Here is a 57671-nt window from a genome sequence, read left to right on the forward strand (position 1 = left end):
AGGCACAAGGCCTGAGATCATCAGACTTTCAAGAGTGCTTCATGCCTTGGACGAAGCCTGTGACCACAAAATCGTTCACACGGGACAAAATTACGATTTTGAACTTAATGAGATTTTTTTTCAAGATTTAGGGATCAGAAAACCTGATTATTTTTTGGAAGCAGCAGGTGGTACGGGAGCAGAGACAATTGGAAAAATCATCATTCGTTTTGATGAATTATTGTCAAAAGACATTCCTGATGCAATCCTTGTTCTTGGTGATACCAATAGTTGTCTTTCTGTGATTCCGGCAAAGAGAAGAAAAATTCCAATCTTTCACATGGAAGCCGGAAATAGATGTTTTGATTTACGTGTGCCAGAGGAGATTAATAGAAGGATCGTTGATCATACTTCAGATATTAACCTGACGTATAGTTCGATTGCCAGAGAATACTTGTTACGGGAAGGTTTACCGCCAGATCAAGTAATCAAAACCGGCAGCCCGATGTTTGAAGTTTTGCATCATTATATGTCAGGAATTCAATCCTCGAAGATATTGGAGCAGCTTCAGTTAAAAAGCAAAGAATACTTTTTAGTATCTGCTCATAGGGAAGAAAATATTGATTCTGAACAAAACTTTCGTTCACTAACAGATACGCTGAACACCATAGCAGAAAAGTATAATCTACCTGTAATTGTATCTACTCATCCAAGAACCCAGAAAAAAATCGATCTACTGAAAATCAATTTCCACAAAAATATTAAACTGCTAAAGCCACTAGGTTTTATGGATTATAATAAATTGCAGATCGAGTCGAAAGCTGTCCTCTCCGATAGTGGAACCATCACGGAAGAGTCCTCAATTCTGAAATTTTCAGCTTTAAATATTCGAGAGGCTCACGAAAGACCGGAAGGAATGGAAGAGGCAACGGTAATGATGGTTGGTCTGAATCAAGATCGTATTTTACAAACGCTTGCGTTCTTAGACCAACAAGGGATTGAATTTTTGGAAAATTCTAGATTAGTTGAAGATTATTCTATGCCAAATGTTTCCGCAAAAGTGGTTCGAATTATTTTTAGTTATACAGATTATATAAATCGAATTGTTTGGAAGCGATATTAAATTATTCCGTTATTTGACCTAAATGAAAGTTTTAATTATTGTAGATGATTATTTGCCCAATAGTATGAAAATTACGGGTAAAATGATGCATGAACTTGCATTAGAGTTTTTAGTGCAAGGCCACTCGGTTACAGTTTTAACGCCAGCAATTTTACAGCGAAAAAAATTCGAAATCGAATTTTTAGATGGAGTAAGAATATTGCGTTTTAGCTCAGGCAGAATTAAAAATGTTAATAAAATCGTTCGCTTAATCAACGAATTTTTACTTTCCTTTAGAGCTTGGAGAAGTTTTCGTAAATGGTTTTCTGAAAACCCAAATGACTTAATTGTATATTACTCTCCGTCAATATTTTGGGCACCTATTGTCGAAAAGTTAGTCAAGTTATGGAGTAGTGATACTTATTTAATACTTCGAGATTTTTTTCCGCAATGGGCTATTGATAGTGGACTAATATCCGAAACTTCGCTAATAGCAAAGTTTTTTCAATACTATGAGAGGCGGACGTATAGAGTAGCCAATAGAATTGGTGTAATGTCACCAGCTAACTTACGGTGGTTTGTTTCCAGATTCCCAATGTTAAACAATGTTGAAGTCCTCTATAATTGGACCTCAGCAAAGCAATTTGAGCCAAAGCATTCATTGCGATCAGAGTATTTACTAATGGATAAAGTAATTTTCCTGTATGGAGGGAATATTGGCCACGCTCAATATATGAAAAACCTTTTGGACTTAGCATTTAGGTTTCGAATTCATAAAGAAGTTTTTTTTGTATTTATCGGGTCTGGTGATGAAGAAAATCTAGTGAAAGAAACTATAGAAGGTAATGGATTAAGTAATTGTTTACTATTGGAATCAGTCCCACAAGATATTTTTGAATCATATCTGACAGAAGCAGATGTGGGATTGTTTACATTACATCCAAATCATAAAACACATAATTTCCCTGGAAAGATATTGGGTTATGTGCAAATGGGTCTTCCAATACTTGGTGCAGTCAATAGAGGGAATGACCTTAAAGAGCTGATTAATGAAACAGGATCTGGCTTAATTTGTGATTCAGGAGATAGCGAATCTTTATTTAGTAATGCTACTAAATTATTAAATCCCGAGCTTCGAAAATATATGGGTAAATGCGCCAAACAATTGCTTTATGCGAATTTTTCAACATCAGCGGCAGCAGCGAAGATTATTAATTCGGGATCAAATAAATGATTAATCTATACACAAGAAAATACGCAAGAATTCCTTTTATAATTCTATTAATGGATATATTGTCAATCTTTGTATCACTAGAATTTATAATGTGGGTGAATAATATAGAGTTTCTGTCCTTGTTTGAACTTTATGCAAGAAATTCAATATTTTTAATTCTAATTATATTTCAAACAGTATTCAATACATACCAACCACTTTCGAGTGATTTAAGAATTGGCTATATCACAAGGTATATCATTGCATGTATAACTTTCTTCTTTTTTATGAGTGCGTTACTGTTTCTTACTCAATTTAGATATATCGGGGGTGTTTGGGGAAGAGGTATTATTTTTCAGAATTTGATTTTAGTGTTCGTATTGGGTCTTGTTTTTCGCTGGCTTATTAAGTTGTATAAAAAGAGAGTTATTGGTGCAGTGGAAGTAAGTGCATTATTAATTTTGGGCAAAGACAAATTACAAACATTTGTTCGAGAGAACTTCAGGTCTCTTAAGAATGTAAATGTCTATATTTACTTAGAAGGCAACGAGAAAATTAGAATTAGTGATCAAAATTTATCCAAAGTTATTTTTATAAGAGGAAAAAAAAATCTAGAAAGTTACTTTCAGAAAGAAAATCAAATTTTTGATTTTGTAATTTTTGATTCAAACGTATCGATTTCGGATGATACTCTTAGAGATTTAATGGATGCAAAATTACATGGACTTAAGGTATTTGATCTAACAGATTTTTTTGAATATTACTTCGAAAAAATTTCCGTATTAAATGTGCAAGACCGGTGGATTGTATTTTCAAATGGATTTTCGATTATATCGAATAAGATTGCGCTTAGACTAAAGGCAATTTTGGATTTTGTTGGTGCTCTCCTATTATTGATTTTGACTTCGCCGTTAATAATTCTTGCTGCCTTTCTTGTTAAAATCACCTCAACTGGACCAATTTTGTATAGCCAGGTTAGGGTAGGTTTATCCGGAAAAGAATTCAACATTTTTAAACTGCGCACTATGATTGCGGATGCAGAAAAAGAAGGTGCAAAGTGGTCTAGTTTTAACGATCCAAGGATTACAAAAATAGGAGCCATTTTTAGGAAGACAAGAATTGATGAGCTGCCACAATTATTTAATATCTTACGAGGCGATATGAGTTTTATTGGTCCTAGGCCAGAAAGACCGGAATTTATAAAAATTCTAGTTGAGGAAATTCCGTATTACAGCTTAAGGCATTTAATGAAGCCTGGGTTAAGTGGTTGGGCACAGGTAAACTACGATTATGGTTCTTCAGTTAATGATTCATTAGTAAAGCTTGAATATGATTTATACTATATTAAAAATTATTCATTCTATTTGGATTTACGTACCATTATTAAAACTATAAGGGTTGTAGTTTTTGGTAAAGGACGGTAAGCAATTTGGCAATCCCGTTTGAATTTTTAATTTTAATTAAAACTGTGAAAATATTTTTTACTGGATTAGGGCAAGGTGCGGGATGGGCTATCAATCGATTCAAATAATAATCTTCTATGTTGTAGTGCTTTTCTTGCTGAATCGGATTTCATATAAATACTCCATCTTTGCTGCAGTAATCGTAAGTTGGTGGTTTCTCTGGAATTTTATTAGCTCTACTTCGATTACTAACTTATTCGTAATCGGTCAAAAAACGCAAAACTTGTACTATATTTTCTTTTCTGGACTAGTTTTGGGAGCCATTATTTGGAAATTATTGAGGAGCAGGTCATCATTTGAATATTTGTTTATAATTCCGAAGTATAGATTGAAATATATAGTAAGGGCTGTTTTTTTATTTTACGTTTTGGTAATTGTTCCAATTACAATATATTTTCTTGCAAGAGGTTTATATCTTATGTCTACAGAGTTTACCGTAAGGGAATACAGATCTGAAGTATTCGGGCTGTGGACAGGATCTTCAAAACTTTTTCATAATTCAAAAATGATATCTATTTTCTATTTTTGGATAGTGAATCCGTTCCAAGTTGCGTCAGTCTTTTTGGGTGTTTCATTTCGGAATATCGGTAATGATAATCGCCTTTTTTACGTAGCCATACTCCTACTTTTCTTTGATGCCATTATATTGGCCGGAAGGTTTGCGTTGCATTCCCTAATTTCTGTATTTCTTATAACATTGCTTCTTGATTTGTTTAGCAGTCATTCTAGAGAGTTTTTCTATAGAAAAAATAAATATCTTTTTTTGTTTATAGGCTTTATTCTTTTCTTCTTAATGGTGTTTACAATGTTACGAGACAATAGTGGCTTGAGTGGATTTGTAGATTCACTTAAGCTCTATATCTTTATTTATCATACAGAGTCGTTTTCTATCTTAGATCACGAATTGCTGAATCCCAGTTCGATTATACATGATTTAACTTATGGAAAATCATTCTTTGGGGGGGTATTGAAGTATCCGATTCTACTAATGAATCAACTGGGGTTTAATATTATTTCTGAAGAATCTAGAATAGGAGGATATCTGCATAAGAACTTTGCAATCGGTATAAATGAAGATGGATCGTTAATTCAGTTAAACGCATTTGGGTCTATTTTTTTCAGCATGTATCGAGACGGTAGAGAATTTTTCATTTTTTTATGTGGTATCTTTTATGGTTATAATTTGTTGTTTTTTTCTCAAAGATTCTATTCTAGAAGCGTCTTGGGAGTTTCACTACTAGTTTCGATGTTATTTATTGGAATTTACGGTATTTTTCAACCTTATATTGATGGTGCTATCCTTCCGTCACTTTTGATTTCTAGTATAATATTAATTGTATTAAATTTCTATTATAAGAGAATTGTTTAGCTATTGTGGATATATGAAAAAAATCATTCATAATTCGCTTTGGTTGATCTTTGATAAAATATTGAAGTCTCTTGTGGGTTTGTTTGTTGGTGTCTGGATTGCCCGGTATTTTGGTCCAGAAAATTTCGGAAAGTTCAGTTATGCTAATTCGTTAATTGTTCTATTTGCGACAATTGTGCCTCTGGGAACAGAGGGGTTTCTTGTCAGGGGACTTGTAAAGGATAAAGATAAAACTGATAAACTTCTTTCCGACTCTTTTTTTCTCCATTTATTTTCCGGAAGCTTTCTTTTTATTTTTGCATGTTTGACCCTTTACTTTCTTAGATATAATGATGAACTAACATTTCATATCGGTTTGGTACTTGCTGTTCCAATTTTGTTTCGCTTTTTATCTGTTCCTAGATACTTTTATGAGGCCCAAACAGAAATCAAATATGTTGTTTATATTGAAAACATATCTTTTTTGGTTTTTTCTGTAATTCGCATTTATCTTTTGATAAACAAATTACATATTCTTTTTTTTGTTTTTAGTTTTTTATTTGAATCACTATTTTCATATTTATCTATTTTTTTATTTTATATCAGAGGACATCGCAGTTTCTCTCGGATTTCGGTAAATATAAAATCGATATTGGATTCACTCAAGGAATCCTTTCCAATATTGATTTCTTCCTTATCCATCATCATCTATATGAAAATTGATCAGCTCATGATAGGATCGATACTTGGAGATGCACCGATTGGAATTTATAGTGTTGCAGTTCGATTAAGTGAATTTTGGTATTTTATTCCGCTGGGTCTTACTTCCTCTTTTTTTCCAACCTTAATTGCAAAAAAAAATCAATCGCGATCCGAATATTTGGAGTTATTGAAATTCCTTCATATTATAGTAATCTTTGTATCACTTGTAATGGCAATTCTGATTCAATTTATTGGAAAGGATATTATTAGCTGGCTGTATGGTTCTCCATACATAGGAGCTTCTGATGTATTAAAGGTTTATATTTGGTCAGGTATTTTTGTTTTTATTGGTGTCGCAGGTGGAAACTACTATCTTATTGAAGAAAAACAATCCTATGTACTTATAAAAAGTTTAGCTGGTTTGATTGTTAACATTGCTTTGAATTTCATTTGGATTCCTTTGTATGGCGTTATTGGAGCTGCTTTTGCTACTTTAGTGTCCCAATTAGTTGCATCTATGTTTATCCCTCTATTTTTTCGGGAGGTTAGAGAATTGTTTTTTATTCAAGTTTATTCTTTATTCTTTTGGAATTGGCCATCAATCCTGTTTTCTTTTTTGAAACGTTGGAAAACTGGATCATTATAAATTTGAAAGTTTTATTTGATCACCAAATATTTGCACTCCAATCTTATGGAGGTATTTCTAGATATTTTTTTGAGTTAATGACTCATCTCCAGAATTTCAAAAACGTGACTGTAAAAAATTCCATTTTATATTCTAGAAATGTTTATTTGGATGATCGGTTTCCCCATAGCGAATACGTAAATTATGAGAACTGGCTGTTTCCCGGTTATTTTAAGGGCAAAAATCGTTTATTTAAAATATTGCAAAATTTTGGATTAGCTCCTGATCATGAAAGGAAAATGAAAGAGTTTGTTTTTCATGAGTTAAAAATTGGGAAATATGATATTTTTCATCCTACTTATTATGATCCATATTTCATAGATCACTTAAGTGAGATTGGGCGACCTTTTGTCTGTACCGTATACGATCTTATTCATGAAAAGTTTCCTGATTTTTTTCCTGATTCCGAGGAGTTAATTAAAAATAAAATCTTAAGCATAAATTCTGCAAAACGGATTATTGCTATCTCGCAAAGTACGAAAAAAGATTTAATTGATATATATAATATTTCTCCGGAAAAAATCGATGTTGTATATTTGGCAGTTGAAGGAAAGCGTAAAGTTAGTTCAGATAGAAATGATAGAGAGAAATATATTTTGTTTGTTGGAAATCGCTCCCATTATAAGAATTTTATTTTTTTTATTGAGAGTGTTTTTCCGCTACTGAATGAGTTTCCTGATCTTCTTTTATATGCGGCAGGCGGCGGTGATTTTACTTTAGAAGAAATATGTTTATTCCGAAAATTAGAGCTCGATGATAGGATCATTCATAGGAAATTTAATGATGATGTTTCATTAATGGAACTATACAGAAACGCTACAATCTTTGTTTTTCCGTCTTTATACGAGGGATTCGGAATACCTTTGCTTGAAGCGATGTCGGCTGGTTGTCCGGTGGTTTGTAGTAATACATCATCGTTTCTGGAAGTAGGAGGAGAGTCAGTTCAATATTTTGATCCAACAAACTCTGAATCGATAGAAAAATCAATTAGAGAAGTTCTCACAAGAATTGATCTTCAAATTCACTTAAGGGAATCTGGCTTAAAAAATGTTACTCGTTTTTCTTGGGAAAAGACAGCGAGTGATACGCGTCGCGTATATGAGAAAAGCATAAATTACTGATGAATGTAGCTATTTTGATTATTGCTTTCAATCGACCAGACCTTTTTGCTAAATTATTAGCTAAAGTTCTTTCTGTGAATCCAACTCGGATTTATATCTCCATCGATGGTCCACGGATCACGAAGGCTGGTGAGAAAAAAAAAGTGGAGGAAGTAATCTCAATTGCGAAACGGATCTCGCAGACGCATCAAGTATTTTTAAAAATTAATAGCGGAAATTTGGGTTGTGGAGAGGGCGTTTCTTCTGCTATTAGTTGGTTTTTCCAAAATGAAGAGAAAGGAATTATTTTAGAAGATGATTGTTTTCCACATGATTCATTTTTTAAATACTGTGAACTTTTACTAGATAAATACGAAAGAGATGATCGGATTGGGATGATTTCCGGCAATAATTTTTTCTTTTCACGATATTCGATTTCAGAATCCTATTTTTTTTCAAAGTATTTTCATATATGGGGATGGGCAAGCTGGCGTAGGGCATGGGAGGGATATCAACTCAGATCTTCAAATAAAGCAGAGATAGCGGAGATCATTAATAATACCTTTTATAATCAAAATGAACGTAATTTTTGGATTGAGCATATATATAGTGCTTTTTTAGGTTTAATGGACACGTGGGACTACCAGTGGGTTTATTTAAATTTTAAAAATAGGCGATATTCAATTATGCCAAAATATAATTTAATTTCAAATATTGGTTTTGGCGAGTTTGCAACCCATACAATAGATATGAATTCGAAAATGAACGGTATGGATACTGATGAGTTAAAATTCCCACTTTTACATCCTAAAGAAGTAAAAACTAACGTATTCACCGAATACTTTAGTCGCAAGATAATGTTCCGACTATCTTTTTGGGAAAGAATATTCTTTTTTTTATTCAGAACTTCTTATGATATAATTACAAAAATAGGGTTAAAAAGAGATGAAATCAATTGATCTTGTTATTCCGTCTTTTAATGAAGAGGGAAACATTAAGTCCCTGTTTGAGCGAATTGTTAATTTAAATATTAAAAATTACAAATTGCGTTTATTATTTGTTGATGATGGTAGTAAAGATGATACGCTGTTCGAAATCAAGAAATTAGTCAAAAAGAAGAATGGTTTAAAAGTTTCTTATATCTCTTTTTCGCGAAATTTTGGACATCAGGTTGCCTTAAAGGCGGGTATCGATCACTCAAAAGCTGATGCCGTAATCTCTATGGATGCGGATTTACAACATCCTCCAGAACTTATACCTAAATTAATCAAAAAATGGGAGGATGGTGCTGAAATTGTTTATACAATACGGAAGGACGATGAAAACGTTTCCTGGTTTAAGAGGAATACAGCATCCCTGTTTTATCATTTACTCAACTATTTGTCTGGGTTGCAGATTTCACATGGAGCAGCTGATTTTAGGCTTCTGGATAAAAAAGTGATTCAAGCATTAAAATTGTATAATGAAAAAAACCTATTTATCAGGGGACTTGTTACAGCAATTGGATTTAAAAAGGAATCTATCGAGTATACACCAGAATTAAGAGTATGGGGTGTAAGTAAATATAGCATAAAGAAGATGATTTTATTTGCGTTAGATGGAATCACTTCCTTTTCAGTAAAACCATTGCATTTTGCTACCTACTTTGGATTGTTGCTTTCATTTTTTTCTGGGGGCTATGGGATTTATGCGATTATAATTTTTTTTACTTCAGATAGTGTTGTCACTGGATGGGCTTCTGTACTTACAAGTGTATTATTTATCGGTGGTGTTCAACTAATTATACTAGGAATCCTCGGTGAATATTTAGGAAAATTATTTATTCAGTCGAAGGGAAGACCAAACTATCTTATATCTGAGAAGGATATTTAATCTAATACTAAAATGTACTCATCTATATTAAAGACAGACCAACTTTTTTTTCTCTTAATATTTGCTTTTCTAATACTTATTTGGAAAAGAATAAAATACGAAAAAACTGTTGTATTGATTTTTGCTTTTCTTTTTTCTTTTTATATCTTTGGCCCAAATTTTAAGGCTAAATTTTGGTTAATCGATGATCACGAAATATTCTTTTTTCTAGGTTCCGTAATAGATCAAAATGGTTGGAGCGATTTTCTTAGTACTTTGGTCGATCGGACCGAAGTAGGTTTGTTTGGAGTTAGTACGCGTTATAGACCTTCGTATTATTTTTTACGGTTAGTTGAAGTTTTTCTCTGGAAAGATAACGCAATTCTTTGGTATTTGTTTCGGTTTTTTATCCTTGTTTCATTTGTTTATTCTTTAAATTTACTATTTCGGTTTTTTTTATCTACACCCGTAGCTTTAGCATGGACAATTACTTGTTTTAGCTTTACTTATTGGTCAGATATCTATTCGCGTTTAGGGCCAGGTGAAACTTACGTAACTCTTGGTTTCGCAATATTCATTACTGTAACCTTCACTTGGGAAAGAAGGATTAGATATGGTATTTTTACAGCAGTTTTACAGGTGTTGGCATTAGTAATCATGATCGGCTCGAAAGAAAATATGGTTTTAGTGGCTTTTTTGCCTATATTTTTTTTATATGATAAGGATGATCTAAAATATAAATTTAAATACTATCACATATTGTATTTGATTCCTTTTTTAGTTTCAATGGTAATCGTTCTTGCTGTAATAAAGGCTACATCATTGAATCCTGTGGATATTAATGGAAATAGTGCCCAAATTTCCGACCGACTCAGTAGAATTGTTGGATTTATGAATAATTCTTTGTTTTTACAGCCGTTGATCCTTGGATTTCTTCTTTGTGTAGGATTAATAGTAAAAACTAAATCTCTAAGAATTGTTAAAAAATCCTTTCAAATTATCTCTATTCTAATTTTTTTAATTATAAATATTTTATTAAATATAGTTTTTTATGGTGGCGAGCTTCCACAAAACAACCGTTATGATTTCCCTACAGCAGTTATTAATGTTTTTTACTTTATAATAATACTTAGTATGGTATTAAGGTTAATATTTCCAAAGAAAATTGTAAAAAATGAGTTGTTCAGTGGTATTATTTTTCTAATATTTTCTGCATTTGGTTTTTCCTCATATTCGATTAATGAAATCCAGAATGCTTCTCGGAAAAATGCTAAAAGAACTCAATCTTTAGATATTACGATTCGTGCGATGAAGCTTGAAGCTGCAGAAAATGTTGGAATTATTTTTGTTCGAAATTTTACAGAATTTGAGCCTGCAGATTCAATTTTACGATATGCAAATTATAATCATCTGCAATTGCGAATAGGTCTTGATGTAGATGATGTTATGTATTATTCCAGCTTCCAGGATGGGTTGATGTCATATTTACGGAATTTAAGTATAAACGGGGATGACACGAGAAGTTTGAAACCACTTGGTAACTTAAAAAAAGAAAAGATTCTTAGTTGTAATTTCTATCATTTCGGAGAAATTTCTTTTGATCTGAAGAAAAAATATCCATTTTGCAAGCAAATTAAGGCACAGTTGATCTCATATTAGTTTATGAAATGCAAAATCTGTAACGCTGAAGCTTCGCGCAAACTCAAGGGATTAAGATACCTTGGCCGGTTTGATGGAGAAGTTTATCAATGCCCTAACTGTAAATATTTGCAAGTATTTCCTGCAGATTGGTTAGAGGATGCGTATACTGAAAGTATTGCAATAACAGACACAGGAATTGTTGCTCGAAATTTACTTTTTGTGAAAAGAATTACAGTTTTACTTACCATTATTGATTTCAAACTTCGAATCCCATCGCTTTTTCTTCTGCTGTTTAAAAGTTTCGTTCGTTACTTCTGTAAAAAGAAATTTAGAAAATATAATCTGAATATTTTAGATTTTGGAGGAGGATATGGTCTTTTAGTACGTATGTTAAGAGATGTTGGATTTAATGCGGAATGGAGAGACCTGTTTACTAAAAATCTTTTCGCACGCGGATTTGAAAGTAAAAGTAAAAACTATGACTGCATTCTAAGTTTCGAAGTCTTAGAACATTTGGAAAATCCTTTGTTTGAACTAGATAATATTTTTCTAGGCTTTCGGCCCAATTTATTTGTCTTTTCAACTTTGCTTTACGGTGAAGAAGTTCCCGACAAGAATTGGTGGTATTTTTCGCCAGAGACCGGTCAGCACATAGGTTTTTATAATGAAAGGACACTTCGCTTTATTGCAGATAAATATGGATATTTTTATATATCTATAGATTCGGGATTCCACGTTTTTTCAAAAAAGAAACTACATTCGGATACAATCCGTTTTTTCGTTTTACGATCTGATTATTTTTTCCCAACTTTCGCCAAGGTTTATAGAAGCTTAACATTAACTGACAATAAAAAAATGATAAATAGTATTATTTGATTCTTTTCAAATTATAACATCAATGATTCCGAAGAAAAACTTATATATAATTTCAATTGTGACTCCTTCGTTTAACCAGGGGGAGTTTATTGAGAGAACATTGCGATCTGTCATTTCTCAAACAGGTGACTTCTATATCGATTATATCATAATGGATGGAAAATCTAACGATAAAACTGTAGATATTTTAGAGTTTTATCAAGAAAAATATAATTCCGGAGATTTTGTCTGTGAAATTGGTGGTCGCACATTCAAAAAGTTTCAGATAGATTCGAATTGCAAAGTAAATTGTCTTGGCATTAGTTATCAGTTCTATTCTGAAAAAGATAAAGGACAAACGAATGCGATCAATAAAGGATGGAAACTAGCACTTGGAAATATTGTTGCTTGGTTAAATTCTGATGATGTTTATCTACCAAGTGCATTGACTAAAATCGTAAAAGTATTAAGTAAAACAGATATTTACGCTCTTTATGCTATAGGAATCCATATTGATAAACATGATAATTTGATTGAGTTTTATCCAATTGAAACCTACTCTTTCGCAAGACTTCTTGATTATTGTATCATTTGCCAACCTACCGTGTTTTTAAGGCGGGATGTATTGGAAAAAGTAGGATTTTTAAATGAATCTCTTGGATTCTGTATGGATTATGAATATTGGATAAGAGTTGCTAAAGTTTTCGAATTTGTATTTCTTAGTGAACCGATTGCTTGTACTCGGATACACGAAAATACCAAAACCAGTCAAAACTTAAATGTTCATCGCGAAATTGTAGAAATGCAAAATAAATTGGTCGGAAAAGTATCCAGTCATTGGTTATTTTATTATGCAAAGTATTATTTGATCAAAAAGGAATTCTTCAGAAATGAATATTTTTTGAAATTTTTTACTAGAGTTTTTACTTTTTTCTTGAGATTAAAATACAAGTAATGCCACAGAATAAACTAGTTTTTATCAGAAAGAATGTTTGGCTTCCCTTTGGCCAGAGGATGATTCAGATGTTTGTTTTGGAGAATGGTTCTATAGTAAAAGCCATTTGCTACAATGAATTTCTTAACAAAAGTTTTTTAATTAATGACCTAACTTTCTTTAAGATGATTGAATCAGATGAAAACATTCCTACCAATTTTGAAGAGTATTTGAAACTTGAAGCTTATCTTTGATATTTCTGTATTAGCCTGGTCCATCCGTAATAATAAGGCTAAAACGGGAATTTATCGGGTAATTGAAAATCTGCTAAAGCAGTTTGTTCATGATCCGGAAATTGACCTCTATTTGTCGTCAGTTCATGGAAATATTTGTGACTTTTATAAATATTTAGAGATCCATAATATACAAATTGACTCAGGTCATTTGCTCGTTCCACAATCTTATTCAAAATGGAGAGATCGACTTTTTTTATTCTATCTCTGGATCTTAGATTTTTTTGATTTTAAAAGTAATCTTTTTTACAGGAATCTACTTCTTGGGGCAATTAAGTTGGTAATAGACCCACTATTTGTTCTTTTAGGATTGGGAAATTATATAAATCCAATCCGTAATGTTTATCTAACGAATGATTTCATATTTCATAGTCCTTTTTTGCCCTTTCCTGATTTTATAAAAGAAACAAAAGTTAAGAAAGTTATCACTATCTATGATTTGATCGCCGTATTATATCCAGAATTTTTTGAAGGAAATCAGGATAAGGTTGTTTGGAAGATTATTAGAAACATTGACTCTGAAACATCTATAGTTACAATTTCGGAACATAGTAAAAACGACATAGTTGGATATATTCCTTTTTTTGACCAAACTAAGATTTCTGTTATCCCATTGGCTGCGGAAGAGATATTTTACGAAATCAAAGGAAACGAATTGATTGATGAGATAATTTCTCAATTCGGTTTAGAAACAAAAAAATACATTCTTACTGTTTCTACTCTCGAACCTAGAAAAAATCTAAAATCTTCTTTGCGGGCATTTTTGCGTTTAGCAGAGAGTGGGTTAGATGCAGACATAAAATTTGTTGTCTTGGGTGGGAAAGGGTGGGGTGCGGGGCTCGTCGATTTAGAAGCTGAATTTCCTAACGTTTATCAAAATCGTGTCCTATTTTTAGGATTTATTCCCGATGAAAAGATGGCCTATATTTATTCAGGTGCTTTATTTTTTGTTTACCTCTCTTTATATGAAGGATTTGGGTTACCGCCTTTAGAGGCTATGAAATGTGGAATTCCTGTATTAGTATCTAATACATCATCGTTACCTGAAGTAATCGGTAATGCCGGTATATCGGTGAACCCGAAGGTTGAATTGGAAATCATTAAAGGAATGAAGAGTCTTATCGAGGATCCAAATTTGCGAATTAAACTTTCGGAGCTTTCTACGCAGCAGGCTGCGCTGTTTAGCTGGGATAAATCAGCATATAAACTAAAAAAGGTTTATCGAAATATTTCTAAATGAAAATTCTTTTTGACCATCAAATCTTTTTCCAGAATCAATACGGTGGCATCTCAAAGATTTTTTTGGAAATATTTAAACGACTAGATGATAAAAAAATCGAATATTCATGTTCTGTTGATTTGTCTGGTTATACGGAAGGAATCATTTTTGAAAAATATACAAAAAAACTAATCAATCGAGTAAGTTTTTTTTCTCTATACACGGCTTATAAAGTAGGAATTGTTTTATTGCAAAAACTTAAATTTCCCATTCCTGATTTTATCCTTAGTAAAGATAGCGGAGTCAAAAGATTAAGCCTTTCTAAACAGATCATGTGTTTGAATGAAGAGGTGAACGATGCCATTTTAAAAGATGAATATACTGTATTTCATCCTACTTATTATCATCGTTACTTTTTGCCCTTACTAAAAAAAAGTAATACCAAAATGGTTTTGACAATTCATGACTGTGTTCATGAAATATTTCCGGAATTCTATGGCTCTAACAATTTTATACTCAGAAATAGAGAAATTCTAAGTGTTGCAGCTGATAAGATAGTCTGTGTATCGCATTCTACTAAGGCTGATTTTCTTCGATTATATAGTCACATTCCGGAGGAAAAAGTTTCTGTTATCTATAATGCAGGCGATTTATCGAAAGAACCTATTCTAAATCCTTCTCCCTTTGATAAGGAATACCTTCTGTTTGTAGGTAATCGGGGAGAGTATAAAAATTTTAATTTTCTGCTGAAAGCCTTTAGTTTAATACCAAAGGAAAAAAATCTCTATTTAGTTTGTGCCGGCGGTAAAAAGTTTAGCCCGCACGAACAATATGAAATAAATAACATGAACTTAGAAAAACAGGTAGTTCATGTTTCTTTTTCATCGGAAACAACGCTTGCGAATTTATATAGAAATGCAAAATTGTTCATTTATCCTTCGCTATACGAAGGTTTCGGCATTCCGATATTGGAAGCGATGTCTGTTGGTTGTCCTGTTTTTTGTAGTCAAATTAATGTATTTAAAGAAGTCGCAGGTGACGCTGCTGAATTTTTTGACCCCCTGAACCCTTCTGCACTTAGTGATTTATTAGTAGAGAGCCTAGACTCTATCGAAAAACTGAATTCCTTACGCGTTAAAGGATTTACTCGGGTTCAAAATTATTCTTGGGAAAAATGTGCTGACTCATATTTAAAAATTTATAAAGAATTAAGTAAGGTTTAATTGAATACCAATCCGTTAGTTACAATAATAACAGTTGTTCGTAATGCAGAGAAGACGATTCAAAGGACATTAGCTTCCGCATTAAATCAAAAGCATGTAAATATGGAAGTTATTGTTTGGGATGGACTTAGTTCTGATAACACTCTGAACGAAATTGCAAAATACAAAGGTCAGTTTAAATTAATTTCGGCGAAAGACTCAGGTGTTTATGATGCTATGAACCAGGCATTAAAAATGGCCAGCGGTGAATGGATCCTTTTCTTGAATGCAGATGATTATTTTTGTTCTGAGAATTCTTTACATTCACTTTTAGAAGCGATTGAAACATCGGATGTGGATTATGTTTGCGGATATGCAAAGATGTTATTCGGTTTGAGAAACTGGGAGCCCAAAACTTTAACTGATGTTGATTATTTTTTGGGTAATCCGGCAAATCATCAATCCTATTTATGCAAAAAAAGCATTTATGAAAACTTAGGTGGATTTAGTCTAAAATATAAATATGCTGCCGATGTTGAGTTTATGTATCGCGTGATTCAGTATGGATATAAAGGCATTCGTATATTGAAACCTATTGTTCATTATTCGCTTGGCGGCTTGTCGACGAAGAATTTGTCCACAGGAGTTGCCGAGTTAGATGAAATTAGATCTGTGTTTTTGAACTCTGATGTCGACTTTGCAAAAAAATGCCGTTTGGTTTTTGTTGATGGGTTGGAATTTTCTGACGTTTTTAAAAATGGGATATTGGACCGAGAATGGTCAAAAACTCAACGGGAGTTTTTGGAGAATTTTTTTCGAAATAATCAATCCATTGAATCATCCTCTACTTTACGCATTTTTAAAAATAAGTTAACCCGTTTTATTAAACAAAGTTTAAAGCAATTTGTTTTTATCTTTTTAAAAGTTATTCCCTCAAGATATATATGAAAAAAATTTTAGTCGTTGGTGCAGGTTTTTCTGGAGCAGTTGTCGCTAATTCGTTGGCAAAGACCGGTCGTTATTTAGTCGAAGTTATTGATGAACGTAGTCATATTGGTGGGAATTGTCATACTGAAAAAGATCCAGATACAGGTATTATGATTCATAAATATGGTCCGCATATTTTTCATACTAGTAACGAAGTTGTATGGGATTATGTGAATCGATTTGATCGTTTTATCCCGTTTGTGAATAGGGTTAAATCTGTATACAATGGGCAGGTATATTCCCTCCCAATAAATTTGCACACTATTAATCAATTTTATGGTAAGGCCTTTTCGCCGGCGGAAGCTATTGATTGGATTAAAGAGAAAGGTGACAAATCAATTCTAGATCCAAAAACTTTTGAGGAACAAGCTAAAAAGTTTGTAGGTGAAGAATTATATAAGGCATTTTTTTACGGATATACAAAGAAACAATGGGGCTGCGAGCCCGCCGATTTGCCTGCTTCCATTCTGAAGAGGTTACCTGTTCGTTTCTCTTATGATGACAATTATTACAATGATCGTTTTCAAGGAATCCCGGAAAACGGTTACTCGTATGTGATAGAAAAAATATTAACGCATAAATTTATTACGGTGAAGTTAAATGAGAAATTTTCAAACGAAAGTAGGAGTAATTATCATCATATTTTTTATACAGGCCCAATAGATGCATTTTTTTCTTTTCATCATGGGCGATTAGGTTATAGAACAGTTTTTTTTAAAGAATACAGGAAAGATGGAGATCACCAAGGGAATCCGGTTATCAATTATGCCGACGAATCAGTGCCATATACAAGAATACACGAACATAAACATTTTACTCCTTGGGAATCTTTTGATAAAACTATCTACTTTGAAGAATATAGTAAGGAAACTTCTGAGGTCGATATACCATACTATCCTAAGAGATTAGAAGGAGATTTAAAGATACTTAAATTATATGAGGAGGAGGTTGAGCAGATTAAAAATGTTAGTTTTTTAGGCCGTTTAGCTACTTATCGATATTTAGATATGCACCAAATTATCGAAGAAGCTCTTGAATGTGCAGAAAGATATTTAGAAAAGGATGTCCCTGTCTAAAAATCCTGTCAAAAAAGTATGATGGAGATATTTCATTTTTTCTTTTAAAATATAAACAATTTTAGATCTTGTCCATATTCCCATGCCTAAAGTATCAGTAATTATGCCCGCTTATAATGCGGTTGATTTTTTAGAGGATTCTGTTTTATCCTTAACCAACCAAACTTTTAAAGACTGGGAATTATTGCTCATTGACGATTGTTCAAAAGATAAAACGGCTGAACTGGCAATGCAGTTGGCTAAAAAAGACAAGCGGATTATCTTTATACCGAAAGATAAAAATTCAGGTTCTGCAGATACCCGTAATATTGGGATTAAAAAGGCAAGTGGTGAATATATAGCTTTTTTAGATGCCGATGATCTATGGGATATTGGTTTTTTAGAATCTATGATCTCGCATATAGAGCTTTATAAAGCACCATTTGCATTCTCATCTTATCGAATTATTGATGAAGCTGGTGTTGAATTCTGCGATCCATTTTTAGTTCAGAAGAAAAAATATTCTTATCGTGACCTCCTGTTTTACAATCGGGTTGGACTTCTTACTGCCGTATATTCTGTATCTGCAGTTGGTAAGAAATATTTTGATCCTAGTTTAAAAAGCCTGCGAGATGACTATGCACTTTGGTTGGATATCATGAAAGAGGCTGAATTTGCTATGGGAAATTCTGAAATACTTGCAAGTTATCGTGTGCGAAGAGGCGCAGCTACATCTAACAAAAAGAAAGTGATGATAGCTCATTTTAAAATGCTAAAAAATCGCGAAAAAATTAATCCATTTTTTGCTTTTTTTCTAACTTTGATTCATGGTCTTAGAGGACTTTCTAAATACCGCACTAAAAAACTTCCCACCTAATTCCCCTTTTAACCGTTGACTTCCGCAACTCTTTTGACATTTTGAATCCTAGATATGGTAGTTAAAAAGAGTTCTGTAAAAGCGGGATCGACCGCAAAAACTTCCCTCATCATCCCCATTTATAACGAGGCAGGCCACCTCTTAGAGTTTCTTGAAAAAGTGGATGCCTTGGTTCTTTCTACCAAAAAAGAGCTCGTATTTATTGACGATGCCTCGAGGGATAATTCCCTTGAAATTTTGCAAAATTACCGTTTTCGTTCTGAACATAAAATCCTAACTCAAGGAAAGAATCAAGGTAAGGGAGCTGCCCTTCACAGAGGCATATCTGAAGCTACCGGAAATATAATCATTGTTCAGGATGCGGACTTTGAATATGACATGGATGAGATTCCGATGTTGATCGATCCGATTGCGAAAGGCAAAGCAGATGTAGTGTTTGGATCTCGCTTTAAGAAAGATGGGCGTCAAGTGCATCGCACGTTCCACTATCTTATCAATCGTATTCTTACTATTCTTTCTAATATCCTAAGTGGATTGTATCTGACGGATATGGAAACTTGTTATAAGGCATTTCGTGCAGAGATTATACAAAATATTTCTTTGGAATCAAAAAGATTTGGCTTTGAACCGGAAATTACTGCTAAGGTTGCCAGATTAAAAATCAAAGTCCAAGAGTTTCCCATATCTTATTATCCAAGGAATTATTTAGAGGGGAAGAAGATCACATGGAAAGATGGGATTGCCGCACTCAGACATATAATCTTTTTTAACTTGTTCGCAAATAAACGGGAGTTCTTTTCTAAATCTCTCCCTGAAAAATACATTCCCAAAACCGCAAACTGGCTCTAAACCTATATGCTTAGGTTTTTGCCATTTTTTGGGGATATGATTCTTATATTGGGATTGGGATTTCTTTTCCAATCTCATACGAACCAAAAAAATTTTCGCATTGATCTCATTGGGGTAGGTTTATTTCTTTTTTCAGTTTATACTGCGATTCATTGGAGATCTTGTCTTCGAGAGAAAAGAAAGTATTGGGATCTATTTTTAACTATTCTTCTGACATGTTTCGTATTTTTAAAAATAGCCGAATACGACCCGGTTCAAGTCCTTCCACAAAAAATGGGAATCAAAGTGATCTCGTTTTTATGGATTCTCTTTCTAATATTTACATTTCGTAAACTATCTGAGAACAATTTCTCATTGATTGGCCCATTTTTGGCCATCATTCCGGCTATATCCTTTGGCAATTTTATGGCTTATCCGTCTGTACCGATTGCATTTGCAATTGTTATGGGAGGTCGCAATTTAAAATTTGATAGAACTGCGAAGTTATCGTCGTTCTATTTTCCTCTAATTTTAGTCCTACTATTGATCGGTAAGGATTGGTGGGATGACTTCGCCTTACAACGGGGAATACTTCTTCTCGAAGGTTTTATTTTCTTTCGCCTATTTACTATTTGGGAAAGGCCAAGGACTATTTTCTTTCTAAAGTCAGCTGTTCTTTTTTTTATTTTAAATTCCTGTTTTTTAATTTGGAAAATTTTCCAAGATCCAAGTTTTCAAATTACATCTTATCACGAGGATATATTCCTTATTCCCGTTAGTCTACTTGCCTCCAATGCTCTCCTTATTTCTGGTGTCTCCGTAATCATTTGGTTAGAGCCTAAACAATCAACGCTACAGAAATATCTTATCGTTTTGGCTGTAACGATCTCCATTGCTTTTTTAGGAGTCACTATTTCTAGAAATTCAATTCTCTCCTTTGTTATTTTCGTAACTATCTACTTTTTGTTTTTAGGTTCCCCGAAGCGCAAGTTATACGGATCTATTTTTGTAATCTTACTTTTTGCTCTAGGCATTTACATCCTATTTAAATCAGAAAAATCTTTGTTCAGTTTGGGAACAACAACAGTAAGATTATCCATTTGGAGTTTTTATATATTAGCGACAATCAAATCGAACCCAATATTTGGTTTCGGTATGTTCCCTGAAAATAAAATTCCTTTTAGCGTAACTGATGTTTCTGATACGGATAGTGCATTTTTTATCCGAGATTATATTCTGAATTTTAAGAGTTTCCCGTTAGCGCATAATCTCTATGTGCAAGGATTTGGTTCTTTCGGAATTCTAGGTTCCCTTTTGGTTTTGAGTTGGTTTGTTTTTATCGTATATAAGAAGAGAAATTCGCTCGGATGGTTATGGTCCCACAACTCGGCCATTTGTTGTTTGTTATTAGTTTGGGCATTACACGAACTATATGATTTTAATACTTTGGAAATTTCTAATATTTTCCTATTAATAGGTGTATTTGCATTAATTGAATTTCCTGGAGACAAGGAAAAGTTAGCGAATGAATCTACTCTATCAAGATATGCAATTGCTTTGATAGTAGTTGCTTTAATTGCGAGCAGTTTTCGGTTTTCATTAGTTGAACATTTTACTTTAAAATATAGTAAATATGTAATGCCTCATAATTTCGAATTCTTTTTGCCGAAAAATTTCAGTTCGCAGCAAGCAGATATTGCAATGCCAGCTCGTTCCTCATGGGAGTATCGATTCCTAGGCAATAAATTCTTATTTTTAAATCTTGCAACAAATCCATCTAGTAGTACGCAAGCAGATTTAATCGAAAAGTGTTTTCAATACCAATTATTACCAGCTATTTGTTATTCGAAATTAATAAAATATCAAGATCAGTATCAGGTATTACCAGAATTCCGGAATGTATCGGAATTCCTATTATCTCTATATGATCCATTCGAAATATATAAACGAGAGTCTCTATGAAGAAGCCAAGCGTTAGTTTTGTGATCCCATGTTTAAATGAGGAAAAAACCCTTCCTTATGTTTTAGATAAATTGGTTAAGGTGAAGAAAGAAAATTCAAAAAATATGGATATTGAAATATTGGTTTCTGATAACGGAAGCACCGATCAATCTATATCCATTGCCAAAAAATTTGGCGTAAGGGTAGCTCCAGCTAAGGAACGCGGTTACGGGGCTGCACTTGATTCCGGAATTAGAAATGCAAAGGGAGATATTATCGTCTTTGCTGATGCTGATGATACCTATGATTTTTTAGAAGCTCCTGCTTTGATTTTTAAACTTGTGGAAGGCGATTATGATATTGTAATTGGGTCTCGGCTCGATGGCGAAATTCATAAAGGAGCAATGCCTTTTTTGCATCGCTATTTGGGGACTCCTGTTATTAATTGGATTATAAATTTATTATATTCTAAAAAATTTAAGATTCGTGATAGCAATTCTGGATTTAGATGTTTCCGTAAGGATAAATATTTGTCCTGGGATATTAAAAGTAAAGGTATGGAATTTGCTTCAGAATTGCTGATAAAAGCACTGATTCATGATTCAAAAATGGAACATGTTCCGGTTTCACTTTATCCCGATAAAGAGGGTAGAATCCCGCACTTAAAGACTTGGCGAGATGGAATGCGTCATCTTCTTCGAATTCTTTTTTATGGACCCCATTTGTTTGAGAGATCTGGTCTTACCTTGTTTTTCTTCTTTTGGATTCAGCTGTTGATTGGATTCTTCGCAGGAAAGGTTGTTTCGATTGCTGGAATGAATCTATATGGAATCCATTCTATGGTTTTCTTTTCTTTTTTATCAATCTTTGGTTTGAGTCTTTGGGGAACTGGTTTGCTTATTGCGACAAAACAACCTAGAGTTAGTAAAATGTACCAGTCTATCCTATCAATGGAAGAGGACCGTTTGTTTTTTGTATTACTGAGCGGCCTTGGTATCATCGTGTTATCAATTGTTTTGATATTTATCCAATGGCAAAAGAGTGGGTTTATTTTTATAAATTTAGAGCGTGAGTTTATTGTTGCTACAAATTTGAGTTTAACATTGCTTATTTTTGCGCTTCAAGCAGTAACTGCTCATATTATAAAACGGGATTAGGAATGAATTTTACCAAAAGACTTGGTATCTATTTTCTTATCATATTAATTCCGACCTTTTACCGTTGGAAGTGGAATGAGGATACAGTATTTATTTCTAGTGATCCTGAGATAAAATATTACCAAGTAGTCAATAGTCTGAATGGAGGTAATGCGGAAGAGTGTTACTTTCCTGCAAAAGATCTGGGTTTTGATTTAACAATGATCCCATTTGGTTATCCTTGGGCCTTCGAATTAAAAGATGGTCGATGTGTTTTCCAATATCCTGTTTTATTTACTTGGCTTCAGAAATTGTTTTTAGCTGTGATTTCGCTGAAATGGCTAACATTCTTTCCGATTCTGTTTTTCTTCTTCAATTTTATTCTCTTAGACCGTATCATTTCCAGAATTGATACGAGAGGTCTTCGGATACTTTCATCAGTAGTTATCATTCACTGTTTGACTCCGATCTTTTTGTCATCATTAGATTATTCTGAACTGACGCTGACTAATTTCTTTTTCTTAGCTGCGATTCTTTCTTATAATTTGTTTAGTGAGAAAAAACAGTTTAGATTTGGGCTTCTATTAGCTGTATCAATTGTTTTTAATTTTCAACTTAGGCCTGAATCTACAATTGGGCTGTTGCTTTATTTTAGTATTTCTTTCTTTTATGAAAGGGAAAAACTTCAACGCATAAAAATCCTTTTTCCGTATATGCTATTAAGTATCATACTCTTGGTTGTCTTCTCTCTCTGGAATCACTCTGTATATGGTCATTATTTGGGAATGCGCGGGTTGAATACAATGACTGACATGGAGAAGGGAGGGGTCGCTCGTAATTTATTTTCTGAATGGACGGCTGATCTTTGGGGTAGTGAGTTTAAGATTGGAATTTTTAAAGGTTACCCAATCCTATTTCTTGGAATATTTTGTTTATGGGTCGAAAAGAAGAAACACATCTTTTCCTTCCTACTTGCTGGAATTTTATTTATCCTTTTTCTTCCAATTATTTCACCTTATCGAGCAGGTGTAGACATCTTTGGAATGCGTTATTTTGAAAGTGGAATCTACCTTCTGATGCTTGGAGTATTTCTTTCTTTTGCACAAAAGGATTCACCATACAAGTATTATCTACTCATTTTGCCATTTGTATATTTTTGTTATAAATCAGATTTACGTGCAATTAAACAATGGTCCTCATCTGCAAAGTTATACCATCAAGTGATGAATTCTTTTGATGATTTGAATCCTGATTTGATCGTACACAGAGGGCTCTCTTTATCCTATCTTATTGGGGTTAGTTATATAAAATATCCGCAGGTGGCCGTTTATTCGAATGAAGATTGGTTAAAAGTAGAAACTGTCCTAAAAAAACAAGAAAAAAGAATCCTATTTTTGGAATGGGAGGGCAATCAGTTAGTAAATAATGAATTTCCAGAAAACGTTTGGATACAAAAATTCGATATCAACTTTAAACTTAATCCTAAACAATATGTAATTCGATCAGAACACAAACTTGCTCATTTCAAGGGTTATGTGTTGGAAAAACCAAAATGAAGAAAATTATGAATTGGCTCTCTCTTTTTCTACATTGGGTTACTTCGAAACGGATCCTTTATCTGATTTTAGGATTGGTAGTGTGTTTCCTTGTTTACAAGAGAATATCCTGGGATTCTGGTATTAGTCCGTTAATTCAATCAGATTCGCAAATCAAACTCTATCAAACGATTCAATATAAAGAAAAAGGGATTCAAAAACACGAATGTTATTCTAAAAATATTGAAATAGACCCGGAGTTCAGGTTTTATCCCTTCCGATATCCTTGGGTATACTTTATTCAAACTCGTGACAATCAGAAGAAATGTGTGTTTCAATATCCAACGTTCTTTGCTCAAACATTTTCTCTCCTTCCCATACCTTACCGTTTTTTAAATGGGATGATATTATTATTTTACTTTTTTCTTACTTTGGGTTTCGTTTATGTCCTTCGGTCTGTATTTTATATTAGAAAAATCGAAATTCTCTGTTTAGGTGCTATTTTATTTTTAGTTGGCTATAGTATTTCGAGTGCTATTGAGTTTTCAGAAAGTATTCCATCTCATATATTCTTGTTATTTTTTTTCTATGGTGCTTTGGTTTTGGAAAGTGCAAAGAAACACATTCTTATTACCTCTTTTTTTGCAGGAATATCCGGAGGTATTTCGATTTTTCTTCGTTCGGAGTCGGTAATTTATATCGGTGTTTTAGGTTTTTTTGTTCTAATCTCCAACCGTCGCAAAATCACTTCTATCATTAAGCTTTATTCACCTTTAATTATTGGTTTTTCGTTAGCTGTATTTTTGTTAGGTGCTTATAACTTTCATGAGTTTGGCGAAATATTTGGTGTGCGAAGTAAGGTGAGTCTAAATGATTTTGGGCGATTGCAATTCAGTGATCGATTACACTTTTTTAAAGAATTTATTTTAGGAAACACATATCGAACAGGTTTTTTATATTATTGTTTTCCCGTAGTTTTACTTATCATATTCTCGTTGATTAAATTGAATCTAACGCAAATTCAGAAACTTGTCATTGGGGTAGCTTTCGTTTCACTGGTTTTTGTTGTTTTACTTAGTCCGTATTCTCAGGGTGGTTTATATCTTGGCCTACGTTATACAGAATTTTCATATTTATTGTTTTCTATATTTGTAATATCTTTGCTTTCGAAAGATGAACATTTAGAAGACAAACGATGGATATTGTTACTAATAATCTTACAAATTGTTTTAGGTTTTTATCACGTGAAACGAAATTTTAAAACAATCGATTTTGTAAAAAAATACCACGAAATTTTGCAGTCCGAATGGAATAAATATCCAGATGCACCGGTAGTTCATTTAAGTACGTTTGATTTGTTATTAATCTCCGATTCGTTTTTGAAGAAACCTCATTTGATAGCTAATAAACAAAGTGAATTTGAGGATTTAGAGACTAGGTTTCATGACCTAGGTATATCTCAATTCCGAGTTTTCGTCTATGACTTTAAGCCACCGAAAGATGATAATATTTCTGATGAGTTTTATAATGAATGGGTAAACTCAAAATATGAAATCGAATCTAAATTCTATAGAAAGATTTCTGATTCTAATACGGCGGGCTACCGCTATATGCTATGGGAAAAAAAATAGAGATTTATTTTTTTAGATCTTTATGAATCATCCGTTTGAACTGTTTAATTAATTCATTGCGAAATCCGGTGAAACCTTTTGTTATGACCTCTTCATTTTCCTTACCAAACTCACCAAAAATGACCAGCGGAATCAAAAATAATTGAAAGTGAATCCTATCATAAGCTTGTTCTAGATGAACTTGAGGATCAAGCGACGTAAGAAGAAAAATCCCAGTATAAATAGAGACACTGACGAAGTAGAATAACACACCGATCCTAAGATTTAAACTCCCCCAAATCAGAACGATGGCTAAAAGGACAAAGGATAATCCTTTGGTGAGGGTAAGGTAAAATTTAAGAAAGAACTTGGTAACCAAATACCAAAGGTCTCCATCCAAAAGTCGTTCGATGATAAAACTAGTGTGAGAGGAAGATTGGTTTATTCCTTTAAAATCTGACGATAAAAAACTTCCCTTTCCGAAGAGATACCAAGTTGGGCTCCCGAACAATACTAATAGAAGTAGGGCAATCATAAAGAATTGTATCTTAAATGTTTTTTCTATTACTGCATACAAAATGTAAAATCCACATAATACGATTGAAATCAATAAAGCTTCACTTTTTAAATTGATTAACAAAGCAATTGCAAAGAAAATCCAATAAAAATCTTTTTCTTTGTCTCTTTTGATAAGGAAGTATGTAGCTATCGCAATTGTTACTGAGACAGGGAAATCGGCGCAAAGGTCGGAAATAACGAGCAAGTAATTAGGATGGAATAAAAATGCTCCTATCATTATTAGAAATCCCCACTTCACTACTGATTTCTGTAGGTCCAATGTCCTTTCTATTAGAAAAAAATACAGAAGTACCAAGTATAGATAGTTTGGAATCTTTAGAGTGATAAGAAATTCACTTAAGCTGGAAAAAACAAGTGATAGGTCAGCATGGAGAAAAGGAATACCTAGCGGATAATTTGGCATCCTCCAATATTTGTTCCAGATAGGTAATGGATTTCCATCTAGAATGGAGAGCGCTAACATTCGCCCCTTTCCGACCCACATTGCATAAGCGTCTAACATCCCAAAGGGGTTAAGGCTCCAACGAATTTCAGAAATATAACTAACTAATAGGAATAGGAATGAAAGGGAAATAATAAATATAATGTTTTGTTTTTTCTTTCTATAATTAATTGACTGTTGGAGAAGGCGAAAGGAACTCACAAGCGTTAGTAACAAAAGAGAGAAAAGAAGGGCGAGAAAAAACTCAGGAAAAAAACCTAGAAAAACAAAAGAAACTAAATTTGCTGCTAAAAGGGTTACTAGTAGAATTTTCATTGTTTCTCCCAAAAGCATATTGAGTAAAACTCACCCGATATCTTCTGTTTACAGTTTTGGAAGTGGGTAACGTCTTTATTTTCTATTTTTGAATTTTGGTTAGCTAAAACGATATATCCCGATTTTGGAAGCGCCGTCTCGAAGGATTTTAGTAAAGTTGGTGCAGAAGCCATCTGTAAAACATCAAATTGGAAGATTTGGTTATCTATATAATACAATTCTTCTTTTCCATTTAGCTTTCTAAATTTTTCCGAAAGCAAATGGATATCATTGAAATGATTTGGATAAAAGAGATGGGGATATCCGCTAACGAGTTGTCTCATGGAATCCATGCTGCGTTTTGTTGATCGAACTTGTTTGGTTAGTTCTCCCCATGTTTGAAGAGCTACTAAAAGTAGATAAACACTAAGGATAATTGTTAAAACTGTCTTCGCTTTGTTTTTCATACGAGTTTGGATTTTAACGATAAAGATAAGCCAATCTTCCATTTGGATCAAAAATTGGAAAGTTAAAACTCCTTTGTTATGCAATCGGCTTTCTTTTTTTCGAAACTTTCTGTCCAACCAGAATAGCTTGACTAAATTATCCAAGATTTTAGTTTTTATGCGTTAGCCTGCATTATTTTTTAGTTTCGTATACATCATGAAAAAAATATTAAATTCTTCTTTGTTTTCCTCATTACATTTCCGTAATTGTTTAGTTTTACTTTTTTTACTTTTTTTTGCCTTATTTTTACGATACCCATCGTTTGGCTACACAGCAATTGATTGGGATGAAATCACCTATTCCTTGATAGGGGAGGGTTGGTTACAGGGAAAATTACCCTATCGAGATCTTTGGGATATAAAACCAATTGGAATCTATATCATTTATGCGATCATTCATGGTCTTCTTGGATTTTCTATTTTTGCAATCCGAGTTTCTACGTTGATTGTTGTCGTTTCTTCTGCTTATGTTATATGGTTAGTTCTCAGGAAAAGTAATCGTTCTTTTGCATTCAGTGCCGGCCTCGCTTTTTTAATACTTTTTAGTTATTTCCTAAACGGCCTTTCGGGAAACACGGAATTATTTTACTTATGCCTTGAAATCATTGGTGTTTGGTTTCTCTTTTATGGAAAAAAGCAATATCGGTTTGTAAGCCCTTTAGTTTTAGGTTTTGCGTTTATTATTAAATACAATACAGCCTTCGATATTTTGGGTTTTTATTTTCTCCATTTATATTTACATAGAAGACAGATTCTAAAAAATCCAAAATCTTTTTTTGGTTATGTATTCTTTTACGCGATCACGATTCTACCATTTCTCGTTAGTACTGTTTGGATTTTTTGGGTTGGGCTTGGGGACTCCTTTTTAGAAACGCATAAAATTTTGTTTTCTAATTATGCAAAAAAGGTTACATTTCTAGAGAAAGTCGTTTCCTTAGAAACATATCCGGTTCTTGCGGCACTTATCCTGATTCAGATGGTGACTTTTTTTCTTTATCTTGGAAAAAAGAAAATTCCTAAAGTTTTACTCGTTAGTTTTATTTGGACTATTACATCGTTTTTTGCTGCAACTTGGACGGGGTATTTCTTCGAACACTATTACCTTCCCATGATAGTGCCTGTAGTCCTTGGTTCTTCATTTCTCTTTCGATTTATTAATATGAAATACTTCTTTCGATATAAGCAACAAGTTGCGATTATCGTAGTGATTTTTGGTTTGATCCCTTTAGCGGTGATTGTTCGAAAGAGAGTCATCAAACTTTCGAAAGTTTACCCTGATATTGCAAAAGAGATATTTGTGGATATACAAAATGCAAATTTAGATCCACGGCCAGTATTCGTAGCCAAAGGGACTCATGGAATTTACTCTTTATTCAAACAAATCCCTATCAACCGAGTCATACAACCTGGTAACTTTACGGACAAAACGAACGCAAAGGCAATGTTCATTGATAATGAAGAAATTAAGGGAAAAGTTTCAGAAAAAAAGCCTGGCCTAATTCTTTTTTGTGACCTGGATGTTTTCCAAAATCCGATCACAAGTTTTGATTCATCCTGGAACCAGGAACTTCTAATTTTTTATTACGAATATATTCGAAAGGATTATCGTTACTTTAAGACTTATTTCCCGAACTGTCACGTTTATTTGAGGAACGGGGCCCTTTAGTCTTAAATCCGATTGTGTCTTTGGCAACATATACGGGTCTTCCTTTTACTTCGATAAAAATTCTGGCGATATATTCACCAAGAACCCCAATACCGATCAGTTGGATCCCACCTAAGAAGAGAATGATGACAAGTGTAGAGTCGTAACCTGGTACATCGACTCCTTTGAGAATCACTCGAATGATTCGATAGATTAAATAAATAAACGCACTGAAGGAGACAAAAAAACCAAAATAGCTCCAAATCTTTAATGGCATCGTACTAAACATCAAAATTCCATCTAAAGCAAAGTTCCAGAGTTTCCAATAATTCCACTTTGATGAACCTTTAAACCTCGCCTGCCTTTCATATTCCACGTCTATCTGCTTAAATCCTACCCAAGCAAACATACCTTTTAAAAAACGATTTTTCTCTTTCATAGTAGAAAGTGCTTCTACTACTTTTCTATCCATAAGTCGAAAATCTCCGACATCCACAGGGATTTCTACTTCACTCATATAACGAATGACACGGTAAAAATGTTTTGCCGTAAATTTTTTTAGAAAGGATTCTCCTTGTCTGCCAGATCGTTTGGCCGTAACAACATCGTAACCCTCTTTCCATTTTTCAATTAACTCGGGAATTAGTTCAGGTGGATCCTGCAAATCGGAGTCAATCGGTATAACAACGTCTCCCGTTGCATAATCTAAACCAGCTGACACCGCCGCTTCTTTGCCGAAGTTTCTCGAAAAGTCTACAACCTTAATATTTGGATTTTTTTTGTGATGAAAAATTAATCTTTCTATAGTGCGGTCCCGACTGCCATCGTTTACGCATACAATTTCATAAGTTGTTTTTAGGGCTTGGAGGTGGGGGACAATTCGTTCAAAGAACTCATCTGCTCCCGATTCTTCGTTATAAAAAGGAGTAATAATGGAGATCTTCTTTAGTTGACGATTCATTGTTTCCTGTCAACGATCTTTCAAAATATGCGCAAGGCAACTTTTTTTACTGGTTTTTTTGTGGTCATTTCGTTTATTTCCTTTTAGAATCAGTTAAGTTCCTTCAATCAAATATTTCTTATGCACTATTATCTAATCCCACGAAAAAATCCAAAATTATTGTCTATCATTATCCCTTGTTATAACGAAGAATCTTCTCTTCCTTTCTTAAAAGAAAGACTTAACGAATTAATCAAAATTTTACCAACGAAAGTGGAAGTCATTTTTGTAAACGATGGCAGTACCGATCAAACTATTTTTCAGTTGGTTTCGTGGTCAAACAGTGATCCGCAAATTCAAGTCATTAGTCTGTCGAGAAACTTTGGACATCAGTTGGCTGTAACTGCTGGAATGGACTATGCCAAAGGTGATGCGGTTGTGGTGATGGATGCAGATTTGCAGGATCCGCCTGAAGTGATTTTGGAGATGCTCGCTAAGTATAGAGAAGGATATGATGTAGTTTATGGACAAAGGTTGGCTCGTTCGGGAGAATCATTTTTCAAAAAAACAACTGCCTGGGCATTCTATAGACTAATGAAAATTTTGGTCCATAAAGATTTACCTTTGGATTCCGGTGACTTCCGCCTAATTTCCCGAAGGTGTTTGGACGCTTTAAATGGGCTTCGTGAAAATCATCGGTTCCTTCGAGGAATGAATGCTTGGATTGGTTTTCCGCAGACACCCGTTTTTTATAAACGTGATCCAAGGGTAGCTGGTGAAACAAAATATCCGTTACGGAAAATGTTAAAACTTGCAATGAATGCAGCTGTTTCTTTTTCACCGCTACCTTTGCGATTTAGCTTGGGACTCGGCATCATAGTGGCGCTCATCGGATTTGGAGTCGGTGTATATGCGTTGTTCCGTGCTTTTCAACACTTTATTTTAGAAATGCCGATTGTTTATAATCCTGGATGGGCGACAATTGTGACTCTCATTTGTTTGATCGGTGGTTCGATTCTTATTTCTATAGGAATTTTAGGTGAATACATTGCTCGCATTTTTGAAGAATCAAAAGGCCGCCCGCTTTATGTCGTTGAATTTGTGAATGGTTTTTCCATTGGAGAAAAACCCAGAAAATAATGAATAAATCGTTTCGATACATTCTGCCAGCCATATTTTTAATGATCACACTTTTGATTGCTGGTTATACCAGGCCAAGTTATAGTTTTGCTGGTGATAGCATTGCGAAAGTTCTACAATCAGTCTTCTGGTTAGAAAACGGATTTATAAAGCAGGGGATTCATTATCCAGGTATGGATATAGACCCGGAATATAAGTATTTCTATTTTAAACATTCTTATAACCTTCAATTGGATCAAAACGGGAGTATGATTGCTCCCTTTCCATTTCTAAATACAGTATTAATCACACCATTCATTCAATTAAATTGGCCGGAAGGAATTGTTTATTTAGGCGCTGTTTTGTTTTGGCTGTATTCTTTTTTAATTTATCGTGTAACGAAGAAATGGTGGTTTTTTTTAGTCATTCTTCTGTTTACTCCTCTATTACAGCATTTTTTAGCTTTTTCCGATATTGCCTTTGGCTCTCTATTTTTAACGTTTTTTTTGCTAACGTATTTTAAAGAACCTCGCTTCCATTTTGTAACTGCAACAGCGGTTCTCTTGGCTATCTTAGCCTTGTTTTTAAGAACTGAGATTCTTTTACTTTTTGCGTTTTTGGTAATGATTCATCTTTATTCCATTTTTAAAAATGGAAGTGGGTTTTACCGAAACAATTGGCATTTTAAAAGATTATTCGTTATTTCTTTCATCGTTTTTGTTTATGTGAGTGTGAACTATTTTGTTTATGATTCGATACTTGGGCCTAGGTTCGATAATAATAAAACAGGTATATTTCGTTTCGGAATGGATGTGCTTCAAAAATGGAAAAGTCTTCTCCTTTGGGGAAATTCAAGGGTTGGACTTCTTGGATACTCACCTTGGCTTTTAGTTTTTATTGTTATGTTTATGTTCTTTCATCCGCAGAAAAGAAAGACAATCACTAGGAATCTTTTTTTTGTTTGGATTCTAATTGTATGTATAGTTTCTATTTTTTCACCTAACGATTCTAATATTGATTGGGGTACTCGTTATTATTCCTGTTTCAGTTTATTTCCTATTTTACTTTTATCAAATTTTAAATGGAAGAGAATAGTTGGCAGAAAAAAATACATTTTACTTTTTTTCCTAGGAGCCGGACTAATCTATTCGATTTACATAAATGCAAAAGTCTGGAAGGAAATGAAAAATATTTCCGTTCAGATTGAGGAATTAGTAACGAAACTAAGTTTAGACCCACCAGACTATTATATTGTGGAAGATCCTTCCATTGCGAATTCTCTTGGAATTATGCATATTCGAACTTCCATTTTTTATGGCAGCCCGATAGAGGTCATAGAAAACTTAGGTGGTTCATTGAAAGGAAAACAAGTGCGTTTTTTACTATTCCCTATGGCCAAATTGGCAATAGAAACAGAACCATTTTGGAAGAAAATCGCGACAAACCAATCATGCGTTTTTTCTCCCGTAAAACTTCGAAAAACAGTAATGTTCTCTGCTTTGTGCAGAATAAACTAAATCTATAAAAATTAAGATTGGAAGGCAGAGAGAAGGCCTTCCTTTAATTTCTGTCTAGAAGTCTCTGCAGATTTTGGCAGCGTTAATTCCTCGAGCAATTTTAATAAAAAACTTTCATCTACTAATTTCCCCTCTAACACCTTCCCAATCATTCCCGCCACAACTCCCAGAGTCTGTTCGATTGTAAAATGTCCTTCCGATTCTAAAAGCATCGACATTCCTAGAGCACCTTCCGTTCCATAAAACGCTTGTTTGGTCCCAAACAACGACTCATACATTCCCGCCGGAAGTGCGTCCTTAACTTTTTCACGCATTTCCTGTTCACTGGGTCCGTGGCCAGTCCTGTTGATAATACTTAAAGAAACTGGATTGATGGTTCCATGGATTCTATGAATTTCTTCGGAAAGGAGTCGGATTTTTTTGGCAGCATCTCTTGTGATCGCATCCCTACCTAGGAAGTTGAGTTTGTACAGATACTCTTCCAATTCATCCCCGGTGAGTTTTCCCATACAGATAATTTGGTAGAGAGTAAAAATCATATAATCCGATTCCGTATTGTCACCGAGGAGAATTTCTTTGGATTCTGTGGGGAGATACACTCGGTCATAGAGAAGAATCGAAAGTTTATAGGACATTTGGTCAAAGAGACTTTGGTAAGAAGCTCCTAAGAATTTTTTGGTTCGAGACCAAGCTGGTTTGAATCCATTCTGTAAAAATTCGATAGGGTTAAAAATGGTCCCAAGCACTTTATCAAAAACACCTTTAATGGTACCTTCCAAATATTTTAAATGTAAGGATTCAATTTGGATATTGTCTTTGGCAATGGTCGCAAGCATGGTCCTGCGAAAGAAGTGAGGGCTTGCGGAAATAAAAGCAAGGGGTGCATTCGATAAGGATGTTCTGAGTTCCCTATACAATTCTGGCATTCCCGGAAGCGCCTGCTTTTGGTTAGGTGTTTCAAAAACTGCTGAAAACTTTCCCTTCCCAGAATGGATGTCTGTAGCCAAATAAGTTTGGTCAATGTCGGAAGTGACCACCATCCCTTTGTAGTCTTCGGCAAGGATCCTGAGTTTACCTTTACCCACAATGGTAGTCTTTCCTAAAATCGAATCTTCTGTGGTATTCAAATGGGCTAAGTCTTTGGAGTATTGGCGAAAACTATCGAGGCCTTCCAGGACCACTTGGAAGTCATGAGATCCAACGGGCAGTTTGTCTCTGATTTCACAGGAAAAAAATCCGTCTTCGTCGGCTTTGATTTTTCCGGAAGTGTAGATTTTATTTCCACCAACATCATACACTTCCAATTTCAATACGGGTTTTCTGACCGGTGCCAAAGAGAAATCTAGGAAAGGTGTGATTTTTGTTTCTTCCCCAATAAAAAGTCCGGTCATGAGATCCCAAAGTCCTTCGGCTTTCATAAGATCTGTAATCCCCACATCCACCACTTGGCCCCGGACATAGGAGCGCCTTTCTCTCCCTAAAGATCCTCCGCAGACAGCAATTCTTTTGATATCGGTAATGATTGGTTGTGTGGTATTTGGTTCTTGGGACATAGATTTTATGCCCTATAGCGTCTAAGAAAACAAGGAGCCGTCTATTCCTTTTTATGGTTTCACTACGATCCACCAATGATTTTGTCCGACTTTTGCAAAAGGAAGGAGAGCTCCATGTAATTTCCGATCCTGTGGATCCATATTTGGAACTGGCAGAGATCCAAAGGCGTGTGGTTGCCAAAAAAGGCCCAGCCCTTTTGTTCACCAATGTCAAAGGAACCAAGTTTCCCGTAGCCACCAATCTCTATGGATCCGAAAAGAGAATCCATCTTGCTTTTGGACCAAAACCCGTAGCTACCATCCAACGTCTGGCCAAACTTGCCAAAGAAATTTTCCCACCCAGGTTTTCCAAACTTTGGAAAGAACGGTCTCTCGGCCTTTTACCCTTCCAAGTGGGATTAAAGCAGGTGAGAAGGGCTCCCGTTCTCTCTGGTAGCGTTCTTTCGACAAACGACTTACCTCAGGTAGTTTCTTGGCCGAAAGACGGAGGAGCCTTTGTGACTCTCCCGCTTGTCTACACAGAGCACCCCGAGTCGGGAAATGGAAACTTAGGAATGTACCGGGTGCAACTTTATGGGGACAAAACTGTCGGCATGCACATCCAAATCCATAGAGGAGGAGGGTTCCATTATTATGAGGCGGAGAAAAAAGGCCAGGCCCTTCCGGCCCATGTGTACATCGGTGGACCTCCTGCACTTACCATTGCCGCCGTGGCTCCTCTTCCGGAAGAGATTCCTGAACTTGTTTTTGCTTCCTTTTTAATGGGTGAAAAACTTCGGATGACAAGAGACAAATCGGTTTCCCCATACCCTATCATTGCCGACGCTGACTTTGCATTGATTGGAACCATTCCTCCCAAACTTAGAAAACCAGAAGGGCCGTTTGGTGACCACTACGGATACTATTCGTTGTTACACGATTATCCTTATTTGGATCTAACCCATATCCGACACAGAAAGGATGCCATTTGGGCCGCCACTGTTGTGGGAAGACCTCCCCAAGAAGACCACTACATCGCTGAGTTTTTACAGGATTTACTTTCTCCTATGTTTCCACTTGTCATGCCACAGGTGCTCGGTGTTTGGGCTTATGAAGAATCAGGAGTTCATTCCCTTGCGGCGGCTGTTGTGAAAGAACGGTATTTCCGTGAAGCCTTTATGGGAGCCCTTCGAATCCTCGGAGAAGGACAGTTGTCCCTCACCAAATGTTTACTTGTGACAAACGAACGAGTGAACCTTAAAAACTTTTCGGAAACCTTCCGTGTCATCACAGAAAGATGTGATCCAAGAACAGATTTTTTTATCTTTAGCCATATCAGCCAAGATACTTTGGATTATACTAGTGGGACCGTGAACAAGGGAAGTAAGATGCTCTGGATGGGAATTACGGAAGCTAATGCCCCTTTAAAGTATCCCAACTTACCGAAAGAATTTGTCGGAAATTTCAAAGACAAACGTTTCCAAAATCCAAAAGTATTTTTACCGGGAGTCCTTGTGGTCAAGGGTTCGGCTTATGTTAAGGAGGATCACTTAGCACTTGCTTTATTGCAAGAAGATCTTGGTCGATTCCATTATGTTTTTCTTGTGGATGACGCAGAAGATTCTGTACGAACCGATTCCGATTTTATCTGGACTATGTTTACAAGAATGGAGCCGGCATCGGATATCTATGCAAGAACCGAAACCAAACAAAACCATATCTCATACCAAGTGCCCATTGTATTTGATTGCCGGATGAAACCTTGGATTCCTGAAGTTCTTGTTCCGCTTCCGGAGACCATAAATCAAGTGGATACAAAATTTGGAAGAATGATCGACTACATCTGATTGGCTCTGATCTGATCCTTAAAGATCTAGATCAGATTTTCTTCTTTGTGAAAAAAGTTTATAGAAAGAAACGTTGGATAGGAAAAACTAAAACGAATACATGGCAAAAAAACTTACTCTAGTCACCGGTGGTGCGGGCCTCATTGGCTCTCAAATCATAGAAGATCTCAATCATAATGGAAATACCGATATCTTGGTCGTGGACCATCTCGGAACTACGGAAAAATGGAAAAACCTACAAAGGAATTTTTTCCAAGATTACTATGAAAAGGACAGGTTCGAATCCTTATTAGATTCCGGAAGTCCCCTCTTAAACGATATCTCTGAAATTTACCATTTAGGTGCCTGCTCTGCTACAACGGAAAAAGATGCCACTTATCTTATGCATAATAATTTTCAGTACACGAAGAAACTAGCTGAGTTTGCTGTTTCCAAACGAATTCCTTTTCTCTATGCCTCGAGCGCTGCCACTTATGGAGAAGGAGAATTTGGATACGACGACAAGGCTCCTATCGAGAACTTAAAGCCTCTAAATATGTATGGGTATTCCAAACAGCTTTTTGATCTTTACGCAAAAAAAACGGGAATCGCTGACAAACTCATAGGCCTCAAATACTTCAATGTCTTTGGGTATGGGGAAGCACATAAGGGTGATATGCGTAGCCTTGTTTTGAAAGGATACGAACAAATCAGAGATACGGGGGAATTGAAATTATTCAAATCCTATAAACCCGAATACAAAGATGGAGAACAAAAACGAGATTTCCTCTATGTAAAGGATGCCAGTAAAATCAGCATTTACCTTTGCAGTGAACGAAAGTACGGATTGTACAATGTAGGGAGGGGAGTTGCAGAAACATGGAATGATTTAGCGAACGCTTTGTTCGCTTCCATGAACAAAGTCGTAAACATTAAATACGTAGATATGCCAGAATCATTAAAAGGCAAATACCAATACTACACTTGTGCAGAAATGGAAAAAATAAGCCAAACGGGATATCCCTTCGGTTATACCAACCTAAGGGATGCTGTGGGAGAATATGTTCGTTTCTTATTAGAAGAAAGGTCTTAGTGTTTACTTTTTATACACTTTGACGATCGTTTGAATCAGATCTTTGAACTTTGGATCTTTCAAACTATAAAACACTTGGTTTGAAGACTTACGTGATTCTAAGATTCCGTTGTTTTTCATCTTACTTAAGTGTTGGGAAGCTGCTGATTGACTAGTACCAAGTAATTCTACAAGTTGGCCGACAGTTTTTTCTTCTTTAGCTAGGGTATATAGAATCAATAAACGAATAGGGTGCGCGATACCTTGTATCCCTTTAATGGCTTGTTCCAATTGTTGTTTCGATAGTTCTGTTTTTATTTTCATCGGTAAAGATTCCGTTATATCCTTATGACGAATCTATACTGATTTTACCTACGAAATTTTTTTCGTTTATAAAAAAAATGACAAATACATGCAATAAATTTCGGGAACCCTCGGAAGATACCGAGGGCAAAAGGATTAATCAAAGTTAGATTCGCACGCCACCAGAAATTTCCAAAACGACACCGGTAACTAAATCATTGGAGATGATGAACTCAGCAGTGGATGCAATTTCATCTGGTTCGCCCAGTCTTCCCACGGGAATGATGGACTTCCATTTTTCTAAAGCCTCTGGATTCATATCTTTTAGAACCATTTCCGTTCCTATAAATCCGGGAGCAATCCCTGCCACGCGAATTCCAAATTTGGCAAGTTCTTTGGACCAAGTTACAGTCATGGCCGCAACTCCGGCTTTCGCTGCACTGTAATTGGTTTGGCCCGAGTTTCCATGCATGGCAATGGAAGCGATGGGGATGATCACACCCTTTTTTTGTTCAACCATCTTTGCGGCTGCTTCTCTTGCGGTAAGGAATACACCTGTAAGATTTACATCGATGACCGATTGCCACTGGTCGATTCCCATCTTTCCTTTTACTTTTCCGGTTTCTTTGTCTACTCGGATAAGTAGTCCATCACGTAAGATTCCTGCATTCAAAATGGCTACATCCAAACTACCTTGGAAAGCTACCGCTTCATCCATAAGACGAATGCTGTCTTCTTCTTTGGCCACGTTGGCAACAATGCCTGTAGTTTTGATCCCATCTTTTTGGAAGAGGGCGACGGTTTCGTCCAATTTGTCTTTTTGGATGTCTGAGAGAATGATATTGGCTCCGGCTTTGCCTAAACGGTAAGCCATTGCTTTTCCGAGTCCACCGGCAGATCCGGTGACGAGAATGTTTGCACCTTTTAATTCCATGTCCGCCAGTTTCGAAAATGGCGAACATGAGGTCTATCGAAATAGAAGGTAGATTTTCTTAGATTTCTGCTAGTTCTGCGCTACGGAACGACACATAATTGTCGTTAAACGGAATTTCTACACGAGCCACGGTTCGGTCTGGGTGGGTGATGATCCGAAATAGGTTAGGGTCCACCCCTTCATTTTTCAGTAAAATCATAATGAGGGCAATTCCAAGACCGGCACCTTCTGTGTTGTCCATATTGTCCATATAGAACTCTGCAATGTCATTGTAGTTCATGGACTTTTTCATTTTTTCCCGCATCCGAGCCTCCTCGGTTTTAATTACGGGAGTGTTGTTTGTGACTTCGACAAGTAGTCCATCTAAACAGTAGTGGAATTTGATTTGTACATAGACACCACGAGCGAGACATCGTTTGCCATATTCATCAGCCATCTTTTCGGAAAACTTTTTGGAGTAGTCTTTGATTCCCTGGAAGTAATCGTTTTCATCGGTGATGTCCAAACCTTCGTCTTCAAAAAAAACTCGTTTTTGGTTGGCTTTGATTCCATTGATGGTTAATTCTTTGGAGATGGTATAAAGCATTTCCACAAATTGGGTTTGGCCCACTTCGGCAAGAATGTTGGTGATAAGACCTAGGACATATTGTTCCAATTGGCGATTCATCCGTGAGGACCGGACTACAATTTTGGATTTTGCCTTTACCAAATCGGGGATTTGTGTTTCTAATTCTACAAAGGGTTTCGCCACGAATCATTCCTTAAAGCGGGGACTGTTCCCACATGGTTCTATTATCGAACGGGGAAATCCACAACTAAAATCTCAAGGGAAATTCATGGTTTTTCTTGTTTTTTCGCCATTTCCATGAAATAAACTCATTTTCCATTGACCAAAGAGCCTCATTTAAAATAGTGTAAAAAACCTAGCCTTGCTTGGAAACCCGCGCTTGGGTGGGAAACGTTTGCCCTCTTAGCTCAGTGGTAGAGCACTTCCATGGTAAGGAAGGGGTCACCAGTTCAAGCCTGGTAGAGGGCTTGTTTAGGGCTGTAGTTTAATGGTAGAACTAGGATCTCCAAAGTCCTTGGTGGGAGTTCGATTCTCTCCAGCCCTGCCAGATACTGCAGAATATATAGAATTAGAGAACAGGACAAGGATCAATGAAAGCTACGAGTTTCATTCAGGAATGTAAAGCAGAACTTGAAAAAGTGCATTGGCCTACGCGCCAAGAAGTTGTGAGTTCTACCGTTGTAGTCCTAGTTACAGTATTTATCTTTTCCCTATTTTTATCAGCTTCGGATTTCATTTTCCTTAAGCTGTTAAAATGGTTCTGGGCATTAGGAACATAGGTAGGGAAGTGGGCGATTCTTTAGATAAAAAATGGTATGTGCTTCAAACTTATTCCGGTCACGAGAATAAGGTGAAGACAAACATTGAAAAGATGGTCCAACAACAAAAGCTGGAAGACCAAATTTTTGCGGTAAAAATTCCTTCGATGGAAGTTGCCGAGATGAAAAACGGCAAGAAGAAGGTCACTAAGAAAAAACTCATGCCGGGTTACGTTCTCGTTGAGATGAACATGACCGATGACCTTCGATTTAAAATCCAGAACTTACCTTCTGTGTCTACATTTGTAGGCGGAAAAGGAAAAGGTCCGGAGCCACTATCCCTCGATGAGATCAAAAATCTCTTCAGTGATGTGGGAAGTGTGGAATCGGAAGAAGTTTCGAGACCTCGTTTCCTATTTAAAGTGGGTGAAACATTGAAAATTATAGATGGTCCGTTTGCTAATTTCACAGGACTTGTGGATGAAATCTTCCCTGATAAGGGAAGGCTCCGCGTTCGTGTAGAAATTTTCGGAAGATCCACTCCTGTTGAGTTGGATTACCTCCAAGTAAAATCGGAACAATAGAACTGATAGATTGATTTGAGTAAGGAACTATAACGAGATGGCTGCAAAGAAAGTAGTAAAACAAATTAAACTCCAAGTGGAAGCAGGGAAAGCAAACCCGGCTCCCCCAGTAGGTCCAGCGCTTGGTCAAGCCGGACTCAATATTATGGAATTTTGTAAACAGTTCAATGAGAGATCAAAAACTCAAATGGGACTCAAACTCCCAGTAGTTATTACTGTTTATTCCGACAGAAGTTTTACATTCGTAACTAAATCTCCTCCAGCAGCACTTCTAGTCATGAAGGCGCTAGGCTTACAGGGTGGATCTGCCACTCCACACACTGTAAAAGTGGGAACAATCAAAAGAGCTCAACTAGAAGAAATTGCAAAAACTAAGATGGAAGATCTCAATGCGAACGATATGGATGCAGCAATCAACATTATTGCTGGAACTTGTCGTTCCATGGGTGTAAACGTCGAGTAATCATAGGAAACGGGAACTGAAGTCATGAAACGCGGCAAAAAGTATATCCAACTCAAAGAGAAAGTCGATCGCACTAAGGCTTATACCCTTGGCGATGCAGTCGGTTTGGCAAAAGCTACTAGTTTTTCCAAATTTGATGGAACATTAGAGATTTCGACTAAAATCAATTATAAATCTCTCCAAAACGTAAGAGGGACTATCTCTCTTCCCCACGGAACTGGAAAAACAATTAAAGTTTTGGTTTTCTGCAAAGGAGACAAACAAAACGAAGCAAAAGAAGCGGGAGCTGACTTTGTAGGAGATATGGATCTCATTGAAAAGGTTGCTGGTGGTTGGACTGATTTTGACGCTTGCGTCGCTACTCCTGATATGATGAAGGAAGTAGGAAAATTGGGTCCTGTTCTTGGTCGTAAAGGCCTCATGCCGAAACCAAAAGCAGGAACAGTAACTACTGATGTTTCTAAAGCAGTAAAAGAACTAAAAGCCGGCCGAATTGAATACCGCCCAGACAAAGGGGGAGTGGTTCATTTAGGTGTTGGAAAATGTTCCTTCTCTGATGACAAACTTTCTGAAAACATCAATGCGGTAGTGGCAGCACTAATGAAAGACAAACCTTCTGATGCGAAGGGTGATTACCTAAAGTCTTTCTCGGTTGCGGCAACTATGGGAATCGGCGTGAAAGTCGATGTAAAAGAACTAGTAAACGCGAACATATAACGAGTAAGAACAATGGCAAATCCATCTAAAATTGAAGCAGTATCAGAACTTAAGAGTCGTTTAGAAAAACGACCAAACTTTATTTTAGCGTCTTACAGCGGTTTAACTGTTGAAGATATGTCTAACCTTCGTGCGAAACTTCGCAAGGAAGGATCGGAGATGAAGGTAATTAAAAACAACCTTTTCCTCCGTGCATTAAAAGAGTCTTCTGAACATAAAAACAACTCCATTGATTTTGGAGATGTTTACAAAGGCCCTCTTGCAGCTATTTTCTCTCTGGATGCACTTCCAGCAGTAGCGAAAGTTTGTAAGGACTTTGCAAAAGATAAGAAGGAACTCGAAATTAGAACCGGCTATATGGACGGGGAAGTTTTGGGTAAATCCGGAGTAGAAGCGATTGCTGGACTTCCGTCCAAACAAGAACTTCTTGCGCAAATTGCTCGTGGGGTCAATGCTCCTGCAACGCAAATTGCTTCTGGAATCAATCAAATCATGGCATCATTGGCACGCGCCATCAATGCTGTAGCCGAGAAAAACGGCAATTAGTAATCATAGTGATTAGTAGGATAAGGAGAATATAGGATGTCTGTTGACGCGCTATTAGAACAAATTGGAAGTCTTACACTAGTTCAGGCAGCTGATCTAGTGAAAAAGATGGAGGACAAATTCGGGATTTCTGCTGCTGCACCAGTTGCGGTAGCGGCGGTTGCGGGTGCAGGTGGTCCAGCTGCTGCTGAAGAGCCTGCTACTTTCAATATCATCTTGAAAGCACACGGTGACAAAAAGATCGACGTTATTAAACTCGTTCGCGAAATCACTGGTCTTGGATTGGCAGATGCGAAAACGCTTGTTGAAGCTGGTGGAAAATCAGTGAAAGACGGTGTTTCTAAAGACGAAGCTGCTGATATTAAGAAAAAACTCGAAGGTGTTGGGGCTCAAGTAGAAGTTGCTGCTGCCGGTTAATCGGTTGCCAATTTTTAAACCCATTCTTCAAAAATTTAGAGGCAGGGAGGCCGTAGGCGTCCCCACCTCTATTTTTTCGTTTATCATACCATCTATTATTTTGACGTCTCTAGGGAGAGTATTCCATGCATACCCGAATGCAAATTAGAAACCGGGTAAATTTCGGTAAAATTACCGACCTCAATTTACTTCCTAATCTTATCTACGTACAGAAAAAATCCTTTGATTGGTTTCTCCAGTCGGAAGTGAAAGATCCGACGAAACGTTTGAACCAAGGGTTGGAAGCGGTATTTCGCGAATCCTTCCCCATCGAATCGCCAAACAACGATATGGTCATGGAATATGGCCATTATATCTTGGGAGAGCCGAAACGCGATCCACAAGAGTGCAAAGACACTGATTCTTCTTTTGCTGTTCCTTTAAAAGCAGTCATTCGACTCATTATTAAAGATACCGGAGAGATCCGGGAGCAAGTTGTCTACATGGGAGACCTTCCTGTGATGACAGACCACGGAACTTTCATCATCAATGGTGCGGAAAGGGTAGTGGTGAGCCAGTTGCATAGATCACCTGGTATTTTCTTTTCTTACGACCAAGTGCGAGATACTTTCTCCGCAAGGGTCATTCCTTACCGAGGTTCTTGGTTGGAATTCGAGATGGACAATAAGGGAATCCTTGTTGCGAAAATCGACCGTAAGAAAAAATTCCCAGCTACCTTACTTGTAAAAGCTATGGGTATGGGAACGAACGAAGAAGTGCTTCGTTTATTCTACGGATCTTCTAAAATGAAGATTGCGGGAGCGAATCCAAAGGACCTCAAACGTCTAATTGGTCGCCGAACCATCGCGGATATTATCAACATGGAAACCGGAGAGGTCATGCTCGATGCCGGTTCCAAAATTAATGAGGATAACATCTCCATCCTTCGTGAAATGAAGGTAAAAGATGTGGATGTCATTGAATTTCCGAAAGGAAAAGACAACCCAGTTCTTATCAATTGTTTGGAAAAAGACGGTGTCAACGACTACGAAGACGCGGTTAAAAAATTTCACACAATCATGAGACCAGGGGAACCTTCCACGATTGAAAATGCAGAAGGGGAACTCCGACGTCTCTTTTTCTCTCCTAAAACTTTTGATTTGGGAATCGTTGGCCGTTACAAGATCAATAGTAAATTCGAATTCAATAATCCGAAAGACTTTGCTAAGGCAGAAGATCGAGTACTACGTAAATACGACATCATTGAAACAGTTCGTTACTTAGTGATGCTTATGTCAGAAGCGGAAAACTACTATCCGGATGATATTGACCACTTAGGAAACAGAAGGATCCGTTCTGTTGGTGAGCTTATTGCCAACCAATTGAAACTCGGATTTTCTCGGGTAGAACGAGTGATCAAAGAAAGAATGACAGTTCAGGAGCCGGAACAACAAACTCCTCAACTTTTAATTTCCATCAAACCGATCACAGCAGTCATCAATGAATTTTTTGGTTCCTCACAACTTTCTCAGTTTATGGACCAAACAAATCCACTCGCAGAACTTACCCACAAACGTAGGTTAAACGCACTTGGACCTGGGGGACTTTCTCGTGACCGAGCAGGTTTCGAAGTTCGTGACGTTCATTATTCTCACTATGGCCGTATGTGCCCCATTGAAACACCGGAAGGTCCAAACATTGGTCTCATTCTTTCCATGTCTAGTTTTGCACGTGTGAACGACTACGGGTTTATTGAAACTCCTTACCGCCTTGTCAAAAACGGTAAAGTTCAAAAACAAGTCGAGTATCTCACTGCGGACAAAGAAGAATACCATTACATGGCACAGTCCAATTCGACTGTCGATGATAAGGGTGAATTCACTTCCAAACTCATTTCCACTCGCCATAGAGGGGACTTTCCTTTCCGTAGCCCGGCAGAAATCCAATATATGGATTTGGCACCACTCCAAGTTGTGTCTGTGTCTACGGCTCTCATTCCGTTTTTGGAACATGATGATGCGAACCGCGCACTAATGGGTTCCAACATGCAACGCCAAGCAGTGCCACTACTCACGGAAGAAGCTCCGTTTGTAGGAACTGGGATGGAAGCTCGTGCGGCTTATGACGCAGGGGTTTGTATCGTTGCGAAAAAAGACGGTGTAGTTTCTAAAGTAGATGCTACAGGTGTTTGGATCAAAGAAGACCAATCTAAAGAGATCGTTCATTACCCACTCATTAAATTCAAAAAAACCAACCAAGGAACTTGTTTTAACCAAAAACCAAACGTGGCTATGTTACACACGACCACTGGCGGAAAGGTTAGTAAAGTATCCAAGGAACGAGTGGAACTCACTTCTCCCAACGGGGAGAAAGAAATCCACGAACTTTTCCATTCGGAAGAAGTTCAGTTTGTGGCCGTTGTAAAAGAAGGCCAAGACTTAGGAATTGGAACACCAGTTGCGGGACAAATCATCAAAGGGGAAAAATACGGTGACTTTGGTCAGATCCTACAAAAAGGAACTGTCCTTGCCAACGGTCCATCCACTGACGCTGGTTATTTGGCTCTAGGCCGAAACGTACTCGTTGCCTTTATGCCATGGGAAGGTTACAACTTTGAGGATGCGATTCTAATCTCGGAACGAATCATCAAAGACGATGTTTTCTCTTCGATCCATATTGAAGAATTCGAAATCCAAGCGCGGGAAACCAAACTCGGACAAGAACAAATCACTCGTGATATTCCAAACCTTTCGGACAAAGCGTTCCGTGATTTGGATGAGTCCGGTGTGATCCGTGTGGGTGCGGAAGTAAAACCAGGAGACATCCTTGTGGGTATGGTAACCCCTAAGGGTGAAACCGACCTCACTCCAGAATACAAACTTTTACACTCCATTTTTGGAGAGAAGGCGAAAGAAGTTAGGGATTCCTCACTTCGTATGCCAAACGGTTTCGAAGGAACTGTCATCGATATCAAACGTTATTCCCGCGAAACTGGCGATGAACTCGCTGCTGGCGTGGAAGAAATGGTGAAAGTCTATGTAGCTCGTAAACGTAAACTCCTCGTGGGTGATAAGATGGCGGGACGACATGGAAACAAAGGGGTCGTGGCTCGAGTGATGGCACAAGAAGATATGCCATACATGGAAGACGGATCTCCTGTAGGTATCGTGTTAAACCCGCTCGGAGTTCCTTCACGGATGAACCTCGGTCAGATCTTTGAAACCCAACTTGGGTTTGCTGCGAAAAAACTGGGTATCAATTTTGAAACACCAGTATTTGACGGAGCGACTGAAGGTGACGTAAACGAGTTCTGCAAAAAAGCGGGATTACCAGGAAACAGCAAATTTCAGTTATACGACGGAAGAACGGGCGAAAAATTCATCAACCAAGTATTCTGCGGTTATATCTACATGTTGAAACTGGCTCACTTGGTGGATGATAAAATTCACGCAAGATCTACCGGACCTTACTCACTTGTTACGCAACAACCACTTGGTGGTAAGGCGCAGTTCGGGGGACAAAGGTTGGGTGAGATGGAAGTTTGGGCTCTGGAAGCTTATGGTGCCTCACACACCTTACAAGAGTTACTTACCATCAAGTCAGATGATATGCTCGGACGTGCAAGAATTTACGAAGCAATTGTCAAAGGAATCCACTCGATCAAACCGGGAATTCCAGAATCATTCAACGTTCTTGTGCAAGAACTCCGAGGACTCGCTCTTGATATCATTATCAAAGACTCCGAAGGATTGGAAGTGGATATCTCTGATTACGAAGATGAATTCTCGAAGAACAAAAAGAAAATCAAGTTCGAGACCATTGAAAACGTTTAGGGAAGGGAAAAAGTATGAGAAATTACAATAGTTTTGAATCGATTACGATCCGTTTGGCTTCGCCGGAACGGATCAAAGAGTGGTCGTTTGGGGAAGTTAAAAAACCTGAAACGATCAACTACCGTACCCTAAAGCCGGAGCGTGATGGTCTTTTCTGCGAAAAAATCTTCGGAACCACTAAGGATTGGGAATGTTACTGCGGTAAGTTCAAATCCATCCGTTATAAGGGAGTGGTTTGCGACAAATGCGGGGTTGAGGTAACTCACTCCAAAGTTCGTCGGGAAAGAATGGGCCATATTGAACTTGCGGCTCCAGTGTCGCACATTTGGTATTATCGTTCTGTTCCTTCACGTATGGGACTACTTCTTGATATGACCATCAACCAACTCAAAAGTGTTCTTTACTTTGAGAAGTATGTGATCATCGATCCTGCTGATTCTGGAAGGAATCGCGGAGAACTCATCGATGAAGATGAATACCATAATTATTTAGATGAATACGGCGATAAGTTTATCGCAGGTATCGGTGGGGACGCCATCAAAGAACTTCTCGCACGCATTGATGTGGACGTAGAAGCTCGTGTGATCCGCCAAAAGATCCAAGACAAAAACAAAATCTCCGACAAACGTATTTTCAAACGCTTAGAAGTTTTGGAAGCATTTCGAGATTCCGGAAACCGTCCAGAATGGATGGTGCTTGATGTAGTTCCTGTGATTCCACCAGAACTACGTCCGATGGTTCAACTCGAAGGGGGACGTTTTGCTACTTCCGACCTAAACGATTTGTATCGTCGTGTGATCAACAGAAACAATCGATTGAAACGCCTTCTTGCATTAAAAGCCCCTGAGATTATCGTACGGAACGAAAAACGTATGTTACAGGAAGCCGTGGATGCACTTTTCGATAACAGCCGTCGCAAACGAACTGTAAAAGGAAAGGGTAACAGACCTCTTAAATCAATTTCCGACATGCTCAAAGGAAAACAAGGCCGGTTCCGCCAAAACCTACTCGGAAAACGGGTGGATTACTCTGGTCGTTCCGTAATTGTTGTGGGTCCTGAACTCAAATACCACCAAATGGGTCTTCCTAAAAAAATGGCTTTGGAACTATTCAAACCATTCATTATGAAACGCCTTGTGGATTTGGAACTAGCACCAAACATCAAATCGGCGAAGAAAAAAATCGAAGCCGAAGACAAAGAAGTTTTTGATGTATTGGAAACAGTTGTTAAAGAACATCCAGTACTACTCAACCGAGCTCCCACTCTTCACAGATTAGGAATCCAAGCATTTTTACCAGTCCTTGTAGAAGGAAAAGCAATCAAACTCCACCCACTCGTATGTCATGCGTTTAACGCCGACTTCGACGGGGACCAAATGGCAATCCACGTTCCACTAGCTCCCAAAGCTCAGCTTGAAACTTGGATGTTAATGTTATCACCACATAACATTTTGAATCCAGCCAACGGACAACCGATCTGCGGACCAACACAAGATATCGTTCTTGGAATTTACTACCTCACATCCGAAGTCAAAGACGGAAAAGGGGAAGGGAAATTCTTCACAGGGCTCGAAGAGGTAATGTATGCGATTGAAACGAAAACCGTGGAAATTCGCTCTAAAATCTCCGTTCTCCATGAAGGAAAGATCATCGAAACCACACCGGGAAGATTAATATTCAACCAGGTTATGCCAAAAGGTTATGTTTATATCAACAGAACCCTCGGTGATAAAGAAACAAACAAAATCATTGCCGACGTATACGAGAAGTTTGGACCAGGAATCACAGTTGTGATGCTTGATGAAATCAAACGACTTGGTTACCGTTACGCGACCGTATTTGCTCCTACCATCTCCATTGATGACATCCGAGTTTCTCCTCAAAAAGAAGGTCTCGTAAATGATGCCAACAAAGAAGTAGAAAAAGCGGATATGGAGTATCGTAAAGGTATCATCACCAACGAAGAACGTCGTAAAAAAGTAATCGAGATTTGGACCAAAACCAATGATCGCATTACCGACGGGATGTTTAAGGAATTGGAAAAAGACCAAGGTGGGTTCAACCCAGTATTCGTGATGGCAGCATCCGGAGCTCGTGGTTCCAAACAACAGATTCGCCAGCTCGCAGGGATGCGGGGTCTTATGGCGAAACCGTCTGGGGAAATCATCGAACTTGCGATTCGTTCTAACTTCCGCGAAGGTCTTGGAGTACTAGAATTCTTTATCTCTACACATGGTGCGAGAAAGGGTCTTGCGGATACGGCGTTAAAAACTGCCGATGCCGGTTACCTCACTCGTCGTCTCGTGGATATCTCTCAGGACGTAATTGTTTCTGAAGATGATTGTGGAACTAAGGCAAACATCACTCTTGGAATCGTAAAAGAAGGGGAGAACGTAATTGTTTCCCTCGGAGACCGCGTATTCGGCCGTTATACGGCAGAAGATTTAGTGGATCCAGTTTCTGAAAAAGTGGTTTTCCCGAAAGACACACTCATTACAAGAGCGATTGGCCAACAAATCGAAAATCTTGGTTATGATAAAATCAAAGTAAGATCTCCTCTCACTTGCCGATCTCGTCACGGGATCTGTACAAAGTGTTACGGTATGGACATGGCTCGCCTAGTTCCTGCCGAAATTGGGGAAGCCGTAGGAACCATTGCAGCACAGTCCATTGGGCAACCAGGAACACAGCTAACAATGAGAACTTTCCACGTGGGTGGTGCGGCATCTGCTACCATTCAGGAAAAAGAACATAAAGTTCCTTACCGATCTCTCGTAAAATCCATTAATGGACGTTTGGTGACAAATGCGAATGGAGCGAAAGTGTTTGCTCGTCGCGGAACCATTATCGTAAATCGTCTCATCCAAGAATTCAATACAGATACACTGTCAAGTGTTCGTATTGTGGATGGCCAACGATTGGAGAAAGGGGAAGTGTTCGCAGCGCAAGTAGGTGAATCGATAGAACAACGAATCACTTCTGACCAAGCGGGAACTGTTTCTCTTGTGGGAACTACACTACGTATCCTCGGGGATGATTTTGTTCTTCCTGTAAAAATTGGAACCATCCTTCGCACAGAAGAAGGCCAAATCGTAGAAGAAAACAAGGCCCTTGCTGAGTTTGACCCGTACAACGAAGTAGCCGTTTCTGAAACTGCAGGAACCATTGTTTGGGAAGATTTGGAAATCGGTAAAAACGTTCGTCGAGATGTGGATCCAAAAACATCCAATATCATTTTAAAAGTGGTTGAACAGAAAAAAGACCGTTTAGTTCCGAAAGTAGTCGTTGGATCGGATGGATATTCCGTTCCTGTGGATGCACTCCTTCAGTTCCAAAACGGAGACAAAGTAAGAGAAGGGGATGTCATATTCAAAATTCCGTCTATTGCTGAAAAAACTCGAGATATCACGGGTGGTCTTCCACGGGTAGATGAACTTTTCGAAGCTCGTCGTCCGAAAGATGCCTGCACACTGGCAGAAATCGACGGTAAAATCGAAGACAAAGGGGAAATCGTTAAAGAAAAACGAATTCTATATATTGTTCCTGAAACGACTGAACTCGAAAAAGTAAAAGTAGCAATTCCGATTGGAAAACAAATCCGTGTTCGCCAAGGGGACTTTGTGAAACGGGGAGATCAGTTGGATGAAGGAAACTTTGACCCACATGATATCTTAACAATCAAAGGACCAAACGCACTTCACGAATACTTAGTCTCTGAGGTTCAGGAAGTTTACCGTCTGCAAGGGGTTCATATCAACGATAAACACATCGAAGTTGTGGTTCGCCAAATGCTTCGTAAGGTGATTATCACTGACAGTGGGGACACATCTTTTGTGAACCAACAACAAGTGGATAAATTCCTCTTTGATGAAGAAAATGATCGCGTGGAAAAAGAAGGGGGATCTCCGGCACAAGGAACTCCAGTCCTTCTTGGTCTCACAAAAGCATCCCTCAACACGGAGTCATATTTCTCAGCGGCATCGTTCCAAGAAACTACCAAAGTTCTTACCGACGCGGCTATCAAAGGAAAAACAGACAACTTAGTGGGTCTCAAAGAGAACGTAATCATCGGTCACATGATCCCTGCGGGAACTGGTATGAAAAAATACCGTGATATCGAAGTTTTCAAAGAAATGCCTGGAGACTTAGATTGGGATCTTGAAACCGAGGAAGAGGAAGTTTCTGAACTTTCCGAAGCAGCTCCTGTTTCCACTACCACACTCTCAAGACTCGTCGCTGAAGAGGACGAGGATGAAGATGAGTTGGAAGAAGAAGCAGAAGATGCGGAAGAGGAAGACGAGGATTAAATCCGAACCTTTTGTCCTTAGAAGCTTACTTTTAGAGAGTTTCTAGGGACAAAATCATGTTTTCGTTTACAAAATGTCCCTATCTGGAATTTTGGACGAAAACGTCATTATTTTTTTAAAGACAGAGAAGTAGAAGAAGGAATCGAATGCCTACAATTAACCAGCTCATCCGTAAAGGAAGAGAAGACCAAAAGAAAAGAACTAAATCTCCTGCCCTAAAAGCATGCCCACAAAGACGTGGAGTTTGCACACGGGTAATGACCTTTACTCCCAAAAAACCGAACTCTGCCCTTCGTAAAGTAGCAAGGGTTCGCCTTACTACAGGAATTGAAGTCACAGCTTACATTCCAGGGGAAGGACACAACCTCCAAGAACACAACGTGGTTCTCATCCGTGGAGGAAGGGTAAAAGACTTACCAGGGGTTCGTTATCATATCATTCGTGGAACACTGGATACACTCGGTGTGGACAAACGTCGTAAAGGACGTTCTAAATACGGCGCTAAGCGTCCTAAAGCTTAATCGGAGAAAGTAGATGTCTAGAAGAAGAGGAAAAGTTGAACCACGCCACATCGAAGGCGATCCTAAATACAACGACAAAGTGATTTCTAAATTTATCAACTGCCTAATGGTAGATGGTAAAAAAAGTGTCGCCGAAGCTGTGTTCTACGAAGCTTTAGAAGTAATTGCGAAAAAAACTGGCCAAGACCCTTTTGCCGTTTTCCAAGAAGCTTTGGAAAACGCGAAACCACAAGTGGAAGTAAAATCCCGCCGAGTGGGTGGTGTCACTTACCAAGTTCCTATTGAAGTTCGTCCAGAAAGACGACTTGCTCTTGGAATCAGATGGCTCATTCGTTACAGCCGTGGCAGAAACGAAAAATCTATGAAGAACAAATTGGCTGCAGAATTTATGGAAGCGCAAAAAGGCACTGGATCTGCGATCAAGAAAAAAGAAGATATCAGAAAGATGGCAGATGCCAACAAGGCTTTCTCCCACTACCGCTGGTAATCCCTACCATTCGATTCCAAATATTGACAAGCCAGGTGATCTACCTGGCTTTTTTATTTTCTCGTGATCGTAATACAAACTTATGAGCTACCGAACTGTTGGAATATTTGCCCATATCGATTCAGGGAAAACAACTCTCACGGAACGAATTTTGTTCGAAGCGGGGAAAATCTCTGCCGTCGGTTCCATTGAAGATGGAAACACGGAATCCGATAGTTTGCAGGAAGAAATCGAAAGGGGAATCTCCATTCGGACTACCTTCCATACCATTCCTTGGAAAACTACCTTTGGTGAATTCCAGATCCAAATTGTAGACACTCCGGGGCATATAGACTTTCGAAACCAAGTCACTGACCTTTTGCCGGCGATGGAAACTGCCATTGTAGTTTTGGAAGCAGGATCCGTAGTACAATCCCAAGCACGTCTTGTGATCGAGGAACTGCTGTTGGCAAAGGTTCCTATGGTTTTCTTTATTAATAAACTCGATCGGTTTGGTGAGGACTATCTAGATACGCTCGTTTCTTTGGAAGAAATCCTAAAAGGAGCCCCGGTTTGTCTTTTTCAAAAAAATGAATCGGGAAAGATGGACTACTATCTGGGGGCATCGGAACTCTTTCCGAAATCAGTAAAAGAGGAGCTGATGGCATGGGACGATGAACTAGTTTTATCTTCCTGGAATGACCCTTCGGGCCAAACTGACTTTTCTAAGATTGGGCTGCGCACGGGACCGAAGGAGGCGAAACTCTATCCAGTTTATGGTGGTTCTGCCAAAACGGGGGAAGGGGTTCGAGAACTTCTGGATCTTGTTCTTTGGACGGAGCCGAAATCTCCGTTACCCGAGGAAGGGATTCCCCTTTTGGTTCTCTCGAGGAGGACGGACGAAGAGTTAGGACGGTATTCCGTGGTCTATCCAAACATTGATACCACAGTCGCACTGCTAAACGCCCTTGCCAAAAAAACAAGAGATCCGTCTGTGATTCCGTCTTTCTTTTCAGAAAACGGATTTTCGTTTGTGGACCCAGAGACCTTAGAACCAATCTCTACCTTGCAGCAAGGAAAACTTGTTTTGTTAAAAGAGAACTCTGGCCTAATTTCTTATCCCGGGCAGGCTTTACGATTTCGATCCAACAAAGACGAGCTAGCTGATTCCAATCTCTCCCTTCGGATTCCTAGTCCCTTCTCTGTCGTGATCGAACCGGAACATTCTGGAGATAAGGAGTTTTGGTTATGTCGCTTGGAGGAGCTTGTTTGGGAAGATCCAGGATACCAACTCCAAAACAAGGAAGATACCGGACAATTGGTACTCCTGGGAAGAGGGGAGCTACATTTAGAGATCGGAATCCGCAGAATTCGAGAGAGAACTGAAAAAAAACTCAATTTCAGTTCGATAAACATTGCCAAAATAGAGCTTCTAAAAAAAATGTCTCATAAGGTTGCCCTAGAGCATCGTGCCTTTGAAGACCAAAAGTCAAGCGGCGCGCTCATCGCAGTCCTGGAAGATACTGCCGACTTTTCGAAGCAAATTGCCTTCGAGGTAAGTCTTCCGGAAGAAGTAAAAAATTCGATAGAAACATCCTTTCAGGAAGCCTGCTTACACGGGTTTTACGGTCAGGAAGTTGCCGGTCTCAAATTGCGTATTCTCTCCTATGAGATGCCAACAGGAGATTTGCATACCACTTTAACGTTATTGAAAGTAGCGATACTTGCGGGCGTAAAGGAATTGTTTCCTTCAAACACATACTTGGTCGGACCCCTCACGGAAGTAGATGTGATGGTGGACGCAGACCACTTAGGTGTAGTTCTTTCTGATCTAAGTCGCAGAAATGCCAAGGTGGTATCCATCGAGGAAGCTGTGGCAGGGAAGAGTCACTTAAAAGCCAATGCACCGGCCCAAAACCTGCTTGGCTTTTCAGGGGCTCTTAGAAACATGACCAAAGGGATTGGCATTTCTTGGGAAAGGACTGCTTTTACCTCTGAATTTTATGCAGTTTTAAAGGAGTAAAGAACCGAGGATCGGGTCTTGCACCACGATTGAGGAGTAGATTCTAACAATGGCTAAAGAAAAATTTGACCGTTCAAAACCACACTTAAACATCGGAACAATTGGTCACGTTGACCACGGTAAAACAACCCTGACCGCAGCGATCACAACAACGCTTGCCAAGTTAGTGGGTGGAAAAAACAAAGCGATTGCTTACGACCAAATCGACAACGCGCCCGAAGAAAAGGCTCGTGGGATTACTATTGCAACGTCTCACCAGGAGTATGAAACTCCTAACCGTCACTACGCACACGTAGATTGCCCGGGACACGCGGACTATGTTAAAAACATGATTACTGGTGCTGCTCAGATGGACGCTGCGATTCTCGTAGTATCTGCAACTGACGGTGCTATGCCACAAACTAAAGAACACATCCTTCTTGCTCGCCAAGTAGGGGTTCCTTACATCGTGGTTTACCTAAACAAAGCGGACATGCTTGCTGCTGATGAAAGAGACGATATGGTGGAGATGGTTAAAGAGGAAATCAAAGACCTTCTTAACAAATACAACTTCCCTGGTGATAAAACACCTTTCATCTCCGGTTCTGCATTAAAAGCACTTGAAGGTGAAGATTCTGACCTAGGTATGAAATCCATTATTAAACTAATGGAAGCAGTTGATACTTACGTTCCAAACCCTACACGTATCGTTGATAAACCTTTCCTAATGCCAGTTGAGGACGTATTCTCAATCACTGGTCGTGGAACTGTTGCAACTGGTCGTGTTGAGCAAGGTGTTCTTAAGATCAACGATGAGATCGAGATTGTTGGTATTCGTGATACTACAAAATCAGTTGTTACTGGTATTGAAATGTTCCGTAAACTACTCGATCAAGCAGAAGCTGGAGACAACATTGGTGCTCTTCTTCGCGGAACTAAAAAAGAAGACATCGAAAGAGGTCAAGTTCTTGCGAAACCAGGAACTATCACTCCACACAGAAAATTTAAAGCGGAAGTTTACGTTCTTACTAAAGACGAAGGTGGACGTCATACTCCATTCTTTAACAACTACCGTCCTCAATTCTATTTCAGAACTACAGACATCACTGGTGTTTGTAACCTTCCTGGTGGAATGGAGATGGTTATGCCGGGAGATAACGTTACGATGTCTATCGAACTTATCCACCCGATCGCTATGGACCAAGGTTTGAAGTTCGCTATCCGTGAGGGTGGAAGAACGATTGGTTCTGGTGTTGTTGCGGAGATCGTCGAGTAATACAATGGCTGGACAAAGAATTCGCGTTAAGTTAAAAGCTTTCGATCATCGGTTGATTGACCAATCAACCTTTAAGATCGTTGCGACTGCGAAGAGGACCGGGGCTACTGTCTCCGGTCCAATCCCGCTTCCAACGAAAAAAGAAATCTACACGGTATTACGTTCTCCGCACGTGAATAAAAAAGCTAGAGAACAATTTGAAATGAGAACTCACAAGAGACTCATCGATATTTTAAATACGAATGAAGATACGGTAGAAGCCCTGATGAAGCTTCAACTCCCTGCTGGAGTTTCCGTAGATATTAAATCCTAAGGATAGGATCCATGGCTAAAGGTTTAATCGGCGAAAAATTGGGCATGGCCCACATATTCAATAACGAAGGTAAGATGGTTACTGTAACCGTTTTACGCGTGGGTCCTTGTTTTGTGTCCCAGGTAAAAACATCTGCGAACGACGGTTATGAAGCCGTTCAACTAGCATTTGGTGATGCCAAGGAAAAACACATGACGAAGGCCGAAGTTGGACACATAAAAAAAGCAAACATTGCTGCTCCGAAAAAAACTCTGATTGAATTCAAAGGTTTTGAAGACGTAGCGGTTGGCGCAGAAGTAAAACTGGCTGATGTATTTGCTTTGAACGACACGGTGAAAGTAACCGGAACTTCCAAGGGTAAGGGAACTCAAGGTGTTGTAAAACGCCATGGATTTGCTGGTGGACCTGCAGGACACGGTTCTAGGTTTCAAAGACACCCTGGTTCTATTGGTTCCAACACAACTCCTGGACGTGTGTTCAAGGGTTTGAAGATGGGTGGAAGAATGGGTTCTGAACAGAGCACCGTTCGTAACTTGAAAGTAGTAAAAATTGATGCAGATTCCAATTTGGTTTTTGTATCCGGTCCGGTTCCAGGAAGAGAACGCGGTATCGTTACGATAGAAAAAATCGGATAGATAGATAGGTAGAACATGAAAGCGCGTAAATACAATAAAGAAGGCGTATTCGTAAGCGAAGTTGAACTTCCGGCAGAACTTTTTGCTACCGGCATTTCGCTTGGAGCCATCTATGATGCGGTAAAAGCTGAAAATGCGAACAATAGACAAGGAACACATTCTACTAAGGATCGTTCTGAAGTTCGCGGTGGGGGAATCAAACCTTGGGCTCAAAAAGGAACTGGTCGCGCACGACAAGGTTCCATCAGAGCACCTCATTTCGTTGGTGGTGGTATCATTCATGGACCAAAACCAAGAGATTATTCCTCTAACTTGTCACGCAGCGTAAAGAAAAAGGCTGTTCTCTCCATCCTTAACAAAAAGGCAGAAGAAAACAGAATCGCGATCATAGAAGACGTAGAACCTTCTTCTTACTCCACGAAATCCATCTACAACATTTTGAAGAACATGGAAATCGCAGAGAAGGGTAACGTGGGTATTGTGGTAGCTGGTGAAAACCAATTCCTCAAAAAATCCACTCGCAATATAGAGAACCTCAAATATGTGAACAGCAAACGAGTCGTTTGCCGAGACATCCTCTATAATAACAATTTAGTAATCTCTGAAAGCGCTTTGAAAGAGCTTCAGGCACAGTATTCTAAGAAAGGATAAGACAGTGAACCTAGAGAATGTAATCTTATCACCAGTTGTTACTGAAAAGTCACAAGACCTTCAAACAATTGGAGAACGTATGGGAAAAAGAACTGTGAAGTATACGTTCAAAGTCCACCCGGATGCGAACAAAACTTTGATCAAACAGGCTCTGAAACAAATGTATAACGTAGTTCCTACTGCTGTAAACGTCGCAGTTTACCGTGGGAAAATGAAACGTTTTAGAAACATGCCGTCCCCAAGACCTCACTACAAAAAAGCTGTAGTGACGTTTGCTGACGGAGCAAATTTGGATTTTGCTAAGGTTTAATTATGGGAATTAGAAAACTTAAACCCACTACGCAATCTAGCCGCTTTTACTCGGTTTTAGATTTCAAAGAAATCACAGAAGTGGTGCCTTATAAACCTCTAACAGCAAATGTATCTTACAAAGCTGGTCGGGACAATAAGGGGCGAATTGCTGTTAGACGGAAAGGTGGACGTAACAAAAGAAAGTTCCGGATCATCGATTTCAAACGTAATAAATTTGGGATTCCTGCGACTGTGAAAACAATCGAATATGATCCAAACCGTTCTGCGTTTATCGCACTTATTTGTTATGCTGATGGTGAATATCGTTACATTTTAGCTCCTAACGGACTGAAAGTGGGGGACAAAATTGAATCAGGTCCCGCTGCTGAGATCAAACTAGGAAACACACTTCCTTTAGATAAAATCCCTGCAGGAACAAACGTTCACAACATTGAACTACATATCGGAAAAGGCGGTCAAATCGCTCGCACAGCAGGATCTTTTGCTGTGATCTCCGCAAAAGATGGTGACTATGTATCTCTTAAACTTCCTTCTTCGGAAATCCGTAAGGTTCGTAAAGAGTGCTTAGCAACTATCGGAGAGCTTTCTAATAAAGACCATAACTTGGTCATCATTGGTAAAGCGGGTCGTAACCGTTGGTTAGGTAAAAGACCGAAAGTTAGAGGGGTCGTTATGAACCCTGTGGACCACCCACTCGGTGGTGGTGAAGGTAGAACTTCCGGAGGTCGCCATCCAGTGACTCCTTGGGGTAAACCTACGAAGGGATTTAAAACACGTAAGACGAGACCGTCTGACCGTTTTATCGTCCAAAGACGTAAGAAAAACAGGAATAGGTAGGATCTAGATAATCATGGCTAGAAGCTTAAAAAAAGGTCCGTTCATTGACGACCACCTCATGAAAAAAATAACCAAGTTAAACTCTGAAGGGAAAAAAACTCCCTTCAAGTCTTGGTCCAGAAGAAGTACCATTTATCCAGACATGATCGGTCACACCGTAATGATTCATAATGGCAAAGCGTTTGTTCCTGTTTATGTTAACGAAAACATGATCGGTCACA

General features: G+C 37.7%; 52 protein-coding genes and 2 tRNA genes (2 of these 54 only partly in view). 47 read left to right on the plus strand and 7 right to left on the minus strand.

Going from position 1 to position 57671, the window contains the following annotated elements; all coding sequences use genetic code 11:
• The 22 genes from wecB to LEP1GSC195_RS02700 all read left to right on the plus strand — a co-directional run.
• Positions 1 to 1102, plus strand: the 3' portion of a protein-coding gene (wecB, locus tag LEP1GSC195_RS02595; RefSeq protein WP_015680020.1) for a non-hydrolyzing UDP-N-acetylglucosamine 2-epimerase. It extends 29 nt beyond the left edge of the window; 1102 of the gene's 1131 nt are visible here — the last part of the coding sequence; its start codon lies beyond the left edge, outside the window; its stop codon occupies positions 1100 to 1102.
• Between the two features lie 22 nt (positions 1103 to 1124).
• Positions 1125 to 2315 carry a glycosyltransferase family 4 protein gene (locus LEP1GSC195_RS02600; RefSeq protein ID WP_040506230.1) on the plus strand — a complete coding sequence of 397 codons (1191 nt, stop codon included), beginning with the start codon at positions 1125 to 1127 and terminating at the stop codon, positions 2313 to 2315.
• A gap of 50 nt (positions 2316 to 2365) precedes the next feature.
• On the plus strand, positions 2366 to 3718 hold the full coding sequence (locus LEP1GSC195_RS19345) for an exopolysaccharide biosynthesis polyprenyl glycosylphosphotransferase (protein ID WP_269571208.1): 1353 nt from the start codon (positions 2366 to 2368) through the stop codon (positions 3716 to 3718).
• Between the two features lie 457 nt (positions 3719 to 4175).
• The gene (locus tag LEP1GSC195_RS02610) at positions 4176 to 5126 is read left to right on the plus strand and encodes an oligosaccharide repeat unit polymerase (RefSeq protein ID WP_156827626.1); all 951 of its coding nucleotides are present in this window, start codon (positions 4176 to 4178) and stop codon (positions 5124 to 5126) included.
• Positions 5127 to 5139: 13 nt separating this feature from the next.
• Positions 5140 to 6453 (plus strand): flippase, encoded by a 1314-nt coding sequence (locus tag LEP1GSC195_RS02615; RefSeq protein WP_015679882.1) that lies wholly within the window; start codon positions 5140 to 5142, stop codon positions 6451 to 6453.
• A 2-nt stretch (positions 6454 to 6455) separates the two neighbouring features.
• Positions 6456 to 7613 carry a glycosyltransferase family 4 protein gene (locus LEP1GSC195_RS02620; RefSeq protein WP_015679948.1) on the plus strand — a complete coding sequence of 386 codons (1158 nt, stop codon included), beginning with the start codon at positions 6456 to 6458 and terminating at the stop codon, positions 7611 to 7613.
• Positions 7613 to 8551: a hypothetical protein gene (locus LEP1GSC195_RS02625; RefSeq protein WP_015679992.1), complete on the plus strand. Its 939-nt coding sequence runs from the start codon at positions 7613 to 7615 to the stop codon at positions 8549 to 8551. The genes LEP1GSC195_RS02620 and LEP1GSC195_RS02625 overlap by 1 nt, the downstream gene beginning before the upstream one ends.
• Positions 8538 to 9464, plus strand: coding sequence for a glycosyltransferase family 2 protein (locus LEP1GSC195_RS02630; protein WP_015679864.1), 927 nt, complete (start codon positions 8538 to 8540; stop codon positions 9462 to 9464). The genes LEP1GSC195_RS02625 and LEP1GSC195_RS02630 overlap by 14 nt, the downstream gene beginning before the upstream one ends.
• 114 nt (positions 9465 to 9578) lie before the next feature.
• Positions 9579 to 11102 carry a hypothetical protein gene (locus LEP1GSC195_RS02635; RefSeq protein WP_232227634.1) on the plus strand — a complete coding sequence of 508 codons (1524 nt, stop codon included), beginning with the start codon at positions 9579 to 9581 and terminating at the stop codon, positions 11100 to 11102.
• A 3-nt stretch (positions 11103 to 11105) separates the two neighbouring features.
• Positions 11106 to 11960, plus strand: coding sequence for a class I SAM-dependent methyltransferase (locus LEP1GSC195_RS02640; RefSeq protein WP_015680120.1), 855 nt, complete (start codon positions 11106 to 11108; stop codon positions 11958 to 11960).
• Between the two features lie 22 nt (positions 11961 to 11982).
• Positions 11983 to 12894: a glycosyltransferase family 2 protein gene (locus LEP1GSC195_RS02645; protein WP_015679998.1), complete on the plus strand. Its 912-nt coding sequence runs from the start codon at positions 11983 to 11985 to the stop codon at positions 12892 to 12894.
• Entirely contained in the window at positions 12894 to 13127 is a 234-nt protein-coding gene (locus LEP1GSC195_RS02650; protein WP_040506231.1) for a hypothetical protein, read from the plus strand. Before LEP1GSC195_RS02645 ends, LEP1GSC195_RS02650 begins: the two co-directional genes overlap by 1 nt.
• Before the next feature lie 349 nt (positions 13128 to 13476).
• Positions 13477 to 14406 carry a glycosyltransferase family 4 protein gene (locus LEP1GSC195_RS02655; protein ID WP_232227636.1) on the plus strand — a complete coding sequence of 310 codons (930 nt, stop codon included), beginning with the start codon at positions 13477 to 13479 and terminating at the stop codon, positions 14404 to 14406.
• Positions 14403 to 15608 carry a glycosyltransferase family 4 protein gene (locus tag LEP1GSC195_RS02660; RefSeq protein WP_015680011.1) on the plus strand — a complete coding sequence of 402 codons (1206 nt, stop codon included), beginning with the start codon at positions 14403 to 14405 and terminating at the stop codon, positions 15606 to 15608. The genes LEP1GSC195_RS02655 and LEP1GSC195_RS02660 overlap by 4 nt, the downstream gene beginning before the upstream one ends.
• Positions 15609 to 16535 (plus strand): glycosyltransferase family 2 protein, encoded by a 927-nt coding sequence (locus LEP1GSC195_RS02665; protein ID WP_040506232.1) that lies wholly within the window; start codon positions 15609 to 15611, stop codon positions 16533 to 16535.
• Positions 16532 to 17650: a UDP-galactopyranose mutase gene (glf, locus tag LEP1GSC195_RS02670; RefSeq protein WP_015679863.1), complete on the plus strand. Its 1119-nt coding sequence runs from the start codon at positions 16532 to 16534 to the stop codon at positions 17648 to 17650. Before LEP1GSC195_RS02665 ends, glf begins: the two co-directional genes overlap by 4 nt.
• 82 nt (positions 17651 to 17732) lie before the next feature.
• On the plus strand, positions 17733 to 18506 hold the full coding sequence (locus LEP1GSC195_RS02675) for a glycosyltransferase family 2 protein (RefSeq protein WP_040506233.1): 774 nt from the start codon (positions 17733 to 17735) through the stop codon (positions 18504 to 18506).
• Between the two features lie 54 nt (positions 18507 to 18560).
• Positions 18561 to 19355: a glycosyltransferase family 2 protein gene (locus LEP1GSC195_RS02680; RefSeq protein ID WP_015680065.1), complete on the plus strand. Its 795-nt coding sequence runs from the start codon at positions 18561 to 18563 to the stop codon at positions 19353 to 19355.
• A gap of 36 nt (positions 19356 to 19391) precedes the next feature.
• Positions 19392 to 21296 (plus strand): O-antigen ligase family protein, encoded by a 1905-nt coding sequence (locus LEP1GSC195_RS02685; protein WP_232227637.1) that lies wholly within the window; start codon positions 19392 to 19394, stop codon positions 21294 to 21296.
• Positions 21293 to 22432: a glycosyltransferase family 2 protein gene (locus tag LEP1GSC195_RS02690; protein WP_015679862.1), complete on the plus strand. Its 1140-nt coding sequence runs from the start codon at positions 21293 to 21295 to the stop codon at positions 22430 to 22432. Before LEP1GSC195_RS02685 ends, LEP1GSC195_RS02690 begins: the two co-directional genes overlap by 4 nt.
• A 2-nt stretch (positions 22433 to 22434) precedes the next feature.
• Positions 22435 to 23967 (plus strand): LA_3751/LA_3752 family putative glycosyltransferase, encoded by a 1533-nt coding sequence (locus LEP1GSC195_RS02695; protein WP_015680040.1) that lies wholly within the window; start codon positions 22435 to 22437, stop codon positions 23965 to 23967.
• 8 nt (positions 23968 to 23975) lie between these two features.
• On the plus strand, positions 23976 to 25577 hold the full coding sequence (locus LEP1GSC195_RS02700) for an LA_3751/LA_3752 family putative glycosyltransferase (RefSeq protein WP_408605919.1): 1602 nt from the start codon (positions 23976 to 23978) through the stop codon (positions 25575 to 25577).
• A gap of 4 nt (positions 25578 to 25581) precedes the next feature.
• Here LEP1GSC195_RS02700 and LEP1GSC195_RS02705 read toward each other — a convergent pair whose 3' ends face one another.
• Positions 25582 to 26892 carry a hypothetical protein gene (locus LEP1GSC195_RS02705; protein ID WP_015680104.1) on the minus strand — a complete coding sequence of 437 codons (1311 nt, stop codon included), beginning with the start codon at positions 26890 to 26892 and terminating at the stop codon, positions 25582 to 25584.
• Positions 26889 to 27422: a hypothetical protein gene (locus LEP1GSC195_RS02710; protein ID WP_232227640.1), complete on the minus strand. Its 534-nt coding sequence runs from the start codon at positions 27420 to 27422 to the stop codon at positions 26889 to 26891. Before LEP1GSC195_RS02710 ends, LEP1GSC195_RS02705 begins: the two co-directional genes overlap by 4 nt.
• Positions 27423 to 27534: 112 nt before the next feature.
• Between LEP1GSC195_RS02710 and LEP1GSC195_RS02715 the strand changes: the two genes are divergently transcribed.
• Positions 27535 to 29043 (plus strand): ArnT family glycosyltransferase, encoded by a 1509-nt coding sequence (locus LEP1GSC195_RS02715; protein ID WP_015679832.1) that lies wholly within the window; start codon positions 27535 to 27537, stop codon positions 29041 to 29043.
• Here LEP1GSC195_RS02715 and LEP1GSC195_RS02720 read toward each other — a convergent pair.
• Positions 28991 to 29983 (minus strand): glycosyltransferase family 2 protein, encoded by a 993-nt coding sequence (locus LEP1GSC195_RS02720; RefSeq protein ID WP_051122342.1) that lies wholly within the window; start codon positions 29981 to 29983, stop codon positions 28991 to 28993. The two genes, LEP1GSC195_RS02715 and LEP1GSC195_RS02720, sit on opposite strands and share 53 nt — an antisense overlap.
• Before the next feature lie 120 nt (positions 29984 to 30103).
• Here LEP1GSC195_RS02720 and LEP1GSC195_RS02725 point away from each other — a divergent pair, with 120 nt between their 5' ends.
• The gene (locus LEP1GSC195_RS02725; RefSeq protein ID WP_015680096.1) at positions 30104 to 31102 is read left to right on the plus strand and encodes a glycosyltransferase family 2 protein; all 999 of its coding nucleotides are present in this window, start codon (positions 30104 to 30106) and stop codon (positions 31100 to 31102) included.
• Positions 31102 to 32598 carry an LA_3751/LA_3752 family putative glycosyltransferase gene (locus LEP1GSC195_RS02730; protein ID WP_015680003.1) on the plus strand — a complete coding sequence of 499 codons (1497 nt, stop codon included), beginning with the start codon at positions 31102 to 31104 and terminating at the stop codon, positions 32596 to 32598. The genes LEP1GSC195_RS02725 and LEP1GSC195_RS02730 overlap by 1 nt, the downstream gene beginning before the upstream one ends.
• 11 nt (positions 32599 to 32609) lie before the next feature.
• Here the strand turns inward: LEP1GSC195_RS02730 and LEP1GSC195_RS02735 are convergent, their stop codons facing one another.
• Positions 32610 to 34151 (minus strand): phosphatase domain-containing protein, encoded by a 1542-nt coding sequence (locus tag LEP1GSC195_RS02735; protein WP_015679904.1) that lies wholly within the window; start codon positions 34149 to 34151, stop codon positions 32610 to 32612.
• 53 nt (positions 34152 to 34204) lie between these two features.
• On the opposite strand from LEP1GSC195_RS02735, the gene LEP1GSC195_RS02740 reads away from it, so the two are divergent.
• Complete coding sequence (locus LEP1GSC195_RS02740) at positions 34205 to 35977, plus strand: UbiD family decarboxylase (protein WP_015680167.1); 1773 nt, start codon at positions 34205 to 34207, stop codon at positions 35975 to 35977.
• A gap of 100 nt (positions 35978 to 36077) precedes the next feature.
• On the plus strand, positions 36078 to 37049 hold the full coding sequence (gene rfaD / locus LEP1GSC195_RS02745; RefSeq protein WP_015680113.1) for an ADP-glyceromanno-heptose 6-epimerase: 972 nt from the start codon (positions 36078 to 36080) through the stop codon (positions 37047 to 37049).
• Positions 37050 to 37052: 3 nt separating this feature from the next.
• Here the strand turns inward: rfaD and LEP1GSC195_RS02750 are convergent, their stop codons facing one another.
• The 3 genes from LEP1GSC195_RS02750 to LEP1GSC195_RS02760 form a co-directional block, all read right to left on the minus strand.
• Positions 37053 to 37352: an ArsR/SmtB family transcription factor gene (locus LEP1GSC195_RS02750; RefSeq protein WP_002973834.1), complete on the minus strand. Its 300-nt coding sequence runs from the start codon at positions 37350 to 37352 to the stop codon at positions 37053 to 37055.
• Between the two features lie 145 nt (positions 37353 to 37497).
• Positions 37498 to 38265 (minus strand): SDR family NAD(P)-dependent oxidoreductase, encoded by a 768-nt coding sequence (locus tag LEP1GSC195_RS02755; protein WP_015679871.1) that lies wholly within the window; start codon positions 38263 to 38265, stop codon positions 37498 to 37500.
• A 58-nt stretch (positions 38266 to 38323) separates the two neighbouring features.
• Positions 38324 to 39016 carry a hypothetical protein gene (locus LEP1GSC195_RS02760; protein WP_015679979.1) on the minus strand — a complete coding sequence of 231 codons (693 nt, stop codon included), beginning with the start codon at positions 39014 to 39016 and terminating at the stop codon, positions 38324 to 38326.
• Positions 39017 to 39229: 213 nt separating this feature from the next.
• On the opposite strand from LEP1GSC195_RS02760, the gene LEP1GSC195_RS02765 reads away from it, so the two are divergent.
• The 20 genes from LEP1GSC195_RS02765 to rpsS all read left to right on the plus strand — a co-directional run.
• Positions 39230 to 39301, plus strand: a tRNA-Thr gene (locus LEP1GSC195_RS02765).
• A gap of 5 nt (positions 39302 to 39306) precedes the next feature.
• Positions 39307 to 39380 (plus strand) — tRNA-Trp (locus LEP1GSC195_RS02770).
• A 43-nt stretch (positions 39381 to 39423) separates the two neighbouring features.
• The gene (gene secE / locus LEP1GSC195_RS02775) at positions 39424 to 39612 is read left to right on the plus strand and encodes a preprotein translocase subunit SecE (protein WP_015679892.1); all 189 of its coding nucleotides are present in this window, start codon (positions 39424 to 39426) and stop codon (positions 39610 to 39612) included.
• Positions 39588 to 40175 carry a transcription termination/antitermination protein NusG gene (gene nusG / locus LEP1GSC195_RS02780; RefSeq protein WP_051122343.1) on the plus strand — a complete coding sequence of 196 codons (588 nt, stop codon included), beginning with the start codon at positions 39588 to 39590 and terminating at the stop codon, positions 40173 to 40175. The genes secE and nusG overlap by 25 nt, the downstream gene beginning before the upstream one ends.
• Positions 40176 to 40212: 37 nt before the next feature.
• Positions 40213 to 40638, plus strand: a complete 426-nt coding sequence (gene rplK / locus LEP1GSC195_RS02785) for a 50S ribosomal protein L11 (protein WP_002983315.1) — start codon at positions 40213 to 40215, stop codon at positions 40636 to 40638.
• 24 nt (positions 40639 to 40662) lie between these two features.
• Positions 40663 to 41355, plus strand: coding sequence for a 50S ribosomal protein L1 (gene rplA / locus LEP1GSC195_RS02790; RefSeq protein WP_015680165.1), 693 nt, complete (start codon positions 40663 to 40665; stop codon positions 41353 to 41355).
• Between the two features lie 12 nt (positions 41356 to 41367).
• Positions 41368 to 41901 carry a 50S ribosomal protein L10 gene (gene rplJ, locus LEP1GSC195_RS02795; RefSeq protein WP_015679895.1) on the plus strand — a complete coding sequence of 178 codons (534 nt, stop codon included), beginning with the start codon at positions 41368 to 41370 and terminating at the stop codon, positions 41899 to 41901.
• 36 nt (positions 41902 to 41937) lie between these two features.
• A complete protein-coding gene (rplL, locus tag LEP1GSC195_RS02800) occupies positions 41938 to 42318 on the plus strand; it encodes a 50S ribosomal protein L7/L12 (RefSeq protein ID WP_002983005.1) in 381 nt (126 codons plus the stop codon).
• A 125-nt stretch (positions 42319 to 42443) separates the two neighbouring features.
• Positions 42444 to 46130 carry a DNA-directed RNA polymerase subunit beta gene (rpoB, locus tag LEP1GSC195_RS02805; RefSeq protein WP_015679946.1) on the plus strand — a complete coding sequence of 1229 codons (3687 nt, stop codon included), beginning with the start codon at positions 42444 to 42446 and terminating at the stop codon, positions 46128 to 46130.
• A 14-nt stretch (positions 46131 to 46144) separates the two neighbouring features.
• Positions 46145 to 50437, plus strand: a complete 4293-nt coding sequence (gene rpoC / locus LEP1GSC195_RS02810) for a DNA-directed RNA polymerase subunit beta' (RefSeq protein ID WP_015679826.1) — start codon at positions 46145 to 46147, stop codon at positions 50435 to 50437.
• Between the two features lie 146 nt (positions 50438 to 50583).
• Positions 50584 to 50958 (plus strand): 30S ribosomal protein S12, encoded by a 375-nt coding sequence (gene rpsL, locus LEP1GSC195_RS02815; RefSeq protein ID WP_002982211.1) that lies wholly within the window; start codon positions 50584 to 50586, stop codon positions 50956 to 50958.
• Positions 50959 to 50971: 13 nt separating this feature from the next.
• Entirely contained in the window at positions 50972 to 51445 is a 474-nt protein-coding gene (gene rpsG, locus LEP1GSC195_RS02820) for a 30S ribosomal protein S7 (RefSeq protein ID WP_002982515.1), read from the plus strand.
• Between the two features lie 82 nt (positions 51446 to 51527).
• Entirely contained in the window at positions 51528 to 53447 is a 1920-nt protein-coding gene (locus tag LEP1GSC195_RS02825) for an elongation factor G-like protein (RefSeq protein WP_015680101.1), read from the plus strand.
• A gap of 49 nt (positions 53448 to 53496) precedes the next feature.
• Positions 53497 to 54702 carry an elongation factor Tu gene (gene tuf, locus LEP1GSC195_RS02830; protein ID WP_015679831.1) on the plus strand — a complete coding sequence of 402 codons (1206 nt, stop codon included), beginning with the start codon at positions 53497 to 53499 and terminating at the stop codon, positions 54700 to 54702.
• A gap of 4 nt (positions 54703 to 54706) precedes the next feature.
• On the plus strand, positions 54707 to 55015 hold the full coding sequence (gene rpsJ, locus LEP1GSC195_RS02835; RefSeq protein WP_040506234.1) for a 30S ribosomal protein S10: 309 nt from the start codon (positions 54707 to 54709) through the stop codon (positions 55013 to 55015).
• Positions 55016 to 55026: 11 nt separating this feature from the next.
• Positions 55027 to 55650, plus strand: coding sequence for a 50S ribosomal protein L3 (gene rplC / locus LEP1GSC195_RS02840; protein WP_015679971.1), 624 nt, complete (start codon positions 55027 to 55029; stop codon positions 55648 to 55650).
• A gap of 15 nt (positions 55651 to 55665) precedes the next feature.
• On the plus strand, positions 55666 to 56301 hold the full coding sequence (gene rplD, locus LEP1GSC195_RS02845; RefSeq protein ID WP_015680063.1) for a 50S ribosomal protein L4: 636 nt from the start codon (positions 55666 to 55668) through the stop codon (positions 56299 to 56301).
• 4 nt (positions 56302 to 56305) lie between these two features.
• Entirely contained in the window at positions 56306 to 56611 is a 306-nt protein-coding gene (locus LEP1GSC195_RS02850; RefSeq protein WP_002973792.1) for a 50S ribosomal protein L23, read from the plus strand.
• 2 nt (positions 56612 to 56613) lie between these two features.
• The gene (gene rplB / locus LEP1GSC195_RS02855) at positions 56614 to 57450 is read left to right on the plus strand and encodes a 50S ribosomal protein L2 (protein ID WP_002983255.1); all 837 of its coding nucleotides are present in this window, start codon (positions 56614 to 56616) and stop codon (positions 57448 to 57450) included.
• A 13-nt stretch (positions 57451 to 57463) separates the two neighbouring features.
• Positions 57464 to 57671, plus strand: the 5' portion of a protein-coding gene (rpsS, locus tag LEP1GSC195_RS02860; RefSeq protein ID WP_002974021.1) for a 30S ribosomal protein S19. It continues 71 nt past the right edge of the window; 208 of the gene's 279 nt are visible here — the first part of the coding sequence; the start codon lies at positions 57464 to 57466; its stop codon lies beyond the right edge, outside the window.

It is taken from the genome of Leptospira wolbachii serovar Codice str. CDC (assembly GCF_000332515.2).
Lineage (GTDB): Bacteria > Spirochaetota > Leptospiria > Leptospirales > Leptospiraceae > Leptospira_A > Leptospira_A wolbachii.

What these genes read in the sequence shown, in the direction of transcription:
- LEP1GSC195_RS02600 (WP_040506230.1), top strand. Translation starts at nt 1,125, where the DNA reads ATGAAAGTTTTAATTATTGTAGATGATTATTTGCCCAATAGTATGAAA.
- LEP1GSC195_RS19345 (WP_269571208.1), top strand. Translation starts at nt 2,366, where the DNA reads ATGGATATATTGTCAATCTTTGTATCACTAGAATTTATAATGTGGGTG.
- LEP1GSC195_RS02610 (WP_156827626.1), top strand. Translation starts at nt 4,176, where the DNA reads ATGTCTACAGAGTTTACCGTAAGGGAATACAGATCTGAAGTATTCGGG.
- LEP1GSC195_RS02615 (WP_015679882.1), top strand. Translation starts at nt 5,140, where the DNA reads ATGAAAAAAATCATTCATAATTCGCTTTGGTTGATCTTTGATAAAATA.
- LEP1GSC195_RS02625 (WP_015679992.1), top strand. Translation starts at nt 7,613, where the DNA reads ATGAATGTAGCTATTTTGATTATTGCTTTCAATCGACCAGACCTTTTT.
- LEP1GSC195_RS02630 (WP_015679864.1), top strand. Translation starts at nt 8,538, where the DNA reads ATGAAATCAATTGATCTTGTTATTCCGTCTTTTAATGAAGAGGGAAAC.
- LEP1GSC195_RS02640 (WP_015680120.1), top strand. Translation starts at nt 11,106, where the DNA reads ATGAAATGCAAAATCTGTAACGCTGAAGCTTCGCGCAAACTCAAGGGA.
- LEP1GSC195_RS02645 (WP_015679998.1), top strand. Translation starts at nt 11,983, where the DNA reads ATGATTCCGAAGAAAAACTTATATATAATTTCAATTGTGACTCCTTCG.
- LEP1GSC195_RS02650 (WP_040506231.1), top strand. Translation starts at nt 12,894, where the DNA reads ATGCCACAGAATAAACTAGTTTTTATCAGAAAGAATGTTTGGCTTCCC.
- LEP1GSC195_RS02660 (WP_015680011.1), top strand. Translation starts at nt 14,403, where the DNA reads ATGAAAATTCTTTTTGACCATCAAATCTTTTTCCAGAATCAATACGGT.
- glf (WP_015679863.1), top strand. Translation starts at nt 16,532, where the DNA reads ATGAAAAAAATTTTAGTCGTTGGTGCAGGTTTTTCTGGAGCAGTTGTC.
- LEP1GSC195_RS02675 (WP_040506233.1), top strand. Translation starts at nt 17,733, where the DNA reads ATGCCTAAAGTATCAGTAATTATGCCCGCTTATAATGCGGTTGATTTT.
- LEP1GSC195_RS02680 (WP_015680065.1), top strand. Translation starts at nt 18,561, where the DNA reads ATGGTAGTTAAAAAGAGTTCTGTAAAAGCGGGATCGACCGCAAAAACT.
- LEP1GSC195_RS02685 (WP_232227637.1), top strand. Translation starts at nt 19,392, where the DNA reads ATGATTCTTATATTGGGATTGGGATTTCTTTTCCAATCTCATACGAAC.
- LEP1GSC195_RS02690 (WP_015679862.1), top strand. Translation starts at nt 21,293, where the DNA reads ATGAAGAAGCCAAGCGTTAGTTTTGTGATCCCATGTTTAAATGAGGAA.
- LEP1GSC195_RS02695 (WP_015680040.1), top strand. Translation starts at nt 22,435, where the DNA reads ATGAATTTTACCAAAAGACTTGGTATCTATTTTCTTATCATATTAATT.
- LEP1GSC195_RS02700 (WP_408605919.1), top strand. Translation starts at nt 23,976, where the DNA reads ATGAATTGGCTCTCTCTTTTTCTACATTGGGTTACTTCGAAACGGATC.
- LEP1GSC195_RS02705 (WP_015680104.1), bottom strand. Translation starts at nt 26,892, where the DNA reads ATGAAAATTCTACTAGTAACCCTTTTAGCAGCAAATTTAGTTTCTTTT.
- LEP1GSC195_RS02715 (WP_015679832.1), top strand. Translation starts at nt 27,535, where the DNA reads ATGAAAAAAATATTAAATTCTTCTTTGTTTTCCTCATTACATTTCCGT.
- LEP1GSC195_RS02720 (WP_051122342.1), bottom strand. Translation starts at nt 29,983, where the DNA reads ATGAATCGTCAACTAAAGAAGATCTCCATTATTACTCCTTTTTATAAC.
- LEP1GSC195_RS02725 (WP_015680096.1), top strand. Translation starts at nt 30,104, where the DNA reads ATGCACTATTATCTAATCCCACGAAAAAATCCAAAATTATTGTCTATC.
- LEP1GSC195_RS02730 (WP_015680003.1), top strand. Translation starts at nt 31,102, where the DNA reads ATGAATAAATCGTTTCGATACATTCTGCCAGCCATATTTTTAATGATC.
- LEP1GSC195_RS02735 (WP_015679904.1), bottom strand. Translation starts at nt 34,151, where the DNA reads ATGTCCCAAGAACCAAATACCACACAACCAATCATTACCGATATCAAA.
- LEP1GSC195_RS02740 (WP_015680167.1), top strand. Translation starts at nt 34,205, where the DNA reads ATGGTTTCACTACGATCCACCAATGATTTTGTCCGACTTTTGCAAAAG.
- rfaD (WP_015680113.1), top strand. Translation starts at nt 36,078, where the DNA reads ATGGCAAAAAAACTTACTCTAGTCACCGGTGGTGCGGGCCTCATTGGC.
- LEP1GSC195_RS02750 (WP_002973834.1), bottom strand. Translation starts at nt 37,352, where the DNA reads ATGAAAATAAAAACAGAACTATCGAAACAACAATTGGAACAAGCCATT.
- LEP1GSC195_RS02755 (WP_015679871.1), bottom strand. Translation starts at nt 38,265, where the DNA reads ATGGAATTAAAAGGTGCAAACATTCTCGTCACCGGATCTGCCGGTGGA.
- secE (WP_015679892.1), top strand. Translation starts at nt 39,424, where the DNA reads ATGAAAGCTACGAGTTTCATTCAGGAATGTAAAGCAGAACTTGAAAAA.
- nusG (WP_051122343.1), top strand. Translation starts at nt 39,588, where the DNA reads ATGGTTCTGGGCATTAGGAACATAGGTAGGGAAGTGGGCGATTCTTTA.
- rplK (WP_002983315.1), top strand. Translation starts at nt 40,213, where the DNA reads ATGGCTGCAAAGAAAGTAGTAAAACAAATTAAACTCCAAGTGGAAGCA.
- rplA (WP_015680165.1), top strand. Translation starts at nt 40,663, where the DNA reads ATGAAACGCGGCAAAAAGTATATCCAACTCAAAGAGAAAGTCGATCGC.
- rplJ (WP_015679895.1), top strand. Translation starts at nt 41,368, where the DNA reads ATGGCAAATCCATCTAAAATTGAAGCAGTATCAGAACTTAAGAGTCGT.
- rplL (WP_002983005.1), top strand. Translation starts at nt 41,938, where the DNA reads ATGTCTGTTGACGCGCTATTAGAACAAATTGGAAGTCTTACACTAGTT.
- rpoB (WP_015679946.1), top strand. Translation starts at nt 42,444, where the DNA reads ATGCATACCCGAATGCAAATTAGAAACCGGGTAAATTTCGGTAAAATT.
- rpoC (WP_015679826.1), top strand. Translation starts at nt 46,145, where the DNA reads ATGAGAAATTACAATAGTTTTGAATCGATTACGATCCGTTTGGCTTCG.
- rpsL (WP_002982211.1), top strand. Translation starts at nt 50,584, where the DNA reads ATGCCTACAATTAACCAGCTCATCCGTAAAGGAAGAGAAGACCAAAAG.
- rpsG (WP_002982515.1), top strand. Translation starts at nt 50,972, where the DNA reads ATGTCTAGAAGAAGAGGAAAAGTTGAACCACGCCACATCGAAGGCGAT.
- LEP1GSC195_RS02825 (WP_015680101.1), top strand. Translation starts at nt 51,528, where the DNA reads ATGAGCTACCGAACTGTTGGAATATTTGCCCATATCGATTCAGGGAAA.
- tuf (WP_015679831.1), top strand. Translation starts at nt 53,497, where the DNA reads ATGGCTAAAGAAAAATTTGACCGTTCAAAACCACACTTAAACATCGGA.
- rpsJ (WP_040506234.1), top strand. Translation starts at nt 54,707, where the DNA reads ATGGCTGGACAAAGAATTCGCGTTAAGTTAAAAGCTTTCGATCATCGG.
- rplC (WP_015679971.1), top strand. Translation starts at nt 55,027, where the DNA reads ATGGCTAAAGGTTTAATCGGCGAAAAATTGGGCATGGCCCACATATTC.
- rplD (WP_015680063.1), top strand. Translation starts at nt 55,666, where the DNA reads ATGAAAGCGCGTAAATACAATAAAGAAGGCGTATTCGTAAGCGAAGTT.
- rplB (WP_002983255.1), top strand. Translation starts at nt 56,614, where the DNA reads ATGGGAATTAGAAAACTTAAACCCACTACGCAATCTAGCCGCTTTTAC.